The 56,929-nt window shown below is 65.9% G+C and carries 51 protein-coding genes (2 of these 51 running past the window's edge); 18 read left to right on the top strand and 33 right to left on the bottom strand.

The window, feature by feature from the left end:
• Positions 1–923, bottom strand: partial view of an FAD-binding oxidoreductase gene (locus QCE88_RS38110; RefSeq protein ID WP_309910889.1) — the 5' portion only. It extends 481 nt beyond the left edge of the window; 923 of the gene's 1,404 nt are visible here — the first part of the coding sequence; its start codon is at positions 921–923; its stop codon lies beyond the left edge, outside the window.
• Between the two features lie 212 nt (positions 924–1,135).
• Between QCE88_RS38110 and QCE88_RS38105 the strand changes: the two genes are divergently transcribed.
• Genes QCE88_RS38105 through QCE88_RS38070 form a run of 8 tightly spaced genes read left to right on the top strand, consistent with a single transcriptional unit; the run spans position 1,136 to position 8,520 of the window.
• A complete protein-coding gene (locus QCE88_RS38105; protein WP_309910886.1) occupies positions 1,136–1,777 on the top strand; it encodes a glucose-6-phosphate isomerase in 642 nt (213 codons plus the stop codon).
• A complete protein-coding gene (locus QCE88_RS38100) occupies positions 1,774–2,760 on the top strand; it encodes a shikimate dehydrogenase (protein ID WP_309910885.1) in 987 nt (328 codons plus the stop codon). Before QCE88_RS38105 ends, QCE88_RS38100 begins: the two co-directional genes overlap by 4 nt.
• A 10-nt stretch (positions 2,761–2,770) precedes the next feature.
• Positions 2,771–3,568 (top strand): SDR family NAD(P)-dependent oxidoreductase, encoded by a 798-nt coding sequence (locus tag QCE88_RS38095; protein WP_309910884.1) that lies wholly within the window; start codon positions 2,771–2,773, stop codon positions 3,566–3,568.
• Positions 3,568–4,467 (top strand): MBL fold metallo-hydrolase, encoded by a 900-nt coding sequence (locus tag QCE88_RS38090; protein ID WP_309910883.1) that lies wholly within the window; start codon positions 3,568–3,570, stop codon positions 4,465–4,467. Before QCE88_RS38095 ends, QCE88_RS38090 begins: the two co-directional genes overlap by 1 nt.
• 1 nt (position 4,468) lies before the next feature.
• Positions 4,469–5,986, top strand: a complete 1,518-nt coding sequence (locus tag QCE88_RS38085) for an FGGY family carbohydrate kinase (RefSeq protein ID WP_309910882.1) — start codon at positions 4,469–4,471, stop codon at positions 5,984–5,986.
• The gene (locus QCE88_RS38080) at positions 5,983–6,660 is read left to right on the top strand and encodes an HAD family phosphatase (protein ID WP_309910881.1); all 678 of its coding nucleotides are present in this window, start codon (positions 5,983–5,985) and stop codon (positions 6,658–6,660) included. The genes QCE88_RS38085 and QCE88_RS38080 overlap by 4 nt, the downstream gene beginning before the upstream one ends.
• Entirely contained in the window at positions 6,653–7,759 is a 1,107-nt protein-coding gene (locus QCE88_RS38075; protein ID WP_309910879.1) for a glycerol dehydrogenase, read from the top strand. The genes QCE88_RS38080 and QCE88_RS38075 overlap by 8 nt, the downstream gene beginning before the upstream one ends.
• A 14-nt stretch (positions 7,760–7,773) precedes the next feature.
• Entirely contained in the window at positions 7,774–8,520 is a 747-nt protein-coding gene (locus tag QCE88_RS38070) for an SDR family oxidoreductase (RefSeq protein WP_309910877.1), read from the top strand.
• A 7-nt stretch (positions 8,521–8,527) separates the two neighbouring features.
• Here the strand turns inward: QCE88_RS38070 and QCE88_RS38065 are convergent, their stop codons facing one another.
• Genes QCE88_RS38065 through QCE88_RS38055 form a run of 3 tightly spaced genes read right to left on the bottom strand, consistent with a single transcriptional unit; the run spans position 8,528 to position 12,837 of the window.
• The gene (locus QCE88_RS38065) at positions 8,528–9,994 is read right to left on the bottom strand and encodes an aldehyde dehydrogenase family protein (RefSeq protein ID WP_309910876.1); all 1,467 of its coding nucleotides are present in this window, start codon (positions 9,992–9,994) and stop codon (positions 8,528–8,530) included.
• A gap of 30 nt (positions 9,995–10,024) precedes the next feature.
• Positions 10,025–11,110 (bottom strand): mandelate racemase/muconate lactonizing enzyme family protein, encoded by a 1,086-nt coding sequence (locus QCE88_RS38060; protein ID WP_309910875.1) that lies wholly within the window; start codon positions 11,108–11,110, stop codon positions 10,025–10,027.
• A gap of 44 nt (positions 11,111–11,154) precedes the next feature.
• Complete coding sequence (locus QCE88_RS38055) at positions 11,155–12,837, bottom strand: GMC family oxidoreductase N-terminal domain-containing protein (RefSeq protein ID WP_309910873.1); 1,683 nt, start codon at positions 12,835–12,837, stop codon at positions 11,155–11,157.
• Between the two features lie 141 nt (positions 12,838–12,978).
• Between QCE88_RS38055 and QCE88_RS38050 the strand changes: the two genes are divergently transcribed.
• Positions 12,979–14,028: a LacI family DNA-binding transcriptional regulator gene (locus QCE88_RS38050; RefSeq protein WP_309910871.1), complete on the top strand. Its 1,050-nt coding sequence runs from the start codon at positions 12,979–12,981 to the stop codon at positions 14,026–14,028.
• Here QCE88_RS38050 and QCE88_RS38045 read toward each other — a convergent pair.
• The 7 genes from QCE88_RS38045 to QCE88_RS38015 form a co-directional block, all read right to left on the bottom strand.
• Positions 14,023–14,952, bottom strand: a complete 930-nt coding sequence (locus QCE88_RS38045) for an FAD-binding protein (RefSeq protein ID WP_309910869.1) — start codon at positions 14,950–14,952, stop codon at positions 14,023–14,025. The genes QCE88_RS38050 and QCE88_RS38045 overlap by 6 nt on opposite strands.
• Complete coding sequence (locus QCE88_RS38040; protein WP_309910867.1) at positions 14,953–15,702, bottom strand: electron transfer flavoprotein subunit beta/FixA family protein; 750 nt, start codon at positions 15,700–15,702, stop codon at positions 14,953–14,955. It lies immediately after the preceding gene.
• 14 nt (positions 15,703–15,716) lie between these two features.
• Entirely contained in the window at positions 15,717–16,904 is a 1,188-nt protein-coding gene (locus QCE88_RS38035; protein ID WP_309910865.1) for an FAD-binding oxidoreductase, read from the bottom strand.
• Between the two features lie 113 nt (positions 16,905–17,017).
• Positions 17,018–17,803, bottom strand: coding sequence for an ABC transporter ATP-binding protein (locus tag QCE88_RS38030; RefSeq protein ID WP_309910863.1), 786 nt, complete (start codon positions 17,801–17,803; stop codon positions 17,018–17,020).
• The gene (locus QCE88_RS38025) at positions 17,791–18,564 is read right to left on the bottom strand and encodes an ABC transporter permease (protein ID WP_309838492.1); all 774 of its coding nucleotides are present in this window, start codon (positions 18,562–18,564) and stop codon (positions 17,791–17,793) included. Before QCE88_RS38025 ends, QCE88_RS38030 begins: the two co-directional genes overlap by 13 nt.
• A 10-nt stretch (positions 18,565–18,574) precedes the next feature.
• Positions 18,575–19,600 carry an ABC transporter substrate-binding protein gene (locus QCE88_RS38020; RefSeq protein WP_309910861.1) on the bottom strand — a complete coding sequence of 342 codons (1,026 nt, stop codon included), beginning with the start codon at positions 19,598–19,600 and terminating at the stop codon, positions 18,575–18,577.
• Positions 19,601–19,742: 142 nt separating this feature from the next.
• Positions 19,743–20,753 (bottom strand): LysR family transcriptional regulator, encoded by a 1,011-nt coding sequence (locus tag QCE88_RS38015; RefSeq protein ID WP_309910859.1) that lies wholly within the window; start codon positions 20,751–20,753, stop codon positions 19,743–19,745.
• A 110-nt stretch (positions 20,754–20,863) separates the two neighbouring features.
• Between QCE88_RS38015 and QCE88_RS38010 the strand changes: the two genes are divergently transcribed.
• Complete coding sequence (locus tag QCE88_RS38010) at positions 20,864–21,847, top strand: GlxA family transcriptional regulator (protein ID WP_309910858.1); 984 nt, start codon at positions 20,864–20,866, stop codon at positions 21,845–21,847.
• Between the two features lie 4 nt (positions 21,848–21,851).
• Here the strand turns inward: QCE88_RS38010 and QCE88_RS38005 are convergent, their stop codons facing one another.
• The 10 genes from QCE88_RS38005 to QCE88_RS37960 form a co-directional block, all read right to left on the bottom strand.
• Complete coding sequence (locus QCE88_RS38005) at positions 21,852–23,063, bottom strand: FAD-binding oxidoreductase (RefSeq protein WP_309910857.1); 1,212 nt, start codon at positions 23,061–23,063, stop codon at positions 21,852–21,854.
• A gap of 57 nt (positions 23,064–23,120) precedes the next feature.
• Positions 23,121–24,746, bottom strand: coding sequence for an FAD-dependent oxidoreductase (locus QCE88_RS38000; RefSeq protein WP_309910855.1), 1,626 nt, complete (start codon positions 24,744–24,746; stop codon positions 23,121–23,123).
• 32 nt (positions 24,747–24,778) lie between these two features.
• Complete coding sequence (locus QCE88_RS37995) at positions 24,779–26,182, bottom strand: MmgE/PrpD family protein (RefSeq protein WP_309910853.1); 1,404 nt, start codon at positions 26,180–26,182, stop codon at positions 24,779–24,781.
• Positions 26,179–27,246 (bottom strand): iron-sulfur cluster-binding domain-containing protein, encoded by a 1,068-nt coding sequence (locus QCE88_RS37990; RefSeq protein WP_309910851.1) that lies wholly within the window; start codon positions 27,244–27,246, stop codon positions 26,179–26,181. Before QCE88_RS37990 ends, QCE88_RS37995 begins: the two co-directional genes overlap by 4 nt.
• Positions 27,239–28,492 carry an aromatic ring-hydroxylating dioxygenase subunit alpha gene (locus QCE88_RS37985; RefSeq protein ID WP_309910850.1) on the bottom strand — a complete coding sequence of 418 codons (1,254 nt, stop codon included), beginning with the start codon at positions 28,490–28,492 and terminating at the stop codon, positions 27,239–27,241. The genes QCE88_RS37990 and QCE88_RS37985 overlap by 8 nt, the downstream gene beginning before the upstream one ends.
• An 85-nt stretch (positions 28,493–28,577) precedes the next feature.
• Complete coding sequence (locus QCE88_RS37980) at positions 28,578–29,441, bottom strand: nitrilase-related carbon-nitrogen hydrolase (protein ID WP_309910848.1); 864 nt, start codon at positions 29,439–29,441, stop codon at positions 28,578–28,580.
• A gap of 21 nt (positions 29,442–29,462) precedes the next feature.
• Positions 29,463–30,386 carry a glycine betaine ABC transporter substrate-binding protein gene (locus tag QCE88_RS37975; RefSeq protein ID WP_309910846.1) on the bottom strand — a complete coding sequence of 308 codons (924 nt, stop codon included), beginning with the start codon at positions 30,384–30,386 and terminating at the stop codon, positions 29,463–29,465.
• 23 nt (positions 30,387–30,409) lie between these two features.
• Positions 30,410–31,126, bottom strand: a complete 717-nt coding sequence (locus tag QCE88_RS37970; RefSeq protein ID WP_309910844.1) for an ABC transporter permease — start codon at positions 31,124–31,126, stop codon at positions 30,410–30,412.
• Positions 31,123–32,310, bottom strand: coding sequence for an ABC transporter ATP-binding protein (locus tag QCE88_RS37965; RefSeq protein WP_309910842.1), 1,188 nt, complete (start codon positions 32,308–32,310; stop codon positions 31,123–31,125). The genes QCE88_RS37970 and QCE88_RS37965 overlap by 4 nt, the downstream gene beginning before the upstream one ends.
• Positions 32,307–33,047, bottom strand: coding sequence for an ABC transporter permease (locus QCE88_RS37960; RefSeq protein WP_409018288.1), 741 nt, complete (start codon positions 33,045–33,047; stop codon positions 32,307–32,309). The genes QCE88_RS37965 and QCE88_RS37960 overlap by 4 nt, the downstream gene beginning before the upstream one ends.
• Positions 33,048–33,314: 267 nt before the next feature.
• On the opposite strand from QCE88_RS37960, the gene QCE88_RS37955 reads away from it, so the two are divergent.
• Positions 33,315–34,301: a LysR family transcriptional regulator gene (locus QCE88_RS37955; protein ID WP_309910841.1), complete on the top strand. Its 987-nt coding sequence runs from the start codon at positions 33,315–33,317 to the stop codon at positions 34,299–34,301.
• A 39-nt stretch (positions 34,302–34,340) separates the two neighbouring features.
• Positions 34,341–35,138 carry an N-formylglutamate deformylase gene (gene hutG / locus QCE88_RS37950; protein ID WP_309910840.1) on the top strand — a complete coding sequence of 266 codons (798 nt, stop codon included), beginning with the start codon at positions 34,341–34,343 and terminating at the stop codon, positions 35,136–35,138.
• 27 nt (positions 35,139–35,165) lie between these two features.
• Here the strand turns inward: hutG and QCE88_RS37945 are convergent, their stop codons facing one another.
• Together QCE88_RS37945 and QCE88_RS37940 are read right to left on the bottom strand one after the other, a co-directional pair.
• Positions 35,166–35,384, bottom strand: a complete 219-nt coding sequence (locus tag QCE88_RS37945) for a hypothetical protein (protein ID WP_309910838.1) — start codon at positions 35,382–35,384, stop codon at positions 35,166–35,168.
• Positions 35,385–35,598: 214 nt separating this feature from the next.
• Entirely contained in the window at positions 35,599–35,802 is a 204-nt protein-coding gene (locus QCE88_RS37940; protein WP_309821213.1) for a cold-shock protein, read from the bottom strand.
• 410 nt (positions 35,803–36,212) lie between these two features.
• Between QCE88_RS37940 and QCE88_RS37935 the strand changes: the two genes are divergently transcribed.
• Positions 36,213–37,499, top strand: coding sequence for a diguanylate cyclase (locus QCE88_RS37935; protein ID WP_309910836.1), 1,287 nt, complete (start codon positions 36,213–36,215; stop codon positions 37,497–37,499).
• 13 nt (positions 37,500–37,512) lie between these two features.
• Here the strand turns inward: QCE88_RS37935 and QCE88_RS37930 are convergent, their stop codons facing one another.
• From QCE88_RS37930 to QCE88_RS37920, 3 genes are read right to left on the bottom strand one after another with little or no spacing between them, the layout of a single operon-like run.
• Positions 37,513–38,103, bottom strand: a complete 591-nt coding sequence (locus QCE88_RS37930) for a dimethylsulfoniopropionate lyase (RefSeq protein WP_309910835.1) — start codon at positions 38,101–38,103, stop codon at positions 37,513–37,515.
• A gap of 4 nt (positions 38,104–38,107) precedes the next feature.
• Positions 38,108–39,292, bottom strand: coding sequence for a Xaa-Pro peptidase family protein (locus QCE88_RS37925; protein ID WP_309910833.1), 1,185 nt, complete (start codon positions 39,290–39,292; stop codon positions 38,108–38,110).
• A gap of 45 nt (positions 39,293–39,337) precedes the next feature.
• The gene (locus QCE88_RS37920; protein ID WP_409018287.1) at positions 39,338–40,462 is read right to left on the bottom strand and encodes a 2Fe-2S iron-sulfur cluster-binding protein; all 1,125 of its coding nucleotides are present in this window, start codon (positions 40,460–40,462) and stop codon (positions 39,338–39,340) included.
• A gap of 315 nt (positions 40,463–40,777) precedes the next feature.
• On the opposite strand from QCE88_RS37920, the gene ilvD reads away from it, so the two are divergent.
• Together ilvD and QCE88_RS37910 are read left to right on the top strand one after the other, a co-directional pair.
• The gene (gene ilvD, locus QCE88_RS37915; protein ID WP_309910829.1) at positions 40,778–42,637 is read left to right on the top strand and encodes a dihydroxy-acid dehydratase; all 1,860 of its coding nucleotides are present in this window, start codon (positions 40,778–40,780) and stop codon (positions 42,635–42,637) included.
• 166 nt (positions 42,638–42,803) lie between these two features.
• Positions 42,804–44,609, top strand: a complete 1,806-nt coding sequence (locus QCE88_RS37910) for an ATP-dependent DNA helicase RecQ (protein ID WP_309910827.1) — start codon at positions 42,804–42,806, stop codon at positions 44,607–44,609.
• Positions 44,610–44,618: 9 nt separating this feature from the next.
• Here QCE88_RS37910 and QCE88_RS37905 read toward each other — a convergent pair whose 3' ends face one another.
• Positions 44,619–45,398 (bottom strand): GntR family transcriptional regulator, encoded by a 780-nt coding sequence (locus QCE88_RS37905; protein WP_309910826.1) that lies wholly within the window; start codon positions 45,396–45,398, stop codon positions 44,619–44,621.
• Between the two features lie 178 nt (positions 45,399–45,576).
• On the opposite strand from QCE88_RS37905, the gene QCE88_RS37900 reads away from it, so the two are divergent.
• Both QCE88_RS37900 and QCE88_RS37895 read left to right on the top strand, forming a co-directional pair.
• Entirely contained in the window at positions 45,577–46,209 is a 633-nt protein-coding gene (locus QCE88_RS37900; protein WP_309910824.1) for an alpha/beta hydrolase, read from the top strand.
• Between the two features lie 156 nt (positions 46,210–46,365).
• Positions 46,366–47,322 carry a sulfate ABC transporter substrate-binding protein gene (locus tag QCE88_RS37895; RefSeq protein ID WP_309911055.1) on the top strand — a complete coding sequence of 319 codons (957 nt, stop codon included), beginning with the start codon at positions 46,366–46,368 and terminating at the stop codon, positions 47,320–47,322.
• A gap of 8 nt (positions 47,323–47,330) precedes the next feature.
• Here QCE88_RS37895 and QCE88_RS37890 read toward each other — a convergent pair whose 3' ends face one another.
• Positions 47,331–47,747 (bottom strand): VOC family protein, encoded by a 417-nt coding sequence (locus QCE88_RS37890; protein WP_309910823.1) that lies wholly within the window; start codon positions 47,745–47,747, stop codon positions 47,331–47,333.
• Positions 47,744–48,250: an AraC family transcriptional regulator gene (locus tag QCE88_RS37885; protein WP_309910821.1), complete on the bottom strand. Its 507-nt coding sequence runs from the start codon at positions 48,248–48,250 to the stop codon at positions 47,744–47,746. Before QCE88_RS37885 ends, QCE88_RS37890 begins: the two co-directional genes overlap by 4 nt.
• 166 nt (positions 48,251–48,416) lie before the next feature.
• On the opposite strand from QCE88_RS37885, the gene QCE88_RS37880 reads away from it, so the two are divergent.
• The gene (locus tag QCE88_RS37880) at positions 48,417–49,736 is read left to right on the top strand and encodes a chloride channel protein (RefSeq protein WP_309910819.1); all 1,320 of its coding nucleotides are present in this window, start codon (positions 48,417–48,419) and stop codon (positions 49,734–49,736) included.
• Here the strand turns inward: QCE88_RS37880 and QCE88_RS37875 are convergent.
• The 4 genes from QCE88_RS37875 to QCE88_RS37860 form a co-directional block, all read right to left on the bottom strand.
• Positions 49,733–51,307, bottom strand: coding sequence for a methyl-accepting chemotaxis protein (locus tag QCE88_RS37875; protein ID WP_309910817.1), 1,575 nt, complete (start codon positions 51,305–51,307; stop codon positions 49,733–49,735). The two genes, QCE88_RS37880 and QCE88_RS37875, sit on opposite strands and share 4 nt — an antisense overlap.
• Before the next feature lie 88 nt (positions 51,308–51,395).
• Complete coding sequence (locus tag QCE88_RS37870; RefSeq protein WP_309910815.1) at positions 51,396–52,865, bottom strand: efflux transporter outer membrane subunit; 1,470 nt, start codon at positions 52,863–52,865, stop codon at positions 51,396–51,398.
• Complete coding sequence (locus tag QCE88_RS37865; protein WP_309910813.1) at positions 52,862–55,993, bottom strand: efflux RND transporter permease subunit; 3,132 nt, start codon at positions 55,991–55,993, stop codon at positions 52,862–52,864. The genes QCE88_RS37870 and QCE88_RS37865 overlap by 4 nt, the downstream gene beginning before the upstream one ends.
• Positions 55,990–56,929, bottom strand: the 3' portion of a protein-coding gene (locus tag QCE88_RS37860) for an efflux RND transporter periplasmic adaptor subunit (RefSeq protein WP_309910811.1). The gene runs 182 nt beyond the window's last position; only the last 940 of its 1,122 coding nucleotides appear in the window; the start codon falls outside the window, past its right edge; its stop codon occupies positions 55,990–55,992. The genes QCE88_RS37865 and QCE88_RS37860 overlap by 4 nt, the downstream gene beginning before the upstream one ends.

Here is a 56,929-nt window from a genome sequence, read left to right as displayed (position 1 = left end):
AGCATGTCGCCGAGGAAGTCCTCGAAGGCTTCCGCCTGGCGTGCCGGGTCCGCGCCGCTGCTCTCCAGCAACACGTAATACGCATGCCGTTCTTCGAGCGGCGCGCGCAGTTCCGGGAGACGGTCGAGCACGAAGTCGTAATAGCCCGGCCACATCACTTCGAATGCCGAGACGCCTGCGGGCAGACGCGCCTGCGCGGCGTGCAGCAGCGCGGTCACGGCGTCGTAACTGCTCACGCCGCAGAATGCGGTCGAGACGGCGCGCGGCTTCGGACGCAGCCGCAACACCGCGCGCGTGATGACCGCGAGCGTGCCTTCGCTGCCGATCAACAGATTGCGCAGGTCGTAGCCAGTGTTGTTCTTGATCATCTTGCGCAGGCCGCCGACCACGGTGCCGTCCGCCAGCACCGCTTCGAGGTCGAGCACCTGTTCGCGCATCATTCCGTACTTGATGACGCGGTTGCCGCCCGCATTGGTCGCGAGATTGCCGCCGATGGTGGCGCTGCCGCGCGCACCGAGATCGAGCGGGAACATGAAGCCGGCCGCATCGGCGGCTTCCTGCACGGTTTGCAGCGGCGTGCCGGCCAGCACCGTCATCGCAGCACCCACGGCATCGATCTCTTCGATGCCGGTCATGCGCTCCAGACTCAGCGCGACTTCGCCGCCCAGCATGCATGCGCCGCCCGCGAGGCCCGTCAAGCCGCCTTGCGTGACTACCGCTTGCTGGTGCGCATGACAGATGCGCAGCGCGGTAGCCACTTGCTCGGTCGTGCGCGGCCGGATCAACGCGATCGGATCGGCGCTCGGCGTGCGACTCCAGTCGGCGTGCTTGCGGCCGGCGAAATCGGCGGGCAGCGTCACGATGCCGGTGCCGAGCGCCTCATGCAGCGCCACCACTGCCGCGGGCAAATCTGAGTCGTGCATGAATGTCTCCGGACGGGGGGCGTCGTTGCTGCCCTTGCGTCAGCCAGAATCGTTAGTTATGTGAACGTTGACAGATCGTATCACTAGCGTTTGCGTGCTGTGAAGCAGCAATTTATCGGGGAAAACCCGGTCATAAAACTCAAAAACTTATCTTTTAACTTTACTAAAAGTAACGTTAGAATCGGCGGGACATTGATCCTGGAGAGCGCCTCATGAGCTGGCCTGAACCCCGAGCATTCGACGTCGATCTGGAGACCGGCCTCATGGACGGCACGGATACGCGTTACCGGAAGCATCTGCGCGATCTCGACGGCCTCTATGCCGACGCCGCCGCCTTCGCTGCGCTCGCGGCCCAGCGCGGAGACGATGTGGTGTACGACGTGACCGACCATCGCCCGAGCGCGGCGCCCGGCGATCTCATTACCGGCGTGACACGCATGAGCCCGGGCAAGGTGGGCAACGAGTACTTCATGACGCGCGGACATATCCACGCGAACATCGACCGGCCGGAGCTGTACTTCGGCCTGAAGGGCACGGGGCTGATGCTGATGGAATCGCCCGATGGCGACACGCGCATCATCGAGATACGCGCGAACACGGTGTGCTATGTGCCGCCGCGCTGGATCCACCGTTCGGTGAATCTCGGCGGCGAGGACTTCGTGATGCTGTTCTGCTATCCCGCCGATTCGGGCCAGGACTACGCGATCATCGAGAAGTCGAATGGCATGAAACTGCGCGTCGTCGATGACGGCGCGGGCGGCTATCGCACCGAGCCCAACCCGGCGTATGTGGCGCGCAGTGGCGCGGACATCGACCAATTGATCGAGCGCGCGAGCGAAGGAGCCCCGCGATGAGCCAGGTTGCAACGACGACATACGAGCCGGCGCGCCGGCCGACCTTCTATTTCATTGGCGTGACCACGGCGCAGAGTTCGATCATGCGGGTGTTTCCCGCATGGGCGAAGCATCTGGGTTTGGGGGATGTCGAGATCAAAGGCATCGACTTCAAGCCGCATTCGAGCCCGGAAGCGTATCGGGAAGCGGTGCGCTTCCTGCGCGACGATCCGCTCTCGCTCGGCGCGCTGGTCACGACGCACAAGATCGACCTGTATGCGGCCTGCCGCGACCTGTTCGACGAGATCGACGACTACGCGCGCATCATGGGCGAGACGAGCTGTCTCTCGAAGCGCGACGGCAAGTTCATCTGCCACGCCAAGGATCCGATCACGTCAGGCTTCGCGCTCGATGGCTTCTTGCCACCGGGGCGTTTCGCGTCGACCGGCGCGGAAGTCTTCTCGATGGGCGCGGGCGGTTCGACCATCGCGCTGACCTGGCATCTGATGCAGCGTAGCCGTGGCGCGGACCGGCCGTCGAAGGTGATCGTGTCGAACCGATCGGCGGGGCGGCTGGAGGAAATCGAACGCATCCATCGCGAACTGGATCTCGGCGTGCCGTGCGAATACGTGACCGCGCCGCGTCCCGAGGACAATGACGCGGTGCTCGCGCGCTTGTCTCCCGGCGCCCTCGTCATCAATGCGACCGGGCTGGGCAAGGACGCGCCCGGTTCGCCGTTGACGGATGCGGCCGTGTTTCCCGAACGCGCCATCGCGTGGGACCTGAACTATCGCGGCGACCTGGTGTTTCTCGATCAGGCGCGCGCGCAGGAGCGCGAGCGGCGCTTGCAGGTGGAAGACGGCTGGACCTACTTCATTTATGGCTGGACACGCGTGATTGCGGAAGTGTTTCATCGGGAGATTGCGTCGAGCGGTCCGGCCTTCGATGAAATCTGCCGCATCGCCGCCGAGGCGGGCAAGCCTGCGCCGCGCACAACCTCGTAAAGCACTCGTCATGAAGGGGACGCTGAACATGTACATGGACAAATTCCGGCTCGACGGCAAGATCGCGGTCGTGACCGGCGCGGCGCGCGGCATCGGCTTCGCGATTGCGGAAGCGCTTGCCGAAGCGGGCGCGCGCGTCGTGCTGACGGACTTCGACGCGAAGGCGCTGGACGAAGCGCTCGCGAAACTGACGTCGTCGGGCGCGCAGGTGGAAGGCGAGTTGTTCGATGTCACCGATCCCACCGCCGCGCAACGCGTCAACGATGCGGTGGTCGCGCGTCACGGACGCGTGGACGTGCTCGTCAACAACGCGGGCATCGCGATCTCGAATCATCCCGCCGAAACCATGAGCGATGAAGTGTGGGATCGCGTGATCGACGTGAACCTGAACGGCGTGTTCCGCGCCTGCCGCGCGTTCGGCAAGAGCATGCTGGAGCACGGCGGCGGCAGCATCGTGAATGTCGGCTCGATGTCGGGCTTCATCGTCAACCGGCCGCAGGAACAGGCGAACTACAACGCGTCGAAGGCGGGCGTGCATCATCTGACGCGCTCGCTGGCTGCCGAATGGGGCGCGCGCGGCGTGCGCGTGAACGCGGTTGCGCCGACCTATATCGACACGGAAATGAACCAGTACGTGTACAAGAAAGAGAACGAGGAGATGTATCGCCACTGGGTGGGCGGCACGCCGATGAACCGCCTCGGACGTGTTGACGAGGTGGCCTCCGTGGCGCTGTTCCTCGCCAGCGATGCGGCGAGCCTGATGACGGGCGCCATCGTGCTCGCGGACGGCGGCTACGTGTGCTGGTGATGCACGCCGAATCCTTCGATACACCGCTCGCCAGGCGTCTCGCCGATGCGCGTCACGCGCCGCGCGCGGGTGAGGTCGTGCTGTACTGGCTGGGCCAGGCGGGCTTCGTCATCGAGACGCACGGAGCACGGTTGCTGATCGATCCGTATCTGTCGGACTCGCTCACGCAGAAGTATCGCGGCACACGTTTTCCGCATGAGCGCATGATGCCCGCGCCCATCGCGCCGCATGACTTCGACCGCCTCGATGCCGTGTTGTGTACGCATCGGCATACGGACCACATGGACCCCGGCACGCTGAAACCGCTGGCGGAACGCTTTCCGTCGCTGCGCTTCGTGGTGCCGGAAGCATCGCTCGATGAAGCGCTCAGGCGCACCGGCGCGGGTCGCGAGCGGCTGATTGCGGTCGATGCGGGACAGCGCGTGCGGCTCTTCGACGGTTGCATGGTTTCGCCGATTGCGTCCGCGCATGAAACGTTCGATACGGATGAAGCGGGGCGTCATCCGTGGCTCGGCTATGTGATCGACCTGCATGGCGTGCGTCTCTATCATTCGGGCGATTGCGTGCCGTATGCGCAGTTGCACGAGCACGTGCGGCAAGCCGCACCCGATGTCGCGCTGCTGCCGGTGAACGGCCGCGACGCCACGCGCAGCGGCAATGGCGTGCCGGGCAATTTCACGCTCGACGAAGCCGTGGAGCTCGCACGCGCTGCGCACATTCCCGAGTTGATCGCGCATCATCACGGTTTGTTCGATTTCAATACGCTCGCGCCTGAGGCAATCGACGCACGCATCGACATTGAACGTGAATACGGCGCACTGTCGGTACACCGCGCGCAGACCGGCTGCGCGTGGCGAATCGGACCTGCGGACCTTCGGCGCGCACGACTGGATGAATGACATGGAGAAGTTTTATCTCGCAATCGACGTGGGCACGGGCAGCGTGCGCGCCGCGCTCGTCGATTCGCACGGCGTGGTGCGGCACATCGCGGCGCATGAGCACGAGCAGATCGTGCCGCGCTATGGCTGGTCGGAGCAGCGTCCGGCGGACTGGTGGGCGGGCGCGGCGCGTTCCATCCGCCAGGCGCTCGACAGCGTGCCCGGCGCGGCCTCAAACGTCGTGGCGGTATGCGCGTGCGGGCAGATGCACGGCACGGTGCTGATCGACGCCGACGGACAGCTCACGCGCGACACCGCGCCGCTCTGGAACGACAAGCGCACTTTCGGTCATGTCGCGCAGTTTCGTGCGCGGCATGCTGCACAAAGCTATTTGCACAAGACCGCGAATCCCGCGACGCCTGCGTGGCCCGCTTTCAAGCTCCAATGGATCAAGGAGCATGATCCGGAGGCCTACGAACGCGCGGCCACGGTGTTCATGCCGAAGGACTATGTGAACTTCCGCCTGACCGGCGAGCGCGCCTGCGACTGGAGCGATGCATCGACGAGCTTCCTGATGGACCCGGTCACGCGCACGTGGTCCCGCGACATGCTCGACCTGCTCGGACTCGATGCGGCGAAGCTCGCGCCGATCCGCGCGCCGCTCGACCTGCTCGGCGCCGTGACTAGGGAAGCCGCGGCCGCGACCGGCCTGCGCGAAGGCACGCCGGTGCTGGTCGGCGGCGCGGACTATCCGGTGTCGGTGCTGGGCTCGGGTGTTTATGGCGGAGGCCAGGCGTCGGACATCACGGGCACGTCGTCGATCATCACCGTCATCGCCGATACGCCGATGCTGCATCCCGAAGTATCGAACCTCGTGACCTGCGACGGCTCATGGGGCCGCTTCATGCTGCTCGATTCCGGCGGCGATGCCATGCGCTGGGCGCGCCGTGCCTTCCACGAAAACGCGTTGTCTTACGAAAGCGTCGCGCAGAAGGCGGCGAGCGCGCCCGTGGGCGCCGAAGGGCTGTTCTTCCTGCCGTACCTGACCGGCGAGCGTCTCGGCGAGCACACCAACTCGCGCGCGCAGTTCTTCGGCATCACGGCGAAGCATGGACTGGCGCATCTGCATCGCGCGGTGCTGGAAGGCGTCGCGTTCGGCGTGCGGCGGCATATCGCGCTGCTTCAGCCGGACGGCGCGAAGATGGAACGGCTCGTGGCGGCGAGCGGCGGCGCGAAGGCGTCGCTTTGGCTGAACATCAAGGCGAGCATGTATCGCACGCCGATCCTGGTGCCCACGCAAGTGGAATGCGGCGTGACGGGCTGCGCGATTCTCGCCGCCACCGCGCACGGACAGTTCGCGCGTCTCGCGGATGCCGTCGACGCGTTCGTGAGCTTCGAGCAGGAAGTGCTCCCCGACGAGCGCGCCAGCGACACCTACGACCGCATGATGCCGATCTTCGAGCGCCTGTACGTGAACGCGCAGCAGTTCTACGACGACCTCGACCGGCTCGCCCTCGACTCTCAAGAACCCACACGATGATCAAAGCCATTCTCTGGGACATGGACGGCACTCTCGCCGAAAGCGAGGCGCTGCATCTGCACACCTTGATCGCGGTGCTGGCGGAACATGGCATCGAAGCGGGCGACGAAATGCATCCGCTGATCTTCGGCAAGACCGGGCGCGAAGTGCATGCGCTGTGCTGCGAGCGTTTCGGTTTGTCCACGCCGTTTGCCGCGTGGTCGGCGTTTCGCGCCCGCGCCTATCTCGACGGCGCGCCGCATCTCGTGCCGCGTCCGGGTGCGCTGGAGGTGTATCGCGCCGCGCAACGGGCGGGCATTGCGCAGGGCATCGTGTCGAATGCGTCGCGCATGCTGCTCGAAGCGAATCTGCGCGCGCTCGGTCTCGAAGCGCCGCAGCTCGTGACCGTGAGCGCCAACGACGTGCGCATGGGCAAGCCCAGCCCCGAGCCCTACGAGCGCGCCGCGTGGCTGATGCACGCATCGCCCGCTGAAGTGACCGTCGTCGAAGACAGTCCGACCGGCGCGCGTGCGGCCATCGCCGCGAACATGCGCGTGCTCGGCTGGCCGCCTGACGAAGCAGGCGCCGCGCTGTTTCCGCCGCAGGCTCAGATCGTGTTCACGCCGCACGAACTGGCGCGGGCGCTCGGCCTGACTGATTTCTCCCTCTCCGGACAGACGGACGATCATGCCTAGAACCAGTATCTTTCCGTCGCGCTACGTGCAGGGCGCGGGCGCGCTCGAGCAACTCGGCGCGGAACTCGCGCGGCTCGGCAAGCACGCGGCGTGTCTTGTGGACAGCAGCGTTGCCGCGTTGCTCGAGCCCGCGCTGGCGAAGACGGACGGCGTGCGCGTGCAGATGCGCAAGCAGGACGCCGCCTGCACCGAACGCGCCATCGCCGATGCCGCCGCGTGGGTCAGGCAATGCGGCGCGGATATCGTCGTGTCGTTCGGTGGCGGCAAGGTCGTGGATATCGGCCGCGCGGCGGCGGACGATCTGCGGCTGCCGTTTGTCTGTGTGCCGACCATCGCGGCGTCGGATGCGCCGTGTTCCGCGCTCGCCGTCATCTACGACGAGGAAGGGCGCGTGGTGCGCGACCGCTTCGTGCGGCGCAATCCCGATCTCGTGTTGCTCGACACCGCGTTGATCGTTGCGGCGCCGGTGCGCTTTTTCATCGCGGGGATCGGCGACGCCCTTGCGACCTTCTACGAAGCCGATGCCTGCCGGCGCTCCGGCGCGCGCAATCTGTGCGGCGGCGTGGGCACTGCGCTCGCCTTCGAGGCCGCGCGGCTGTGCCGCGATACGCTGTTCGCGCATGCCGTCGATGCCGTCGCCGATTGCAAACGCAAGACGGTGACGCCCGCGTTCGATGCGACGCTGGAGGCCACCGTGCTGCTGTCGGGAATTGGCTTCGAGTCGGGCGGCGTTGCGGCGGCGCATGCGATCCATCACGGACTGGCGCAGCTCGACAGCACGCATGGCGTCCTGCATGGCGAGAAAGTGGCGATCGGCACGCTGGCTTCGCTTTTCTTGTGGCCGTGCGCCGACAGCGAACGTCGCCGCGTGTTCGCGTTCTGCAAGGCGGTGGGTCTGCCGACGCGTCTCGCCGACATCCACGTGGACGCGACTGACCGCGCGGCGCTGCTGCGCGTCGCGGAGCGTGCGTGCCGCGCGGGCGAGATCATTCATAACGAGCCGTATCCGGTGCATCCCGGCATGGTTGTCGCCGCACTCGAAGCGATGGACCGTTATGCCGCGCTGATGGATCACGCCGAACCCGCTACCACCCTTTGAACGAGGACGACGACATGGAACAGGCATTTCGCGCAGGACTTTTCGAAGGCAGGACGGTGCTCGTTTCGGGCGCGACGAGCGGTATCGGCCTGGCGATTGCAAGCGGCTTCGCGGCGCTCTCGGCGCGGGTAATCGCCACGGGCAGTTCCGATGCAAAGCTCGCGGCTCTGCGCGCGGACCGGACGCTTGAGGGCATCCGTTTCGAGAAGCTCGACGTGCGCAGTCCCGGCGACATCGTGGACTTCGTCGCGCAACTGGATGAACTCGACGTGCTGGTGAATGCCGCAGGCGTCGCGCGTCCCGCCGACGAATACACGGACTCGGTGTTCCAGGAAGTGCTCGACGTGAACTTGAGCGCGGCGATGCGTCTTTCAATGGCGGCGCGCGACCGGCTCGAGGCCCGGCGCGGCGCGATCATCAACATCGCCTCGATGCTGAGCTTCATGGCCGACGCCGACGTGCCCGCGTATTGCGCGAGCAAGTCGGGCATCGTCGGGCTGACGCGCGCGCTGGCGCATGCGTTCGGACCGGCGGGCGTGCGCGTCAATGCGGTGGCGCCGGGCTACCATCGCACGGACATGACGAAGCCGCTGTGGCAAGACCCGGCGAAGGCGGACAAGATCGCGGCGCGCAGCGCGCTCAAACGCTGGGGTGAGGCCGAGGATCTGGTGGGCGCGACGACGTTTCTCGCGTCGCCGGCCGCTGCATTCATCACGGGCACCACCTTGCCCGTGGACGGCGGTTATCTGACGGGCGCGTGAGGCGCGTTCAGCCGAAGCGGTTGTACATGGTCTTCTTGCGCATGAAGCCTTCGATGCCATGCCGGCCGTCCTCGCCACCGAGCCCGCTGTTCTTGTAGCCCGTGTGAAAGCCGTGCACGCTTTCGCCGCCGGGCCGGTTGATGTAAATCTCGCCGAAGTTGAGTTCGCCGATGCAGCGCATGATGCGCGCGTTGCTCTGCGTGAAGACATAGGCGGAGAGGCCGTAGTCGGACTCGTTCGCGTACTTCAGTGCTTCGTCGAAGTCGGAGATTTTCAGGGCGGCGACCATCGGGCCGAAGGTCTCGTCCTTCATGATGCGCAGGTCGTTGCTGGGCACCGAGAAGATGGTCGGCAGGAACCAGTTGCCGCGCGCATCGAGACCGGCTGGGCCTTCGTGCTTCAACAGCGGCGTGGCACCCTGTTCGGCAGCCGTGGCGGCGATGCGTTCGAGCTTCTCCACTTCGCCCTTGCTGATGCGCGGGCCGATCTGCACGTCGGTCATCGGATCGCCGACGCGCAGCGCGCCCACCGCGCTCAGGAACTTCTCCATGAACGTGTCGTAGACGCGCTCGTGAATGTACATGCGGTCATTCGACGTACACACCGAGCCGCCCGCGAAGAACTTCGACGCCATCGCGGCGGTCACGGCCGCGTCGATGTCGGCATCGTCCATCACGATGAACGGCGCCTTGCCGCCCAGTTCGAGCCGCAAGGGTTTCAGTTGCGGCGCGGCGGCCGCATAGATCTCGCCGCCCGCGCGTACGCTGCCGGTGAGCGACACCAGATCCGTGTGCGCATGCGTGACCAGATGCGCGCCGACTTCGCGCCCTGCGCCCAGCACGACATTCAGCACGCCCTTCGGAAGTCCCGCGCGCGCGCCGAGCTCGGCGAGATAGAGCGAACTCAACGGCGTGAACTCGTGCGGCTTGAGCACGATGGTGTTGCCTGCCACCAGCGCCGGGCCGACCTTGCGCGCGAACAGCGCGGCCGGGAAGTTCCATGCGGTCATCGCGGCGACCACACCGAACGGCACGCGCTGAATCCAGACCTGTTCGCGCGGGGCATCGCCGGGAAGGATTTCGCCTTCTATCCAGCGCGCGCTTTCGGCGGCATGGCGCAGCAGCAGGCTCGTGAAGCCCACTTCGATCTTCGCTTCCGCAAGCGGCTTGCCCTGCTCGGACACGAGCAGTTCGGCGAGCGTGTCGCCGTGTTCGTCGATGAGCGCGGCGAAGCGCTGCAACAGACCTGCACGCGCAATGGCCGATTGCGCGGCCCACGCCGGGAAGGCGGCACGCGCGGCGGCGACGGCACGCTCAGCATCGCCCGGCGAACCCTTGCAGACCGTCGCGACGACGGACTCGTTCTTCGGGTTATGGACCTCGATCGTTTCCGTGGAATCCGAGGCGGTCCAGGCGCCATTGATAAACACGCTGTTGAGCGGAATGCCCAGTCGTTCCAGTGCGGCGAAGCTCATTGTCCTGTCTCCTGATGGGCCGAGCCTGCTTCAAGCAGGCAACGCGGCCAGTTTCTGCCAGTCGAATTCGATGCCATGCCCATGCCGTTCCGGCGCGATGGCAAAGCCTTCGTTGATCTTCAACGGCTCGGCGATGTAATGCTCGATGCCGAAGCCATGCGCTTCCAGATAGGAGCGATTCGGCGCGGCGGCGAGCAGGTGAACGGTCACGTCGTGCGCGCCGTGCGAAGTGACCGGAAGGTTGTGCGCCTCGGCGAGATGCGCGATTTTCATGAACGGCGTGACGCCGCCGCAATTGGTCACGTCGGGTTCGGGGAAGCTGATCTTGCCTTGCTCGATCATCTGCCTGAATTCCCAGATCGTTCGCATGTTCTCGCCGGTGGCGATGGGCAGGCCGCCTTCGGTCGCGATGCGCGCATGACCGGCGACATCGTCGGGGATGATCGGCTCTTCCAGCCACACCAGATTGAACGGCGTGAGTGCGCGCGCCGCGCGGATGGCTTCGTCGACGGACCATTTCATGTTGGCGTCGGCCATCAGCGGGAAGCCTTCGCCCAGCAACTCGCGCATGGCGGCCACGCGCGCGACGTCTTCGGCGAGAATCTTGCGTCCCACCTTCATCTTGATCGCGCGATAGCCCTTGTCGAGAAAGGTCTCCGCCTGCTTCAGCAACTGCTCCAGCGGGAAGTCGAGATCCACGCCGCCCGCATAGACCGGCACCTTCGGATCGAAGCCGCCGAGCATGCGCCAGAGCGGCAGCTTCGCGCGCTTGGCCTTCAGGTCCCAGATCGCCATGTCGAACGCCGATTGCGCCAGCACGCTCGGACCGCCACGGCCGCCGTAATGCAGCGCCCACCAGACCGATTGCCAAAGCGCTTCGGCAAGATCGGCGTCGTGTCCGCGCGCCAGTTCCGCGATCTCCAGCCCTACCGCCTGCACCGCGCGCCCGTTGCGGCCCACCGTGTAGGTATAGCCGACGCCTTCCGCGCCGTCCGCATCGCGCACGCGGATCGTGACCAGTTCGAAGTTCGGTATCAGACCGTGCGTGCTGTCGGAGAGCGGCACGGGCAGGGGAACGCGGAAGTAATCGCTCTGGACTTCACGGATGATCGCCATGGGCTAGCCTCGGGTTGAATGAAAGTCTGCGTGTCCGCGCTGCTTCAATACGCGGCATCAACGGCCTGTCCAGCGTTCGAGCGCGACCGGTCGCCCTCCAGGATGAACGCGGCGCAGCGCGTGCCCAGCATCATCGCGGGCGCATTGGTGTTGCCTGCATTGATGTCGGGCACCGCGGACATGTCGCAAACGCGCAGGCCGATCACGCCGCGCACGCGCAGGCGCGCGTCGAGCACGGCCAGCGGATCGCGGTCCGCGCCCATCCGGCATGTGCCCGCCGGGTGATAGTTGGTCTTGACGAAGCGCTTGCAGTGCTGCCGCAGGCTGTCGTCGTCCTCGCGCTCGGGCATCGCGATGCGCGTCAGCCGTTGTGCGAGCGGTTCGGTCCTGAAGGCATCGAGAAAGAAGCGCTGTCCAGCGATCATGCGGCGCATGTCGTCGTCGTCTTTCAGCAGATGAGGCGACACGAGCGGCATCGCGGAAGGATCGGCCGAACGCAGCTTCACGTAGCCGCGTGACTTCGGCTTGACGAGCACCGTTGTGATCGTGAAACCATACGTGTCCTGCAACGCGCCATGCGCCTGGCGGTCGAGATAGACGATGGGAATGGCGAAGGCCTGGATGGTCGGTTCGGCATCGCGGTCCAGTGGATTGACGAACGCGCCTGCCTCGAAGCCGGCTGTCAGGATCGGGCCGGTGCCGAACAGGCGGAATTGCAGGCCGTTCTTGAGCATGCGCCAGCCTTCGCCCTGCTTGTAATAGCCGTGCCTGCCGCGAGCGATGGCCGTCATCGGCACTTCGGGATGGTCGATCAGGTTCGCGCCCACGCCCGGCAGGTCCGCACGGCACGCAATGCCGTGCTCCGCGAGATGCCTGGCCGCGCCGAGACCCGAGAGCATCAACAGCTTCGGCGTTACCAGCGCGCCCGCGCCGACGATCACCTCGCCACGCGCATGAACGATGTGCTCGACGCCGCTCTGTCGGTAGGCCACGCCCGTCGCCACGCCGTTCTCGATGATCACGCGGGACACGTCCGCATTGAGCCTGACTGTCAGACGGCTGTCCTGCGCCAGCGGTTCGATGAACGCATAGGCGGCGCTGCTTCTGCGCCCGTTGCGATTGGTGAACTGGTAGTAGCCGACGCCGCGCTGCGACGGGCCGTTGAAATCCGGATTGAACGGCTCGCCCAAGGCCTGCACGGTCTGCACGAACCAGCGCGAGAAGACGTCCACGTGACCGGGATCGGACACCAGCACGGGGCCGTCCACGCCATGGCGGTCGTTGTTGAAGCGCTCGTTGCCTTCGATGGCGCGAAAGTGCGGCAACACCGCGTTCCAGCTCCAGTCAGCGGCATCGGCATTGTCGCGCAGCACGGCGTCCCACGCGTCGTAGTCCGCCGGCCGGCCGCGCATGTACACCTGCGCATTCACCGACGATCCGCCGCCCAGCACGTTGCCCTGCGGAATTTCGTGCGCGCGGCCGTCGAGATGCGGCTGGGGCACGGTCGTGTGATACCGCATGTACTTGCTGCCGTGAATGAGCTTGAAGATGCCGGGCGGCATGTCGAGCAGCGGGTGATGATGCGAATGCCCGGCTTCGAGCAACAGCACGCGATAGCCGCCTTTCGTCACGAGATGCGCCGCCGTGACGCAACCCGAAGCGCCGCCGCCCACTACGATGTAGTCGAATTCCTCGCGCGCCACGCCGGTCTCCGTTTTTCGTTCCACGTGCGCATCCCGTCATTCGGGATCGCACGCGAACGGTCATAAAACGTTTTATGATGTGCCGAGCATAAAACGTTTTATGATCGGCCTGCAACCGCGGCGAACGATCTGCGGGGTAAACCACAAGGATGGGAAGCAGACTACGTGAGCACATCGAAAGCGCGCTCGGGCGCGCGTTATCGTCCCACCATACTCGACGTGGCCGCAGCGTGCGGCATGTCGCCCGCCACGGTTTCGAACGTGCTGGCGGGCAAGCGGCACATCGCGCAGGAGACGCGGGCGCTCGTGCTCGCGAAGGTGAGCGAACTCGGTTACGTGGCGTCGGCGACCGCGCGCGCGCTACGGATGAACCGCACGTGGTCGGTGGGCGTGGTGGTCGGCGACATCGCGAATCCGTTCACGCCGGAAGTGCTGCATGGCATAGAAGACGCGCTGTGGGAACGGCATCACAACCTGATCCTGTGCAGCACCGGCTCGCAATCCGACCGCAAGGTGGCGTATCTGCGCAACCTCATCGACAAACACGTGGACGGCCTGATCCTCGTTGCGCAGAAACTGACGGCGCGCGAAGCGGAGGAACTGGATCTCGCGCGGCTTCCGCCCATCGTGATGATCAACCGGAAGAGCGATGCAGTCAGCGGCGACCTGGTTGCCATCGACAGCCGGGGGGGGATGCGCGCGCTGATGGCACATCTTCTGTCGCTGGGGCATCGGCGCATTGCCTTCGTGAAAGGCCTGCGGGATTCGAGTTCGGCCGCCGAACGCTATCGTGCCTATCGCGCGGCGATGACCGGGGCGAAGCTCGTGATCGATCCCGCGCTGGTCGTACCGGGCGATTACACGATCGAGGCCGGCACGCATGCGGGCGCGTTGCTGGCCGCCATGCGGCAACCGCCGACGGCCATTGTCGCCGCCAACGACCTGATGGCGATCGGCGTACTCGGTGCGTTGCGCGACAAGGGCGTGTCCGTGCCCGGCGATATCTCGGTGGCCGGCTTCGACGACATCTTCCTGGCGAGTCATCCGCTGATCGGCCTGACCACGGTCGCGCAGCCGAAGTACAACACGGGCGCCATTGCGGCGCGCGCGTTGCTCGAACGGATCGAACAGGGGCGTGATCTGGCGCCGCGTTTCATCGGTCTCGATGCGGAACTCAAGGTGCGCGGCAGCACGGCTACCGCGCGTGGGTCATAACGCTTGCGTGAGTTGCGGAACGGCCTCGAACAGATCGCCGACGAGTCCATAGTCCGCGATGCTGAAAATGGGCGCCTCGCCATCCTTGTTGACCGCGACGATGACCTTCGAGTCCTTCATGCCGGCCAGATGCTGGATGGCGCCCGAGATGCCGACCGCCACATACAACTGCGGCGCGACGATCTTGCCCGTCTGCCCGACTTGCCAGTCATTGGGCGCGAAGCCCGAATCCACGGCCGCGCGCGACGCGCCCACGGCCGCGCCGAGTTTTTGCGCGAGCGGGTCGAGAATGGCGAAGTTGTCCGCGCTGCCGAGTCCGCGTCCGCCCGACACGACGATGCGCGCCGAGGTCAGTTCGGGCCGCTCGCTCACGGCGATCTCGCGGCGCACGAAGCGGGCGCGTCCATTCGCGGCCATCGCTTCGCGCGTGTCGATTTGCGCCGTGCCGCCTGATGCGTCGGCGGCATCGAACGCGGTGGTGCGGATCGTCGCGACCTTGATCGCATCGCCGCACTGCACGGTGGCGATGGCGTTGCCCGCGTAGATCGGGCGATCGAAGGTATCGGCGTCATGGATGGCGATGACATCCGAGATCTGCGACGCATCGAGCTTCGCCGCCACACGCGGTGCGACGTTCTTGCCCGCTGCCGTCGCCGGGAAGAACAGATGCGTGTACGACGGCGCCAGCATCAGCACCTGCGCGGCAAGCGGTTCGGCGAGGCCGTCCGCGAGTTGCGGCGCGTCGATCAGGATCACGCGCTCGACGCCTTCAATGGCGCTGGCCGCTTCCGCGGCGCCGCGTGCATCGTGACCCGCGACCAGCACATGCACGCCGTTCTGCAACTGCTGCGCGGCGCTCACCGCGTTGAGCGTCGCCGCCTTGATGCGCGCGCCTTCGTGTTCGGCAATGACGAGAGTGGTCATTCAGATTACCTTCGCTTCGTTGCGGAGTTTGTCGATGAGCGCGGCCACGTCGGTCACGCGCACGCCTGCCTGGCGCGCGGGCGGTTCCTTCACGGTGAGCGTCTTCAGGCGCGGCGAAGGATCGACGCCGAGTTCCGCCGGGCTCAGCGTATCGACCGGCTTCTTCTTCGCCTTCATGATGTTGGGCAGCGTCACGTAGCGCGGCTCGTTCAGACGCAGGTCCGTGGTGACGATGGCCGGCAACGTGAGCTCGATCACTTCGAGACCGCCGTCCACTTCACGCGTGACCGTGGCCGTGTCCGTACCGATCTCGATGTGGCTGGCAAACGTGGCTTGCGGCCAGTCGAGCAGCGCGGCGAGCAACTGGCCGGTCTGGCCCGCATCGTCGTCGATGGCCTGCTTGCCGAGAATCACCAGCTGCGCCTGTTCACGCTCGACCGCGGACTTCAGCAGCTTCGCGACGGCCAGCGGCTGCAATTCCGCATCGGTGTGGATATGCACGCCGCGATCCGCCCCGATGGCCAGCGCCGTGCGCAGCGTTTCCGCACTCTGCGCCGGGCCGCAGGTCACCGCGATCACTTCGCTGGCATGACCGGCTTCCTTCAGCCGCACGGCGGCTTCCACGGCGATTTCGTCGAACGGGTTCATCGACATCTTCACGTTGCTCGTCTCGACACCGCTGTGATCCGCCTTCACGCGGACGTTCACGTTGTAATCGACGACACGCTTCACTGCTGCCATGACTTTCATGTCGGGGCCTTTCTTCAGGAAACCGCGCCGACGCCGTACTTGCCGGTCAGCAAGGCGCCAGTCGCAAAACGTTCGATGGAATACGGCGCGAGCGAAACCTCGGTCGGCATGCCGAGCGCGGCTTGCGCGAGCACCAGGCCGACAGTCGGCGAGAGCTTGAAGCCGTGACCGGAGAAGCCATAGCCGATCACCAGCCCTTCGATGCCGGGCAAGCCGCCGAGGACGGGGTTCCAGTCGGGCGTGACGTCGTACACGCCGGTCCACGACGAGGCGATGCCCGCCGCCTCATAGGCCGGAAAGCGCTCGGCAACCTGCGCGCCGACTTCGACGACATAGTCCATCGGAATGTCGCCTTGTTCGGTGTCGGCGTGGTCGAGCTTTTCGCCGGCGGTGCCTTCGCTCACCAGCATCTGATTGCCGCCGTAGCTGCGGTAATAGAGCATGCCCGGCGACGCGAGGTCCTTGAACACCGGCATCTGGTACGTGTAGGCCGCGCCTGCGCACTCCAGCGCGAGCACCGCGTGACGTTCGGGCGAGACCGGCAACGCCTGGCCGGTCCAGCCAGCGAGTTCCGGCGTCCAGATGTTCTGCGTGCTGACGACCATCGAGGCGGCGAAATCGCCCGCGCTGGTCGAGACGCCGCGCACCTTGCCGTTTTCTATCAGCAAGCGGTTCACCGTAACGTTCTCGCGGATCGTCACGCCGCCGCGCCGCGCGGCGCGCGCAAAACTCGTCGCGGTCAGATAGGCATCGGCGAAACCGGCTTCGGGTTCGAAGCCGATCAGCGCGGCATCGTCGAAGCGGGCGATCGGCATGAGTTCGTGCGCCTGCTGCGCGCTCAGCAATTCGAGCGGAATGCCCTGTTGCTGCTGCTGTTCGAGCGAGGCGCGCAAGGGCTCGACCTTGTCGCCCTCGGCCGCGACGATCATGTAGCCGCTCTTCACGAGGCCGCACGACGCTTCGTCGTCGCCGAGATACGTCGCGAAGTCGTTGAACACGGCCCACGACTTGCGCGCGAGCTGGACGTTTTCCTTCACCGAATAATGCGTGCGCAGGATGCCAGACGATTGCGAGGTCGTGCCAGCGCCAATGGTCGCGCGGTCCAGCACGAGCACATTCTTCGCGCCGAGCTTTTGCAGGTGGAACGCGACCGACGTGCCGATCACGCCGGCCCCGATCACCACCACGTCATAAGTATTCACGGTTGCGCTTCCTTTGCGATGCGGATGATGGATGCAGTGTGCCGCGCCGCCTCTGCCGCGCGGCGTTCATAAGGAACAACGATGCTAAGCAGAAGCGCGGGCACGCCACGGTGTCAGATGGTGCCTTCCAGCCCCTTCATGACTTCGGCCTGAACGGTTTCCCAGATCGACTTCTTCATCTCGAGATACGCGGGCGAGAGCTGCACTTCGGCGGAGCGCGGCATCGGCAGGTCGTTGCGGATGTCCTGCACGATGCGCCCCGGCTTCGCGCCCATCACGATCATGCGGGTGGAGAGCATCAGCGCTTCGTCGATCGAATGCGTAATGAAAACGATGGTCTTGCCGCTTTTTTCATACAGCGTAAGCAGCTGTTCCTGAAGCACCTGGCGGGTCATCGCGTCGAGTGCGGCGAAGGGTTCGTCGAGCAGCATCACATCGGGGTCGTTGGCGAGCACGCGCGCAATCGACACGCGCTGCTTCATGCCGCCCGAGAGCCTGCCGGGATAACTGTCCTCGAAGCCCTTGAGGCCCACCGCCTCGATATGACGGCGCGCGGCCTCGCGCCGCTCCGCCTTGCTGACGCCGCGCATCTTGAGACCGAACGCCACGTTCTCGCTGACCGTCTTCCACGGAAACAGCGCGTATTGCTGGAACACCATGCCGCAGGCCGGCTCGATGTCCTTCACCACCTTGTCGTTGACGAGCACGCGGCCGTGCGTGGGCTGCTCGAAGCCGGAGATCATGTTGAGCATCGTCGACTTGCCGCAACCCGACGCACCCAGCAGCACGACGAATTCACCGCGGGCGATATCGAGGTCGACTTCCTTCAGCACTTGCAACGTGCCATAGCTTTTCGCGACGCCTTCGAGGCGGATCATCGGCGCATTCATCGTTGCCATGACAGCACCCCGCGTTCGATAAGGCGAAACACGGCATCGGTAATCAGCACCGTGATGCTGATGAGCACCATGCCGAGCACGACCGTGTCGGTCTGGAAGAACTCGCGTCCGTTCATGATCATGAAGCCAAGGCCTTGTTGCGCGGCGACGAGTTCAGCGGAGATCACGCAGGTCCACGAGAGGCCGAGAATCACCTTCATGCCGGACAGGATCTGCGGAATGCAGCCGGGCAGGATCACTTCGACCATGACCTGCCAGCGGTTCGCGCCGAGATTGCGCGCCGCGCGAATGAAGATCGGGTCGATACTGCGCGTCGCGTCGATCACATACAGCAGCGCGGGCGCGAACGAGCCCATGAAGACGATGCTGTACTTCTGCGTCTCGGTGATGCCGAACCACAGCAGCGACAGCGGGATCCAGCTCATCGAGGGAAGCGGGCGCAGGAACGACAGCAGCGGATCGAACACGGCGCGCGCCACGCGCGACGTGCCGAGCATGATGCCGAGCGGAATCGACACCAGCGCGGCCGCAAGGAAGCCGACCATCACACGGCGCGTCGACGCGAGCACGTGGTCGAGCAGCGCATGCTGGTTCCACATGCGGATGCCGCGCGCCAGCACTTGCGACGGCGCAGGCAGGAACACGGCGTCGACCAATCCCGCGCGGCAGATGAGTTCCCACAGCAGCAGGAAGCCGATCAACGAGCATGCGCTGACGACGAAGAGACCGCCGCCGTCACGCCATCTACGATTGGAGGCCATCCGCGCGCGCTCAGAGATAAGTGGCGTTGATCCAGTCCGCCACATTCGGCGACTGATCGATCTGTTTCAAATCGACGAGCATGTCCGAGAGCTTCTGTACGCCGTCCACGAACGGGCCCGGCTTGCCGCCATTGCCCACGAAGAGCGCCTTTTGCTGCGCGTGCGAATACCACTGGGTCTGCTTGAGGACCGCCATCTGCTCGTCCTGGGACAGGCTGGTGAGCGTCATCAGGATCGGCGCGACTTTCTCGGGCTGTTGCGTCATCAGGTCGTTGGCTTGCGCGATGCCTTGCAGGAAAGCCTTGGGCACTTCCGGATGCGCGCTCGCGAAGGCCGTGCGGACCAGCAGCACGTCCGGTCCCGGCGTCAGCTGGAACTGCTTGTAGAGCGAGAAGGACGAGTCGTCGAGCAGCAGCTTCGTGTCGGGCAGGGCGCGGATGCGGTCGAAGGTCGGCGTCCATGCGGCGGCGGCGTCGATCTGGTTGCCGCGATAGGCGGTCAGCAGTTCGGTGGCCGGCAGATTGATGATGCTGACGTCCTTGCTCGGGTCCATGTTGGCCTGGCGCAGCACGTCGAGCAGCAGCACATGCGAACTCGACGCATACGTGACGCCGATCTTCTTGCCCTTGAGGTCCGCGAGCGACTTCACGTTTGCATGCACCAGCAGGCCTTCGGACTTGCCGAAGTTGTTGGGCGTGGTGATGAGCTGGAACTGCTTCGCGCCGTTGGCCATCAGCGCGAGCGCCGAGACGACGCCCGTGCCCGCGATATCGAGGTTGCCCGACATCACCGCGCCCATGCGCGCGGACGACGTGGAGAAAGACTGCCAGCGACAGTCGATGCCGAGCTTCGTGAAGATGTCGGTCTTCATCGCGACATAGGCCGCGTAATGCCCGAGCCACGCCGAGCCGCCGTAGTTGACGGGAACGGCCGCCGCGCGCGCCAGCGGCGCGAAGCCCGCCGAGATGCCCGCCGTGGCCGCGGCGGCGCCGATCCAGGAAGCCTGCTTCAGAAATGTACGGCGATTGCTTGTCATCGTTATGTTCCGTCTGAATGAGAGGTTTGAACCGGCGGCGTGCCCGGAGTGGTCTGGTTCGCCATCGATGGTAGTGGCGAACGCGTTGTCGCCATAAAGCGGCTTGCCGAATCAGCAACTCTTATGTTTTGAAGCAGTTAGGCTAATTCGATGCTGCATTGCGCTGTGCTTCGTCTTCCCCCGCGTGGGTGTCGAAGAGTGCGGCGGGCAGGCCGGGCAGGGCCGCATGCAGCCCGGGCGCGATTACGTCGCGTGTCACGGCGATGGACTCGCGCGACACGGCTTCGGCCATCGCGGACCATTCGGAACGGCGCGTGAGGATGTAGAAGTCACGGTGCCCGATGCGCGTGATCGGCAGCGGCACGACCGTCACGTCCGGCAGATGCGCACGCGACTGCCACAGGCACAGCGGCGAAGTAATCGCGCAACCAAAGCCGGACGCGACGAGACTGAGCAGCGGGTCGGTGTCATCGAACTCGTAGCGGTTCGGCGCATGGAAGTTCATGTGCTTGACGAGCCGTTCCACCTGTTGCCCGATCAGCGAGCGCCCGGTGTAGCGCAACAAGGGCAGTTCACGCACGACGTCATGAAAGTCGCGCGGCGTGCGTTCCGCGCAGAACGCTTTCGGCGCGACGGCGACAAAGGTCTCCGAAAACAGCGGACGCAATTCGACGCGCCGTGGATCGAGCGTCGCTTCCGTGCAGATGGCGAGATCGAGTTCGCGGTTGGCGAGTTGTTCGCTCAGGATCGGCGTGAGACCGGACCACATCGACAGCGTCTTCATGCGCTCCGACAGACGCTGCACGATGAACGGCCCGACACTGGCCGCGAACGAATCCACGCAGCCGATGCGCAGGCTCGACACGCCTTCGCTCGTCGCCGTCCGCACGTTGTGCGAGACCGCCTGCGCATGTTCGAGCAGCCCGCCCGCCTGCTCGAACAGGATGCGTCCCGCCGCGTTGGGCCGCACGGGCCGGAACTCACGGTCGAACAGCGCGACGCCCTGTTCACGCTCCAGCGCGGCGATCAGCTGGCTGACCGCGCTCTGCGTGACGCCGAGCACGCGGGCGGCTTCGGTCATCGAGCGGGTCTCGCATACGGCGACGAATGCCTGCAAGGCACGCAGGTCCACCCCGACGAATGTATTTCGCATGGCTTCCTCCTGCGCGCCATAATAGCGGGCACAAGCATCGAACACGGCGTCTTCGCGGGTGCGCTTGCTGCTCAGCGAAGGCATGCATCGTCAACCCCACGTCGCGCGCCTTGGTTACTCACTCTTCTTCATCCGCCACCGTGCCGCCGCGCCGGTTCGTGTTCCTGCTGGCCGAAGGCTTGTCGATGATGAGCCTCTCGTCCGCCATCGAGCCGCTGCGCTCGGCCAATCGCCTCGCGGGAGACACGTTGTACGGCTGGACGCTCGCGAGCCTCGATGGCGAGCCGGTCGAGTCATCGAATGGCATTGCGCTGGCAACGCGCAGGTTCGACGACGTGATCAAGGAGGCCGACTACGTGTTCATCTGCGGCGGCCTGCGTCTCGCGCCCGCGCAGGAACCGGCCTTCGTTGCGGCGCTGAAGCGCGCGGCACGCACGGGCGCGGTGATCGGCTCGCTGTCCACGGCAACCTGGCTGCTCGCGCTCGCGGGCCTGCTCGACGGCTATCACTGCACGATTCACTGGGAGAACCTGCCTGCCTTCACAGAGGCGTTTCCCGATCTGTTGTGCAGCAGCCGGCTGTTCGATATCGACCGCGACCGCATGACGTGCTCGGGCGGCATCGCGGCGATGGACATGATGCTGCAGCTCATCAAGACGCAGCATGGCAGCGATCTGGCAGTGCGCGTTGCCAACCAGTTCCACCACGAACGCATGCGCGACACCGCCGACAATCAGCGCGGCTGGCGCGATCAGAATCACGCGAGCCTGCCGCGCGGCATTCGCCGGGCTATCGAGATGATGCGTGCGAACGTGGAGACGCCGGTGCAGATCAACGACATCGGCTCGGCGATCGGCATGACGTCGCGGCAGATGGAGCGGCTCTTCCTGCGGCATCTGAACGCGACGCCTGCGCGCTACTACGTGCAACTGCGGCTGGAGCGCGCGCACGACATGCTGACCTATTCGAGCGTGCCTGTCGCCGATGTGGCGGTGGCGACGGGCTTTGCGTCGCCGTCGCATCTGGCGCGCTGGGTGCGCCGGGCGTATGGCATCAGCCCGACGGAGTTGCGCGCGGCGCAGCCGCGGTCTTGAGCTTCTACGCGGCTTCCAGTACCGGCGCCGCGGCGCGCAACGGCAACGGCAGCCAGCCCTGCAATTCGCGCCAATTGGGCTCCAGTTCGGCAAAGCGCGCAAGCGAGAACGACGACAGATCGGCGAACCCGCAATGCCCGTCCACGACGAGATCGCGGATCGCATGGCCACTCGCCGGCGACAAGCCAAACCCCACGCTCGACAAGGTCGCCACCGTCACGTTGCCCTGCGCGGCCGGTCGATCGATCACGGGCCGTCCATCCGGCGTGTTCTCGATATAGCCCGCCCAGCTGCGGATGACCTTCGCATGCGCGGCCTTCGGCAGCAATGCCGCGAGCCGGGCCGCGATGCTGCATTGAAGCGGCGTCGAATGAGGACGGACCTTGGGGACGTCGTCGAGCGCGAGCCATTCGTGCGGACCGCCGCCATACGCGAGATTGCCGCGCAGCGTCTGGCGCCCATACAGTCCGTTGCCGTCGATGCCGCCCAGCGGCATCAGCGGCAGCGGCTCGGTGACGATCATCTCCGCGCGCGCCGCCGCCAGCGGCACGTCGATGCCGAGCTGCGCCGCCAGCACGCCGGTATGCGGTCCGGCCGCGATCACCAGATGGTCGCAGGCAAATTCGCCAGCGGGCGTCTTGACCGCGCAAACGCGTCCGCCTTGCGAAACGAAACCCGTCACCGGCGTGTGTTGCAGGATGCGTCCGCCGTGATCCTCCATGGCCCACGCATAAGCCTGCAACGTGCGATGCGGATTCGCATGCCCGCCGAAGTGATAGAAGTAACCGGCATGCACGTTGTCGCCCGCGAGCGGCACGAGTTCGCGCACCTGCTTCGCGTCGAGCACATCGGAGCGCAGTCCGTGATGCTCGCCGTTCTCCAGCGCGCGCCGGTAGAGGATGAACTGCTGTTCGTCGAGCGCGATGCGGATGCGCTCGCGACAGAACTCGGTCGGATAGCCGAGCAGGTCGTCCATCATCGGCCAGAGGCGCTGCTCTTCCATGAAAAGCGGGCTGTGATGATGCGAACAGCCGCCGCCATTGCGCCCCGATGCGCCCCAGCCCAGCATGCCTGCTTCGAGCACCAGCACATCGATGCCCTCGCGCGCGAGCCACCATCCCGCCGACAATCCCGTCACGCCGCCGCCAACGATGACGACCGATGCGCCCTTGACCGTGCCGCCGTCCGTGCCTGTGTCTGCTGCCGATGTGTTCATGCCTGCGTGCCTCGATTGCGATTGAGAGTTGCTGTGGGAAGCCATGGCATCGAACTGTTATTCGCTTGCGACGGCTTCGCCGACCTGGCGCGTGCCCGCACGGTAGAGCGGCTCGACGCGCCAGAACGGCACCCATTGCGAGGCCATGCCGAACCAGCTGTCCCAATGCGCAGCGGTCGATGATGCTTCGGCGACTTCGGCCAGCTGACGCAGCGCAAGCGGACGCACGGGCGCGCGAAAGGTAGCGAGCGGAATCTGCGGCAGCGCGCATTCCGAACCGATGGCGAGCAGCGCCGCCACTTGTTCGCGGCAGCGGCGGCCCTGGCACGGACCCATGCAGGCGCGTGTCAGGCGCTTGACTGCATCGGGGTTCGGCGGGCCGCTTCGCGCGAGCCCGGCGACGCCGCGTGTGTCGTGCGCGGCATCGGCGGGATGCCAGTCGAGATAGCGCGGCGGACGCACATCGAGGATTTCGCGCGCAGTCACTTCCTCGCACTGGCACACGAACGGCTCGCCCGCCGCACCGACGACGCTCGCCCGAACCCATTCCACACGGGCCTGCGCGATGTCGTATGCGGGCGTGTCGGGTTCGATCGGCGTCGTTGCGGCGGTACTGTCCGATGCCGCGCCCAATGCATCGAGCGCCGCCCGCGCCGCGCGCCGGCCTTCTTCCCGCGCGATCGCTTCATCGCGGCTCTTGCTGGCCCACACGCCGGCGCAATCGCCGGCCGCATGAATGAACGGCAGCGACGTGCGCTGCATCGCGTCGACGCCCACGACATGACCGCTGCGCGCGGCGTCGAACGTCGTCGCGCAGCCGGCCGCTTCGGGCAGTTCGATCGCAGGCAAAGCGGCGATGCCGAGCAGGACCGTGTCGCAATCGAAGGAGGTCAGCGCGCCGGATTCCACCGATGCCGCTTCAACTGAGGTCACGCCATAAGCATCGCCGTGCGCGTGTCGCACCGCGTGACGCACGAGCAGCCGCGCGCCGCCCGCTTCGAGTTGCGACGCGAGCGCCGGATCGCCGAGGATTGCATCCGACTGCTCGATCACCGCGACAATGCGCACCCCGCGCGCCATCAGTTCAACGGCCACGTTCAGCGCATCCGTGTCGCGGCCGACGAGCACCGCGCGGCGCGCATCGAGTGCGCCGTAGAGCACGGCGAGCCGCCATGCGGCGCTCGCGCCCATGACGCCAGGCCGCTGCCAGCCGTCGAAGGCGAGGCCCATGTCGCGCCGTCCGGACGCGACGATCACTTGCCTGAAGCTCATGAGCCACGCATGCGACGCATCGGCGAGACCGGCGGCATGCGTGTCCATCCACGCGCGCGCCGGACCATGCGGAAAAAGTCCCCAGACGGCTGTGCCGAGCCTGACATCGACGCCCGCATCGAGCGCGTCGCCGAGTTCGGGACGCGCCTCCAGCATCGCTTCGAGCATCGCGTTGGCATTGCCGGCCGACGCGTTCATGCGGCCGCCGAAGTGCAGCGGCACGTCCTCGCCCATGGTTTCGAGCGGCACCGGATTTTCATCGACGAGCGTGACGCTGATGCCCCGTCCCGCCGCTTCGAGCGCCGCCGCTATGCCTGCGGGACCGGCGCCGACGATGAGCAGATCAGTCGCTTCGCCGACCGGCGGCGCCTTGCCCGCGACGCTGGCGGGATCATGGAACGGCGTGTGCATGGCTTCGTTTTCCACTGTGTCGGTTCGCTGGATCAAGAGGTGACGGCCTGGTTGTCGCAGGCGTGTGCATCGGTTTCTTCGATGGCGGGCGGTGCATTCAACACCAGCTCGCACAAGCGGGCGGCGCTCGCGTCGGGTTCGGCGAGTGCATCGACGGCGGCTTCGAGTTCGCTCGCGAAACGTGCGCCGAATCGCGCGCTCGCCAGGCTGCGGAACTTGTCGCGTTCGACGCCGGGTGGCAACGGGCGCGCGGGGTCGCCGCCTGCTTGCATCGGACCGGAGTCGAGGCGGCGTCCGTCGCGCAGTTCGACGCTCACGCGCGCCCAGCGCTCGGCGGGAAAGGCCGCGTTGAATGCCGTGTGTTCGCGCGTCACGAGACGCGGCAGCAGCGCGTGCACGGCGGGATCGACGAGACCCGCGTCACCGATGGTGTCCGCATCCACCCGTCCATGCAGCAGCGCGGCGGCCACCGGGAACAGCACGCCGTATTGCGCTTCCTCGGTATTGCGGGGCGCGTCGGACCACAGGCGCGCGGCTTGATGGAAGGTTTCGATCTCCACGCGCACGATGTCCGCTGCATCGAAACCGGCCTGCGCGCGCACTGCAAGCGCCGCCGCAATCGAAGCGTGCGCCCAGCGGCACACCGGATACGGCTTCACATATTGTTCGAGGATCAGCCAGCGTTCACCGAGGTCGGCCCAGACGGCGGGCGCATCGCGTTCGACGGTCGTGGCCGGCGCGCCAGTAAAGCCGCGCGACGCGAGCAAGGCCGCGCTGATGCCCGCGAGCGCGCCCCAGGAAGAACCGTCCTTCAGCATGGTCGGATGATCGATACAGCGCATCATGTCCGAGCGTGGCCCGTGATATTCGGCGATGCCGAGCGCATCACGCGTCGTCGGCAGGTCGAAGCCGAGCGCGCGGCTCGCGATGGCCGCCGCCGCGAGCGCATTCCACGCGCCCGACGTGTGATATTCGCGGCTCGTTGCATGCAGCGCGATGCCCGCGCGCGTTCCGAGTTCATAGCCGAGCACCGTCTGCACGATGAACTCGCGGCCACTCATGCCGGGCGCGCGTTCGGTCATCGCGAGCAGCGCGGGCAGCACCGTGACGCCCGCGTGGCCTTTGGTGAGCGCGTGGCCGTCGTGGCCGTCAAAACTGTCGATAGTGGCGGCGCCCGCGAAGGCCGCGCCCGCCGCGCTGACGATCCGCCCGTCGAACAGCATGCGCGCCGGAGTGCGGCCGGCGGCGAAGCAGTCGAGCGCATGTTCGCGCGCAATCGACGACATCCGCGTACTCGTGCCCGCCGCCGCGATGCCGAAGAGATCGAGCAGGCGGCGCTGCGCGTCGCGCACCACCGTATCGGGCAGCATGTCGAAACTCAACCCATGCGTGAAGCGGCTGGCGTCGTCCTGCAAAGGTGCGGCGAGGCGTGTCATCTGAGGGCGATCTCGATATCGGTGGAAGGGCGGCTGGAGCACGCGAGAATCCAGCCTTGCGATTCCTCGGCGGCGGACAAACCGCCCGCATGCTGCATCGAGACTTCGCCGGACACGCGGCGGACCTTGCAGGTGCCGCACATGCCGCTCGCGCAGCCGCAGGGAATCACGACTTGCTGACGCGTCGCCGCGACGAGCAGCGTTTCGCCCGCGCGCACTTCAAAACGCTTGTCGCCGAAGGTAGCGTGATGGATGACGCCGGGCGTGTCGTCGGGCGTCGGTGCTTGCGGATCGACCGGTGCCGGCCCGAAATGCTCGATATGAAACGCCGCGCGCCGCGCGCCTTCGGCCGCGTGAATCTGCCGAATGCCCTGCATGAAGCCCGCCGGGCCGCAGCAGTACACCGTGCGCCGGCCGAAGTCCGGCGTCATCGCCCAGAGCGTGCCGCGCGTGATGCGTCCGCGCAGGCCGAACCAGCCCGGCGCGGGCGCGCTGAGCCAGACGCTGATCCGCAGGTTCGGCATGCGCGCTTGCAACGCGGCGAGTTCGGCGGCAAAGAGGATATCGTCGGCGTGACGCGCGCTGTGCAGCCAGGCAACGTCGGCATCCGGCCGGCTGTGTGCGAGCGTGCGCAGCATCGACATCAGCGGTGAGGCGCCCGATCCCGCCGATACCAGCGCAAGCGGCGCCGGATTCGCCGCGTCGAGCGTGAAGCGGCCGAGCGGATAGCGCGCCTCGATTTGCACGCCCGGCACGCAGTGTTCGTGCAGCCAGCGCGTCACGACGCCGTCGCGCTGCGCCTTGATCGTCAGTTCGATCACGCCGCGCCCGAGTGGCGACGAAGCGATCGAGAAAGTCCGGTCATGCCGCACGCCGTCGATATCGAGCGACAGCAGCATGGCCTGTCCCGGCGCATGGCGGCGCGCGCCGTCTGCATGCGGATCACGCAACAGGAAGGTCCGCACGCCCGGCGCTTCATCACGCACGCCGATGCACTCGAGCGTGCGCACGGCGGCTTCGTCGAACGCATTTACGGTGTCGGAGTCGATCAGCACGTCAGCCATTCGACACCTTCAGTTCAATCGAACGATGCGGACGCGAACCATCCAGATAGCTTGCGAGCTTGTTCGCGTACCAGTGGGTGAAGTTGCGCAGCATGAATTCGGATGGCGCATACGGTCCCGGCGTGTAGCCAATCGAGCCGACGCCCAGTTGATTGTTGGCCGCAAGCCGCGCGTCCTGCGCATTGGTCGCGTTCCACACGGAGGTCAGCGTATCGATGTCGTAATCGACGCCTTCCACCGCGTCTTCATGCACGAGCCAGGTCGTGCGCAGCATCGTGCGCGACGCCGACAGCGGCAGAATCCGGAAGTGAATGATGTGATCGGCGAGGAAGTGATTCCAGTTGTTCGGCACGCGGAACATGCGCACCGAGCCGAGGTCCGGGTCGGTGAGATCGCCGAGCAGCTTGCCGCAGGCCGGCGAGCCATCCGGCGTGAACGACACCGCGCCGCGATGAAACGGCAAACGGATGCAGCGGAACTCGTCGCCGCCGTCGGCCGGGAGATGCGGCAGGCCATGACGCTCCCACTTGGCCGCCTGCGTGTCCATCAGCAAACGGAAATCGCGCGAGCCGGCCGGATCGTCGGGCAGCGCGAATTCGACCAGCGTCGCAAGCAGTTCCGGATGATTGCCCGCGCAGTGATAGCACTCGCGATTGTTCTCGATGACGAGCTTCCAGTTCGCGTCCTCGATCATCGTCGAGACGGCGGCGACCTTCGTGCGCCACGGCTGATGCGGCGCGATGTAGGGCGTCACGGCGTCGCGAAAGCGCGTGAGGTCCGGCGGCGTATCGGCGAGACAGATATAGACCATGCCGCACACGATTCCGACATGCACCGGCCGCAGTCCATACGCTTCGCGCTCGAAGTCCGCGGGCATCTGCCGCGCATGCAGCAGCGAACCGTCGAGTTCGTAGACCCACTGGTGATACGCGCAGGTGAGGCGGTGCGCATGGCCCTTTTCGTCGAGACAGATGCGCGAGCCACGATGACGGCAGGTATTGAAGAAGGCGCGGATCTCGCCGTCGCGGTCGCGCAGCACGATGACCGAGGTCGCGCCAATTTCGAGTGTCAGGTAATCGCCCGGTTCACGCAGTTCGCAGCTGTTGCAGGCGAAGAGCCATTCGTTGTTGAAGACGGCGTCGATATCGAGTTGATGAAACGCGTCGTCGGTGTAGAACGGCTGCGGCAGCGAGAAATTGTCACGGCGTTGCGCGAGGGCAGCGCGCACGCGTGTCGGGTCGATCATCGTCGTGTTCTCCGTGCGAACGATCAGTTAGACCGATTGTCTGCCGCCGATTTGGCGCATGCCGACAGCCACCCGACCTACCCGATCACGAAACCGACACGATGTCGTTTTCATCGTTTCCGGACGCGCGTCGGGATAGAACCGTGTCGATGGCGCGGGCGTCGCGGACCGTCGGCAGGTCGAAGCGCGCGTTGCGTACCGCGCCGTAGTCCAGGTCGGCTATCACGAGGTCCTCGCGTGCCGTCTCGCTCTGCGCGAGGATCTCGCCGCGCGGGCCGACGATGCGCGAGCCGCCCCAGAAGTGCAGCGTGCCTTCCTGTCCGACGCGATTGGCGAACACGATCGGCAGGCCGTAGACGAGTGCATGGGCACGCAATACGGTGTCCCAGCCGCGCGGGTTGTCGAACTCGGTGCCGACCGCTTCCACCGCCGAACTCACCGGCGCGGCGCACAGCGTGGCGCCATCGCGTGCCAGCCGATGCATTAAAGCCGGACTCCACAGGTCCGCGCAGATGGGCGTCGCAACGCGCCAGCGCGGGTCGTCCGGTAACGCGAATTGATCGAGGCGTTCGCCGTGTCCGTAGTACTTGCCGTCGTCGAGTCGGCCGTAGGTTGCGAGCGCAATCTTGCGATGCACCTGCACCACGCGTCCCGCATGCAGTGTCGCGACGCTGTTGTAGAACAGCGCGCCGGGCGCTTCCTCGATGAAGCCGACCACCGCCGACAGATCCATGCAGCCGCGCGCGAGTTCGAGCAAGGCTTCGTCATCGCGGGTGAGGGCGAGTTTGAGCGCATGCTCGCCCGCGCCGTGCCCGGCCAAGGACAGTTCTGGAAACACCAGCAGCCGCACGCCGCTTTCCGAAGCCTGTCCGATCACCCGCCGATGCACCGCGAGGTTCGCCGCGAGATCGCCGGGAACCGTCTCGATCTGCGCGGCCGCGACGCGCAAGACTGGCTGCGCCCGCATGGATCAGAGCAGGCCGGCGGACTTGAGGAACGCGCCGGAGACGTCGCTGAGCGACTTCTTCTGCACGTCGACTTCGGCGTTGAGGCGGGCCATGGTCGCGTCGTCGAGCTTGGCGGACAGCGCATTGAGAATGCCCGCGAGGTTCGGATTGGCGTCGAGCGTGGCCTTGCGCACAACCGGTGTCAATGCATAGGCAGGGAAGAAATTCTTGTCGTCACGCAGCACGACGAAGTTGAACGCGGGCACGCGGCCATCGGTCGTGAAGACCAGCGCGGTATCCACCTGGCGATCCTTCAGCGCCTGATACGTGAGACCCGAATCCATGCGCTTGATCTGCGCCGGGCCGAAGTGAAAGCCATATTCCTTCTCCAGCGGACGCAGGCCGTCGGGCCGCGCGTAGAACTCGGAATTGCACGCGAAGGTGAGCTCCTTGCCGCTGTTCAGCACCTTCGCCAGATCGCTGAGGGTGGCGATGCCGAGCTTCTGCGCGACATCGCGGTTCATCGCGAGGCCGTACGTGTCGTTCGCCTTCGACGGGTCGAGCCAGACGAGGCCCTTTTGCGCATCGAGTTCCTTCACGCGCGCGTAGGTCTGTTGCGGATCGAGCTTCTCAGTCACCTTGTTGTAGGTGATGAGCGACGTGCCGGTGTATTCCCAGTACACGTCCACCTGACCGTTCTCCTGCGCCTGACGCAGCACCGTGCTGCCCATGCCGTCCTTCTTCACGACGTCGAAGCCCTTGGCCTTCAGCAGTTCCGTGGTCATCTCCGCGAGCAACACTTGCTCGGTGAAGTTCTTTCCGCCGACCGTGATAGTCGATGCGGCCTGTACCGCCTGACTCGCACCGAATGCGCCCAAAGCGAGTGTGAACAGGGATGCGCCGAGCAGACGCGACGACAGCATGCGTGACAACAGCGGCTTGAACATGGGCTTCGGTTCCGGGAGAAGGATCAACGTTGTGGACTGACGCCGCGCGGCACGAGAAAGTGCTGCAACTGCGCGACGAACAGGTCGGTGGCGACCGCGAGGAGGGCGGTCGGGATGGCGCCGGCAAGCAACATCGTGAAGTCGTTCAGGTCGATGCCGGTGAAGATGAGTTCGCCCAGTCCGCCGCCGCCGACGAGAAACGCCAGCGGCGCGGTGCCGACCGTGATCGCCAGCGCGGTGCGCACGCCGGCGAGAATCACGAACATCGCGTTGGGCAGTTCGACCTTGCGCAGGATCATCCATTGCGTCATGCCGATGCCGTTGGCCGCCTCGATCAGCGCGGGCGGCACGGCGCGGATGCCTTCGTAGGTGTTCATCGCGATGGGCAGCAGCGTGGCCAGCCACAGCGCGAGAATCGCAGGCTTCGCGCCGATGCCGAGCACGCTCATGGCGAGCGCGAGGATCGCGAGCTTCGGCACGGCCTGGCCGGCGTTCAGCGTGAACATGACGAAATGCGCGGCGCGGCCATTCTCAGGACGGCTCAGCCAGATGCCGACGGGCACGGCCACGAGGATCGCCGCAACGCCTGCGATCAGCACCATCAGCATCTGCTGGCCGGCCTGATAGACGATGTCCGCGCGATACTGGCCTATCGATGTCAGCCAGTTGTCCGCATGAGCCGAGGCACTGACGCATGCAATGAGCAGCGCACAGGCGAGGCGGGCGCCGCGCGGCTTCATCGCACGGCTCCAGCGGCGAGAGCGATATCGTCCGCAGGCGGCGCGGCGACGACCTGCGGCGATGCTTCGCCCGAAGCGCATGCCGCGCGCGCCATCAACGCAATGCGCTCGTGCGTCACGTAGCCGATGAAACCGCCGTCGGCATCCACGGCCGGCAGCCACGTGACACCGTGTGCGAGCAGCATCGACATGACTGAGCGCAGGTCGTCCGTCGCGCGCACCACGGCGGGCAGCGGACGGACGCGGGCGGCGTCGAGCGTCGCGCCTGCGGCGGCGAGTTCCAGCGGTCCGACATGACCCACCGGCTGATTCTGTGCGTCCAGCACGACCAGCGTGTCGGCCAGATGATCGCGCAGGAGGGCACGTGCATCCGCGCTTGCGTAGCCCAGTCGCGCAACCCGCGCCGGTTCCAGTGCGGCATCGGCGGCGCGCATCAGGCGCAGGCGCTTCAGCGCCCGGTCCGTGCCGACAAAATCCGCGACGAACGCACTCGCCGGACGCGCCAGCAATTCGTCGGGACTGGCCATCTGCTCGATCTTGCCGTCCCGAAAGATGGCTACCTTGTCGCCCATCTTCATGGCTTCGTCGATGTCGTGGCTCACGAACATCACGGTCTTGCGCAGGCTCTTCTGGATATGCCGGAACTCGTCCTGGATCGACGTGCGGTTGATCGGATCGATCGCGCCGAAGGGTTCGTCCATCAGCATCACCGGCGGATCGGCGGCCAGCGCCCGGGCCACGCCGACGCGCTGCTGCTGCCCACCCGACAGATCGCGCGGATAGCACGGCATGAAGGTGGCCGGATCGAGCGAGACCATCGCCAGCAGTTGTTCCGTGCGCTCGCGGATGCGCGTCTTGTTCCAGCCGAGCATCTCCGGCACGAGCGCGATGTTGTCCGCCACCGTCATGTTCGGGAACAGGCCGACCTGCTGGATCGCATAGCCAATGCGCCGCCGCAGTTCGACGATATCGAAGCCCGCCGTATCCACGCCGCCGATCAGGATCCGGCCCGAGGTCGGCTGCACCAGCCGGTTGACCATCTTGAGCGTGGTGGTCTTGCCGCAGCCGGACGGTCCGAGCAGCACGCACAGTTCGCCTTCCTCGACGGTCATTGAAATGTCGTCGACGACCGCTTTGTCGCTGCGTGAAGCGAAGCGCTTGGTCAGGTTTCGAAGCTCGATCATCGTCCCTCCGCCGGAGTGGCAGGCGTGTGTGCAAGAGGCGCCGCGAGCGGCGGCCGCGTGGGGCGCCGCCACAGGAAGCGCGCCCGGCGCGGCCGCATGCCTTCCGGCGTGAGACGCCATTGCAGCGCGGCCAGGCCGAGATCGGCGAGGATCGCCAGCAGCGCGACGATCAGCGCGCCCGCCACCAGTTGCCGCGGGTCTGATTGCGAGATACCGCGGCTGATGAGCCGCCCGAGTCCGCCCGCGCCGATGTAAGTCGCAATTGCCGCGATGCCGATGTTCATCACCACGGCCATGCGCACGCCCGCCATGATGATCGGCACGGCGATCGGCATTTCGACGCGGCGCAGCCGCTGCCACGAAGTCATGCCCATGCCTTGCGCGGCTTCGCGCAGCGCGGGATCGAGATTGCGGATGGCCGCGTAGGTGTTGCGCAGGATGGGCAACTGTGAATAGAGGAACAGCGCGATGGCCGCCGGCAGGAAGCCAATGCCCTGGCCGATCAGCGACAGCACCGGGATCAGCAGGCCGAACAGCGCGATGGACGGAATGGTCATCAGCATCGCGGCCGTATAGAGCACGACGCGCGCGAGCCGCTCGTTGAGCGTGATGACGATGCCGAGCGTGACGCCCGTCACGATCGCGCAGCCGACGCCGGCCAGCACGATCAACACGTGATCGACCAGCATATGGCCGATCGATGCCGCATTACTCCAGATGAAAACCAGCGTATCCAATGCGGCCTCCGTGCACCCGATGCGAGTGTGGATCGAATGTAACGGGCCAATAACGCCTGAAGCAACACAAACTCGACATCAACTGTCACTAAACCGACCGGGGCTGTGCGGGTGCATCAAAGCGCACAGAGTGGAGAAGCACGCACGCGGTGATTTTGCATAAGGCAAACTGATGGTCATTGCCACGCTTGAGCAATGACGCAATGCATCACGCGAGGCGCGGGCAAGATGAACGCCGCATGGGCGGCAGGAATTCACGGAGCCTTGATGAGACGCACCCCAGTCCCGATCGATCTGCGCGCGCTGCAGGCGTTCATCGCGGTTTGCGAGACCGGCTCGATGACGGCGGCTGCTCGCCGTCTTGGCCTGAGCCAGAGCGCCGTGAGCCAGTCGATTGCCGCATTGGAGCGCGAGCAGGGCGCCGATCTCTTCGATCGCGACAGCCGTCCGCCGCGTCCGAACCGCGCCGGGCGCGCGTTGCTCGAACTGGCCGGGCCGCTGCTGGAGCACGCGCAGACGGTGAGCGCGCAGATCGGCGCTGAATCGCTTGCGGGCACTTTGCCTTTGCGGCTCGGTTGCGTCGATTCCTTTGCGGCGACGGTCGGCCCCGAACTGATTCGCGCGATGTCCGGGCCGGCGCGCCAGATCGCGTTGTGGTCGGGTTTGACGCCCGGGCTCGCGGCGCAGATGCACGCGCGCGAAGTGGACGTCGTGGTCTGCACGCAGACCCCGTTGACCGATGCGCGCATCGTCGAAGTGCCGTTGTTCTCGGAGGCGTTCGTCGCGGTGGTGTCGCGGCGCTGGCTGGAAGAACGTGGTGCCGAACATGAGCAAGGCAGTCTGCCCGACTGGCGCACGCTCGCGGATGAGTTGCCGCTGATCCGCTACACGGCGCGTTCCGTGATCGGCCAGCAGGTGGATCGGTTTGCGCGACATCTGGGTATCGAAAGTCCGCGCCGCTACGAGTTCGACGCCACCGATCCGCTGTTGAGTCTCGTCAGCGCGAAGCTCGGCTTCGCTATCTCGACGCCGCTGTGTCTCTGGCAGGCGCGGCACTATCTCGACGAGATCGCCGTGTTGCCGCTGCCCGAAGGACGGCTGGCGCGGCGCGAGTTCTTTGTGCTGCATCGGCAGGGCGAGTGGGACGGTTTCGTCGACGAGACCGTCACGCTCACGCGCCGTGTGCTTGATCACCTGATTCGCCCGGCGCTCGTGCGCGCCGTGCCGACGCTGCCGGACAACGCGTTGCGCTGATTTCCCTTCACCTGTTCACCTGCTTCGGAACCGACACGTATGGACGATCTCTTCACCCTGAGCCGCGGCGACGCGCCGCTACTGCTCTCGATCCCGCATCTCGGCACGATCATCCCCGACGACCTGCGCGACCGTTACACGGATGTCGCGCTGACCGTCGCCGATACCGACTGGCATCTCGACCAGCTGCATGCGTTCGCGCGCGAACTCGGCGCGACGATTCTCGGCGCGCGCGTGTCGCGTTATGTGGTCGATCTGAACCGGCCTTCGACGGATGAGAGCCTGTATCCGGGCCAGACGACGACCGGTTTGTGTCCGGACCTGACGTTTCGTGGCGAGCCGGTGTATCGGGAAGGCTGCGTGCCGGATGCCGCCGAAAAGCAGCGGCGTGTCGCGCGGTTCTGGCAGCCGTATCACGACGCCTTGCGCGACGAGCTGACGCGCCTGCGCGAGCGGCACGCGAACGTGCTGTTATGGGAAGCGCATTCCATTGCGAGCGTGTTGCCGAGACTGTTCGAAGACAAGCTGCCCGATCTGAATATCGGCACGCAGGATGGCCGCACGGCGGCGGCATCGGTGATGAAGGCGGCGACGGACGCCGCCGCGCAGAGCGGCTATACGTGGGTGGCGAACGGGCGCTTCAAGGGCGGCTTCATCACGCGGCACTACGCGGCGCCGCAGGACGGCATTCATGCCGTGCAACTGGAGATGTGCCAGTCCACCTACATGGATGAAAACCCGCCGTTCGACTATTTGCCGGCGAAGGCGGAAGCCGTTCAGCCCACCTTGCGCCGGATGATCGGCGGTGCGCTTGAAGCGGTCGCGGCGTTGCCGTGAGATGCAAGGCCGGGGCTGAAGATGCCGTCAGCCTCGGGTGTCGATCCAGTCGCGCGCCCAGCGGCGCGAATACTCGATCGCTTCGGCTTCTTTCGAGAAGTAGTCCAGCGAGAAGAAGCGATAAGTGGATTCGTCCGAATCCGTTTCGGGACGTTCCAGCATGACATTCGCGGAAAACGATTTGTCGTGCAGGCGATGCGTAAAGGCATGTACCGCATAACCGCGGTATTGATTGAGTTGTGTCATTTTAATTTTAAGAGTGAGTGTTTCCGGCGCAACCAGAGAACACGAGGCGATGCGCGTATTTATCGCGATCGAAAGATGGCGGCAACCAGGGCCAGGCCGAAGGAGTGTCGCGGAGCCGCGAAGGTGAACCGGAGGAAGCCGGAAGCCTTGTCTTGGAGGCTCCCGGCATGCCGCGAATCTACAGCGGCCAATCTACAGCGCTACAGCAGCAGATTTACAGCGGCTTGATGTTCGAAGCCTGCATGCCCTTCGGGCCGCGCTTCGTTTCGAAGCTGACCTTCTGGCCTTCGGCCAGCGTCTTGAAGCCGTCAGCGCGAATTTCCGAGAAATGCGCGAAAAGGTCATCGCCGCCAGCGTCCGGCGTGATGAAACCGAAACCCTTGGTGTCGTTGAACCACTTGACAATACCGGTGTCCATGAAAATCCTGAATTTGAATAAATTGAAAAGAGAGTGCTCGATTGAGCGGGCGAAGCATCAAGGAGGGAATGGACAACGAATACCGCAAGAGAAAACGGACTATTGATGAACAGCAATCGACTTCTTGTACTCCGACGAGCATTATGCCAAATCCCCAGTGAATTGGTCAACAATTTTCGAACGAATGTCCGTAGGCCGCGCCGGGCGAAGCACGGTTCTTGCGCGTCCTTCTGGCTGAGAGGCAAGTCGTTCGTATGCGAAGCGATAGCGGCCTGCCATGTCGATCATCATCGAAGTCGAGTTCAAGGCTCATGACGCCGCGCCGATAACCATGGGCGGTGTGACGCGCGCGACAGCGTCACGTGCTTTTTGCTTTCGTTGCCGTAAGGCGGTGTCGCCCAGGTGAGACTATGTCCGGTTTGCCCAACACAACTCAGGAGCCCGCGGACGGCGTGACGATCTGCGTCGCCGTCATTGCGCGTGATGCGCACGGTGCCTTCGTCATCAACGCTTGCAATGACGCGTTCCTCGCGATGGCAGGCGTAGCGCATGCGGAGCCGCTTTCCTTTCCCTTCGCGTTCGACACGCTGATTCCAGGTGACGGCTGGTCCGCATTGCGCGAGACGCTACGGGCGAGCTTCGCGTCAGGCCACGCGCACGAACTGGAGCATCCCGCGACGCGCGGTGCGCAAGAAGCGCGCTGGCGCCTCACGCTCAAGCCGCTCGGCGGCGCGGGCGCAAAGGAGATTCTGCTGACGGGTTTCGTCAACCCGCCGAAGCGCGACCTGACCCATGCACTCGAAGTCAGCGACTCGCGTTTTCGCGCGGTGGTGGATTCGGCCTACGACGCCATCGTCACGATCGACGAGCAGCACAACATCACGTTGTTCAATCGCGCGGCGGAGAACCTGTTTGGCTACCGCTCGGACGAAGTGCTCGGCCGACGCATCGAGACGCTGCTGCCTGAGCGCTTCCGCGCGAACCATTCGCGCAACGTCAAACAGTTCGCCGACTCCGACAAGATGAACCTGCGTTCGATGACCCCGCCGCGCATGGACGAAAGCAACAGCGTGTACGGACGGCATCGCGACGGACGCATCATTCCGGTGGAGATCGCGATCTCCAAGATCAAGGTGGATGGCGTGATCGAATTCACGGCGGTGATCCGCGACATCACCGAGCGCGCGCAACTGATGGAATTGCTCCGGAAGCAGGCCGCGACCGATGCGTTGACCGGCTTGCCGAACCGTCGCGAGTTCCTGGATTTCGTCGAGAAGGTGCTGGGCACGGATCAGGTGCTGTCCGTGTTCATTCTCGACATCGATTACTTCAAGAAGATCAACGACAGCCACGGCCACGATATCGGCGACGAAGTGCTGTGCGTGCTGGCGCAGGCCGGCATGTCGATTCCGCATGCGTCGAAAGTGTTCGCGCGCTGGGGCGGCGAGGAGTTCGTCGCGGCGCTGCCGGGCGCGGATGCGCGGCTCGCGTGTCAGATCGCGGATACGCTGCGCCGGCGTTTCGAGCAACAGGACTTCGAGCACGCGTGGCGCGTGAAGCCGATTCCGTTCACGGTGAGCATCGGCGTGGTGACACGCGAGCCGGGCGAGTCCGACGTCGATGCGTTGATGCGGCGCGCCGACCGCGCGTTGTATCAGGCGAAGGAGCGGGGGCGCAATCGCGTCGAGGTGGGATAGCGAGGCGTACGGCTTACGGCAACAGGCACCAGATGGCGATGAACGGTTCACGGCCGGAGCGCATCGCATGGCGGCTGCCCGGAAGGTTATGGATGCCGCCGCCGAGGCCCGGATTGAACCAGTCGCCGTCGCGCTGGCGAAACTCGCCGGGACTCAACAGGACATAGGCTTCTTCCGGCGGATGCGAGTGGTCCGGATAGCGGACCTCGGGCGCCATCACGGAGAAGCCGAGCAACGCGTCGTAACGGCTCTCGGCGCCGCCCGGTCCGCAGATCTGGCCGTGCACGTGACCTTCGATGTAATTCTCGCTGCCGTTCTCACCCGAAGTCCGGCGCGACCAGCCCAACGAGGGTTCCAGCGCCTTGAGCGCGCGCGCGGCCGCGCCGATGTCCGTCTCGTCGCCGAGGTGCGGTGCGAGCGCGGCATCGAGCCACGCGCAGGCGGGGTAGCGGTCCGCATGACGCGTGCCGTCGTCGGAGGGCGTGCGCAGTTTCTCGAACACGCGCGCCGCAACCGCGCGTCCCCCTTCAGGAAGCTGCGTGGACTGGAACAGGCGTTCCGCGATGGCAAGGAAGGTCGATACGGTGTCCAGGCGTTTCGTCATGATGTTATAGCCAGTCGGTTTCGAAGGGGCAGGCCGTGAGCGGCTCGCAGCCATGCTCGGTCAGGACCACCTGTTGTTCGAGCTTGACGCCCTGCGTGCCGCCCTCGGCGCCGATATAGCTCTCGACGCACACCGTCATGCCCGGCTCGAAACGGCCATCATAGCCGGCGCTGTCCCAATCGACCTGATGGGCGATCGACGGATATTCATCCACCATGCCGATGCCGTGCGCCAGACAGCAATAGCGGTTCTTGATGAAGCGCTCGGGAATGCGCCACGCCTTCTCCGAAAACTCGCGAAACGTCATGCCGGGCTTCAGCAAGTCCATGTTGGTGTGGACTTGCGCATAGGCCTGTTCGTAGAGCGCGCGCTGTTCGCCGGAAGGGCGTCCATCGCCGACGAGCCATGTACGCGAGATATCCGAGCAGTAGCCGTGCGGGCCGACCATGTCGGTATCGAAGGCGAGCAGATCGCCGTTATGCAGCACGCGCGCCGAGCATTCGTGCATCCATGGATTGGTGCGTTCGCCGGAAGCGAGCAGCCGCGTTTCGATCCACTCGCCGCCGTGACGGATGTTCTCGAAATGCAGATGCGCCCACAGTTCGTTCTCGGTGATGCCCGGCCGCAGCGCTTCCCGCATGCGTTGAATGCCTTGCTCGGCGGTGCGCAGGGATGCGCCGATCAGCACGAGTTCGTCCGGCGACTTGATGAGGCGCGCGCTTTCCATCAGAAGCTGGCCGTCGGATAGCGCGATGCCGTGCTTCTCCAGATAAACCGTTCCGAAGGGATCGAGGCGATCGACGGCAAGCCGCTTCTCGCCCGGTGCATGAGCGTGCAACACATCGACGATCTCCGCGCCCCAGCTCTCGGCGCGGCGTTCGGCTTCATGGCCGGCATTGAAGAAGGTCCAGCTGGTGGCGCCGCGAAATTCCACGTCGAGATCGAGCCCGTCCCACACATGTTCGCTGCTGTGGAATTCCCACGCGACGATGCGCCCGTCCGCGAAGATCATCACGTAGCGCGCGGGATTGCGGCCGCACCACACCTGCATGTTGGAGGTATCCGTCGCGTAACGGATGTTCACCGGGTCATACAGCAACAGCGCGGGCACCGCGTGCGCGCGCATCTGCTCCAGCACGCGTGCGAGCCGGTAGGCCCGCACGTCGCGCATGTTCGCTTCGACCGCCATGCTGTTCCCCCTCGTAAAGGCGTATTCGTGGATGGCGGCGCAGCGTCAGAGTTCGAGCGTCAGGTCGGAGGTCGGCCGGCTGCAGCACAGCAGCCGGAAGCCCTTCTGGATCTCGCGCTCGCGAATGCCGCCGTTGTGCTTCATGTCGACCGTGCCTTCCAGCAGCTTCGTCTTGCAGGTGCCGCATACGCCCTGGCTGCACGACGACGGAATCGCCACGCCTGCCTTGCGCGCCGCCGCCAGCACCGTTTCGGACGGGTTCATCGTGAAGCTCTTCGACGAGCGCGACAGCTTCACCGTGAAGCTTTCCTGCACGACGGGCGGCGCTTCGTCCACCGGCTCCAACGCGACACCCGCGCCGAGGTCGAAGCTTTCCTGGTGATAGCGCGCCGGGTCGTGCCCGCCTTCGCGCAGCAGGTCGCGCACGGCGCTCATATAGCCGGCCGGACCGCAGGTAAAGACTTCGCGCTCTGCGTAGTCAGGCGCACACTCGGACAGCAAGCGCAGACTCAGCCGGCCGATGGGCCCGCTCCAGTCTGCCTCGTCGCCGATGCCCTCGCACACGAAGAACGTCCGCAGGCGCGGCGACAGGGCGGCGAGGCGTCGCAGTTCTTCGCGGAAGACGATGTCGGCCGGGGTTCGCGCGCTGTGGATGAAGATCACATCGCGGTCGAGTCCGAGATCGAGGGCGGCGCGGGTCATCGACATCAGGGGCGTCACGCCGGACCCGGCGGACAGGTAGAGCGAGCTGGGCGACACAGCAGCCGTCGCGGTGAAGCTTCCGGACGGCCCGTAGGCGCGCAACGCATGGCCCGGCTTCAGCGTGTCGTGCAGCCAGTTCGAGACGACGCCGCCCGGCACGCGCTTCACCGTGATCGAAACAAGCCAGGGACGCGTCGGCGGCGAGGAAATCGTGTAGCAGCGCTCCACGGGCATCCCCCCAACGTTTGCCCGGATGGTCAAAAACTGGCCGGGTTCGAAGCGCACGGGCGCGCCGTCGCCGACACGGAATTCGAAGCTCCTGACGTCGTGGGTCTCGTCGATGACGCGGCAGCACGTCAGCGTGCGTTGCTCGCTGCTGGCCCACGGTTCGCCGCCGCGCTCCCAGGTGCCGGGACTCGAAAAAACGCTTTCGGCGTCCGGGGCGGGGGCAAGGCTTCTCTCAGGCATGTTCATGGCGTCGGAACGGTGGGAGCGCCTTGTCTGGCGCGGGTTTGCGGGGCGGCGCGGGGCCGGGAGGGGCTGGCATCGAGTATCGATTTGCGTCCGGACAGCGTCAATGCGCTTTAATTTCGCGCTGTCATTACCTGAGGTTATGCGTCCGCGTGGTCGGCTCGGGGCCGCTGCGCGCCGCTGTGGGATAATTCAGCCTTTGCTCAAAAGCGGCGCCCAAAAGGCGCTCCGCAGGCCGTCCAGGCGAGGGCAAAGGGCCTTTATCCTCGTGGCCCGCTTTCATTTTCGCGACAATTTTCGAAGCCACCCACGATGCCCACTTACCGTTCCAAAACCTCCACCGCCGGCCGCAACATGGCGGGGGCGCGCTCGCTGTGGCGCGCCACCGGCATGAAAGACGAAGACTTCTCGAAGCCGATCATCGCGGTGGTCAATTCGTTCACCCAGTTCGTGCCCGGCCACGTGCACCTGAAGGACCTGGGACAGCTGGTCGCGCGCGAGATCGAGGCCGCGGGCGGCGTGGCCAAGGAATTCAACACCATCGCGGTCGATGACGGCATCGCCATGGGTCACGACGGCATGCTGTACTCGCTGCCGAGCCGCGAGATCATCGCGGATTCGGTGGAATACATGGTCAACGCGCATTGCGCCGACGCCATGGTGTGCATTTCCAATTGCGACAAGATCACGCCGGGCATGCTGATGGCCGCGATGCGCCTCAACATTCCGGTGATCTTCGTGTCCGGCGGCCCGATGGAAGCGGGCAAGACGCGCCTCGCGAATCCCGTCACGAAGGCCATGGAGTTCAAGAAGCTCGACTTGGTCGACGCCATGGTGATCGCCGCGGACCAAAACTACTCGGACGCCGAAGTGGCCGAAGTGGAACGCTCCGCGTGCCCGACGTGCGGCTCGTGCTCGGGCATGTTCACGGCCAATTCGATGAACTGCCTGACCGAAGCGCTCGGCCTCTCGCTGCCCGGCAACGGCACGGTGGTCGCGACGCACGCCGACCGCGAGCAGCTTTTCAAGCGCGCGGGACGTGAGATTGTCGGGCTGGCGCAGCGTTACTACGAACAGGAAGAAACGCGTCTGCTGCCGCGCTCCGTGGGCTTCAAGGCGTTCGAGAACGCGATGACGCTCGACATCGCGATGGGCGGTTCCACCAACACCATCCTGCACTTGCTGGCGATTGCGCGCGAAGCCGAGATCGACTTCACGATGGCCGACATCGACCGTCTGTCGCGCACGGTGCCGCAGCTGTGCAAGGTCGCGCCCAACACGAACAAGTACCACATCGAGGACGTGCATCGCGCAGGCGGGATCATGGCCATCCTGGGCGAACTGGAACGCGCGGGCAAGCTGCACACGGACGTGCCGACCGTGCACGCGCCCACACTGGGCGACGCCCTCGCGCAGTGGGACATCAAGCGCACCGAAGACGAAGCCGTGAAGACCTTCTACATGGCGGGTCCGGCCGGCATTCCGACGCAGGTGGCCTTCAGCCAGAACACTCGCTGGCCGAGCCTCGACAGCGACCGCGCGGAAGGCTGCATCCGCTCGTACGAGCACGCGTTCTCGAAGGAAGGCGGTCTGGCGGTGCTGACGGGCAACATCGCGCTGGATGGCTGCGTGGTGAAGACCGCGGGCGTCGATGAAAGCATCCTGGTGTTTGAAGGCAGCGCGCACGTCACGGAATCGCAGGACGAGGCGGTCGAGAACATCCTGAGCGACAAGGTCAAGGCGGGCGATATCGTGATCGTGCGCTACGAAGGCCCGAAGGGCGGCCCGGGCATGCAGGAAATGCTCTACCCGACGAGCTACATCAAGTCGAAGGGACTGGGCAAGTCCTGCGCGCTGCTGACGGACGGCCGTTTCTCGGGCGGCACGTCGGGGCTGTCGATCGGCCATTGCTCGCCGGAAGCGGCGGCGGGCGGCGCGATCGGCCTCGTGCGCGACGGCGACCGCATTCGCATCGACATCCCGAATCGCCGTATCGACGTGCTGCTTTCCGACGAGGAACTCGCGCAACGCCGCGAAGAGCAGAACGCCAAGGGCTGGAAGCCGGCGAAGCCGCGTCCGCGCAAGGTATCGGGGGCGCTGAAGGCGTATGCGAAGTTCGTGATGTCGGCGGACAAGGGCGCGGTGCGCGATCTTTCATTGCTCGACGACTGATTGAATCGCTCTGCGTTCAAGCGCGCAAGCCGCTCCTTCGGGAGCGGTTTTTTTTTCGCCTGCCGCGGCGGCGACGCGGTGCGGCCTGCCGCAAGGTACGGTGTTTGCTCGAAGCCTTGCGCGCTGACCGCACTCGACGGACGGGCAAACGAGCCGCATCGCAAGCATGAACGACCCGCACGCACGCAGCACGAGAAAGCGCAAACCGCTCGACGACGAACTCGAAAGCGCGTTGCGTCGCGTCTTCGGTTTTCCGAACCTGCGGCCGGGCCAGGACGAGGTGATCCGCAGCGTGCTCGACGGACACGACACGCTCGCCGTGATGCCCACCGGCGCCGGCAAGTCGCTGTGCTATCAGCTTCCCGCACTCCAGTTCGACGGCATGACAGTGATCGTGTCGCCGCTCATCTCGCTGATGCGCGATCAGGCGTCGAAGCTCGCGGAGGCCGGCATCGCGGCCGCCGTGCTCAACAGCACGCTCACGGCGGGCGAAGCGCGCGAGGTCATGGAAGCCGTCGCCGGGCACGCGGTACGCATGCTCTTCGTCACGCCCGAGCGGCTGTCGAACGCCGACTTCATCGCCGAACTCAGCGCGCCCGGCATGCCGGCGATTGCGCTCGTCGTGATCGACGAAGCGCATTGCATCTCGCAGTGGGGCCACGACTTCCGCCCGGCCTATGTCGAACTCGTGCATGCCATCGCGGCGCTCGGCCGCCCGCCCGTGCTCGCGCTCACCGCGACGGCGACGCCCGCCGTCATCGAGGACATCGTGCGCGAGCTGGCCATGCGGCACGCTCGCGTGATTCATACCGGCGTTTATCGCGACAACCTGCATTTCAGTGTGGAACAGCTGACCAATCCGGAAGACAAGCGGCGGCGCGCGATCGAATGCGTGCGCGAGGCGCAGGGCAGCGGCATCGTCTATTGCGCAACCATCGCCGAATGCGAGGCGCTGCATGCCGCGCTCGTCGAGGCCGGTGTCCAGGCGGGGCGCTATCACGGCAAGCTGTCGTCGGCGGAGCGCTCGGCGTCGCAGGACGCGTTCATGGAAGATCGCGTGCGCGTGATGGTCGCGACCAATGCGTTCGGCATGGGCATCGACAAGCCCGACATCCGCTTCGTGATCCATGCGCAAATGCCGGGCAGCCTCGATGCCTACTATCAGGAAGCCGGCCGCGCCGGCCGCGATGAACAGCCCGCGCGCTGCACGCTGCTGTTCGAGATGAAGGACCGGCACGTGCAGCAGTTCTTCATGAGCGGCCGCTATCCGAGTCGCGAGACCATCGCGCGCGTGGCGCTGAAGGTGCGGGAGTTGGCGCAGGAAAGCGGCAGCGGGACGCTGGAGAAGCCGCTCGCGCGTCTGCGTGAAGCGCTGCCGGACATCGGCGCGAACAAGCTGCGGGTCGCGACGGCGCTGCTCGGCGATATCGGCATGACGCGGCGCACGCGTCGCGGCGGACTGAAGCTGAGCGACGAACACTTCGACGCATCCCGGCTCGATGCCGCCGCGGACGAATACACGGCGCGCTCGGCGCGCGATCGCGCCGTGCTCGAACGCATGATCGGCTATGCGCAGGGTGCGCAATGCCGCTGGCGCACGCTGCTCGATTACTTCGCGGAAGACATCGAGACCACGCGGACAGCGGCGCCGCGACACGCGGGCGAGGTGCGCTATCGCAAGCCCGAGGACGAACTCGGCGGCGAACGGTGTGGCACCTGCGACAACTGCCTGCATCCGCCGCAAGTGAGCGAGAGTCCGCGCGAACAGCGGGAACAGGAACGCGCCGAACAGAGCGAGTCGTCGCGGCCACAAGCAGCGCGGTTCAAGGAGGGCGAGCGCGTGCGTGTGCGCCGCTATGGCGAGGGCGTGGTCGAGATGATCAGCGGCGAGCGCGTGGCGGTACGCTTCGGAGATGACGAAGTGCGTACTTTCATCGGTGAGTATGTGAAGCGCGCACGCAAGGCGTCCTGACGCACGGCTTCAGCGGGCTTTGCTCGCCGGGCGTTCGCGGTCGATGCGCAGCCGGTATTGAAACGTGTCGCCACGAAAATAGAGATATTCGAAATCGGCCGGCGTGCCGTCCGCGCTATGCGTAAGCCGCTCGATGCGCAACAGCGGCGCGCCTTTCTTCACGTCGAGCGATTGCGCGATCTCGACCGGCGCGGCGATGGCGTCGATCGCGAGATCCGCGCTGCCGAGCGGCACGGCGCAGTCGTTCTCCAAAATCAGGAAGATGTCGCGCGTCACGAGGTCCGCGCGCGCAAGCGGTCGCGCGAAGTGTTCGGGAAGAAAGCTGATCTCGTAGGACACCGGCGCGCGATTCAACAACCTCACGCGATGAATCTCCGCCACCGGACTGCCCGGCGCAAGACCGAGCCGGGCAGCGACTTCGTCGGGCGCCGGCACGATGTCGAAGCGGAGCACGCGGTTGAGGATGTCGTGGCCGCCTTCCGACATCGCCTCGGCGAAACCCTGCAATGACGTCACGTTCTGGAATGCACGCGGCTGGGAGACGAACGAGCCCTTGCCATGCACCTTGAAGATCAAGCCTTCCTTTTGCAGATCGCCGAGCGCCTGGCGGATGGTGATGCGGCTGACGTCGAACATCGCCTGGAGTTCGCTCTCCGACGGCATGCGGCTGTGCGGCGGATAGCGTCCGTCGAGAATCCCCGCGCGCAGCGTGTCCTTGATCTGCGCATACAGCGGCACCGGCGAATCCGGGAAAACAGCGGGGGAAGCAGCGGATCGGCGGGTCGGCATGAAGGTGGCGGGGCAGATGACGGGCGCTCGCAGGCGTCCGGACGCGGCGTGCAGCGATTATAGCGGCGCGTGCCGCCCGCCCCGCGAGCCATAAAGAAATGACGAAATATTGGTTAGCCCTCGCGGTGCGCTCGCCGAGAATGAAGCCTGATCGATTCGGGTCGCAGCGAGGATGAACATGAGCGAACGCAGCGCGGGTGGGGCACGGAAAGCGAATTCGTCGGGCACGGGCGTCACGCTCGTCACCGTGCCGGGTCTGTACGGCAGCGAGGACGCGCACTGGCAGAGCTGGCTCGAAGGCGAGGTGCCGTCGGCGCGGCGGGTCGAGCAGCGCAACTGGGACCTGCCGCATCTCGATACCTGGAGCGACGCGGTACGCGACGAACTGGCCGACATCGACGGTCCGGTGGTCATTGCGGCGCATAGCTTCGGTTGTCTCGCGACCGCGCATGCGCTTGCTCACTCGAAGCCAACCGGCGCGCAAGTGCAGGGCGTGCTGTTCGTCGCGCCCGCGAGTCCGGCGAAGTTCCGCTTTGCCGGCGCCTTCAGCGCACGGCGTCTGGATACGCTCTCGCTCGTCGTGGGCAGCGAAACCGACCCGTGGATGCCGCTCGACGAAGCGCGCACGCTGGCGCAGCACTGGAACAGCGCGTTCATCAATCTCGGCGACGCGGGGCACGTGAACACGGCGGCGGGTTTCGGGCCGTGGCCGCTGGCGAAGCATTTCGTCGAGACGCTCGCGCGGCGCGCACCGTCCGGCGATGAACGTGAACAAGAAGACGAGACGGAGCAACAGCGCGCGTACGGATAAGCGCTACTGATCCCGTCGTATAAAAATGGCCGCCTTCGAGCGGCCTTCGTGTGTTGTGCAGTATCGAAACCCTGTCACTGGAGAACAAGAATGGCGGTACACAAGAAGCTGCTGATCGCAGCCGCAGTTGGTGTCACCCTCGGAATCACACCCGGCATGACCGGCGTCGCGCATGCGGATACGACGCTCCTCAACGTGTCCTACGACGTCACGCGCGAGCTGTACAAGGACATCGATTCCGCGTTCATCGCAGACTACAAGAAGAAGACCGGCGAAACGGTGTCGGTGCGGCAGTCGCATGGCGCATCGAGCGCGCAGGCGCTCTCGGTGACGCAGGGTCTCCAGGCGGACGTCGTGACGATGAACCAGCCGAACGACATCGACCTGCTCGCCGAACGCGGGCAACTGGTGCCCACCAACTGGCGCAGCCGTCTGCCCGACGCCAGCGCGCCCTACACCACGACGATGGTGTTCCTGGTCCACAAGGGCAATCCGAAGAACATCAAGGACTGGAGCGATCTGGCGCGCAACGGCGTGCAAGTGGTGATCGCCAATCCGAAGACCTCGGGCAACGGCCGGTACACCTATCTCGCGGCGTGGGGCTACAAGAAGCAGCAGGGCGCCACCGACGCGCAGGCGCAGGCCTTCGAAAAGGCCATCTTCAAGAACGTGCCGGTGCTCGACACCGGCGGACGCGGCGCGACGACCACCTTTACGCAGCGCGGCATCGGCGACGTGCTGGTCACGTTCGAGAACGAAGTGGGCCTGATGAGCGCGGGACCGGGCGCGAGGGATTTCGAGGCGGTGTATCCGTCGGTGAGCCTGCTGGCCGAGCCGCCGGTATCGATCGTAGACAAGGTGGTCGACAAGCGCGGCACGCGCAAGCAGGCGCAGGCGTATCTCGACTTCCTGTACACGCCGGCGGCGCAGGAGATCGTCGCGCAGCATCATCTGCGTCCGCGCGATCCCGGCGTGCTGGCGAAACATGCGAGCGAGTTCAAGCCGTTGAAGACCTTCACCGTCGAACAGCTGTTCGGCAGCTGGCAGAACGCGCAGAAGATCCACTTCGCCGATGGCGGCACCTTCGATCAGGTCGTCGCCGACAAGAACTGAACGTCTTGTCATTGCCCGCCGCGCGGCGCCTGGATCATCTTCCAGCCGTTGCCGGCGGGATCGCGAAAACCCGCGTCCACGCTGCCATAGCGCTCCACGGGCTCCTGCGTGAACTCCACGCCGCGCGCCTTGAGCCGCGCGTAGGTTGCCTGGCAATCGGTGACCGCGAGCACGAGCGGCGGCATGGCGCCCTTGGCGACCATCGCGCGCAGGGTGTGCGCAGTGGCGTTGTCGTGGATCGGCGGGCCGGGCGCGAACAGCCCCAGTTGAAACGCAGGCTGGTCTGGATGCTGCACCGTGAGCCAGCGATAGTCGCCGTTGCGCACGTCCGTATGGACGCGGAATCCCAGCTTGTCGACATAGAAATCCAGCGCCGCGTCCTGATCGTCGACATATACGCCCACCACATTGATACCGTCGCTCATGTTTCCTCCTGGGTTGATGAGCGCACTGTAGCCCTGGCCGAGCGGCGGCGCTTCTCCAAAACTGCCATCGTCAGATCGGGACGCAGCGCGGCCTTCAGCACACAGGCGGGCACCTGCCGCAGCGGACTGTCCGCGGCGCGCAGCGCGGTGCGCACGGCGCCGGGGCTGCTGCCCTTGATGTCGCGAAACACGCGGCCGAAGGTGCCGAGGCTTTCCCAGCCGGTGGCGAAGGCGATCTCGGTGATGCTCAGTTCGGTATCGCGCAGCAGGCTGGTAGCCTGCTCGATGCGCCGCGTCAGCAGATAGCGATGCGGCGGAAGCCCGAACGCGCGCTTGAAGGACCGCGCGAAATGCGCTTCGGAGACGCCGCTCACATCGGCCAGCCGGGCGACCGGCCAGGCTTCGTGCGATGCAGCGTCCATGCGATCCTTCGCACGCAACAGGCGGCGCAGCAAAGCGGGGTCTTCGAGCGGAGCGGCAGTTGAAAGCGAACGAGGTGGCATGAATCCGGAACGGCTGGCGAATTTCGTTTAGTGTAGGCGCGAACGCCGCCTCGCATGAGCATGAATCCGTGCGATTCCGCAAGCACGGCACCCGCGCGAAACGGCGCATGCTCGCGTGGCCTCAGGCTGATCCTTTGTCCAATCCTCTGTTCACAAGGCGAACGCGATGCCCACGACATCGAATCCAGCCGTGAAACTCGTCGTCGTCACCGTGCTCGTGGGCGTGGGCGCGGGGCTCGGCGGCATGTTGCTCGCGCTGCTGCTGCACGCGGTTCAGCATATCGCGTTCGGCTATAGCGTCGATTCGTTGCCCGGCAAGGAAAGCTTTCTCCAAGGCATCAGCAGCGCGTCGCCGCAACGCCGCTTCATCGTCCTGACGCTGTGCGGCGTGATCGCGGGCGGCGGCTGGTGGCTCCTGTATCGCTTCGGCAAGCCGCTTGTCAGCGTCGCGGACGCCATCAAGGCGGACGGTCCGCGCATGCCGCCCGTCAGCACCGTCGCCAATTCGCTGTTGCAGATCGTGACCGTCGCGATGGGCTCGCCGCTCGGCCGCGAGGTTGCGCCGCGCGAAATCGGCGCGCTGTGGGCCGGCTGGCTCGCGCACTCCGCGAAGCTCACGCCGGCGCAAGCGCGGATCATGGTCGCGTGCGGCGCGGGCGCGGGGCTCGCAGCGGTCTACAACGTGCCGCTTGGTGGCGCCGTGTTCGTGCTGGAGGTGCTGCTTGCGACGTTCGAAGCGCGGATCGTCGTCGCCGCGTTGCTGACGTCGGCCATCGGCGCGTTCGTTGCGTGGATCGGCCTGGGCGATGCGCAGACTTATCGTCTGCCGGTCTATTCCCTTGATGCGCAGTTGATCGTCTGGGCCGTCGTCACGAGCCCGCTGTTCGGCGCGGCCGCGCGGCTCTTCGTGAAGTTCACCAAGGCGGCGCGCGCGAATGCGGCGCGCGGCACGTCGCTGCCCGTGCTGCTGATCCTGAACTTCATGCTCGTCGGCGTGCTGGTCATCTATTACCCGCAACTCGCGGGGAACGGCAAGAGCGCCGCCGGTCTGTCCTTCGAAGACCATCTCGGGTTCGCGCTCGCTGGCGTGCTGCTCGTGCTGAAAGTGATCATCGAGGTGAGTTCGCTACGCGCGGGCGCGCAAGGCGGCCTGCTGACGCCAAGCCTGACGAACGGCGCGCTGCTCGGTGTCGTGCTCGGCAGCATCTGGAATATCTTCTGGCCGGGCACGCCGCTCGGCGCGTTCGCGGTGATCGGCGCGGCGGCCTTCCTGGCCTCGGCGATGCAGATGCCCCTGACGGCGCTGGTGCTGACGCTCGAGTTCACGAACATCGAGCAGGGCTTCCTGATTCCGCTGGCGTTGGCGATCGCGGGCGCCATGATGACCTTTCGTGCGCTTGGCGAGCGGCGTCCGGCGTCGGCGGTTGCGCCTGCGGTTGCTCCGGCTCCTGCGCCCGCGCAGGGATTGCACGGGGTGTCGGATTAAGCGTATTGAAGCGTGTTGCGCTCGACCTGGAACACCGACACCGCTTCACGCAGCGACTCGGCCTGCTCGGCGAGCGACTGCGCGGCTGCTGAAGCCTGTTCGACGAGCGCCGCGTTCTGCTGCGTCACTTCGTCCATTTGGGCCACTGCCACATTGACCTGATCGATACCCGTGCGCTGCTCGCCGGATGCGGCCGCCACTTCGCTCATGATGGCCGTCACGCGGTTCACGGAAGCCACCAGTCCTTCGATCGCGCTGCCCGCATGCTCGACGAGCGCCGAGCCGCTGGCTACGCGCGTGGTGGAATCGTCGATGAGGGTCTTGATCTCCTTCGCGGCCACGGCGCTGCGCTGGGCCAGCGCGCGCACCTCGCCGGCGACGACCGCGAAGCCGCGTCCCTGATCGCCGGCGCGCGCGGCTTCCACTGCGGCGTTGAGCGCCAGGATGTTGGTCTGGAACGCGATGCCCTCGATCACGCCGATGATGTCCGCCATGTGCGACGAGCCTTGCGCAATGCCGCGCATGGTCGCGACGACCTCGTTGACGTTCGCGCCGCCCTGCGTGGCGTCGCCGCACGCCTGGGTGGCGGCGTGCGTGCCCTGGGCGGCGTTGTCGGCGTTTTTGGCGACGGTGCTCGCGAGTTCTTCCATGCTCGCTGCGGTTTCTTCGAGCGAAGCCGCCTGCGATTCGGTGCGCCGCGACAGATCCACGGTGCCCTGTGCGATCTCGCGCGCCGCGCCGGCAATCGTGACGCTCGACGACTGGATGCCGAGCACGATGGCATTGAGGCGTGCGCGCATGCTTTCGAGCGAAACCATCAGGCTGTCGGGATGACGATGCGCCGTTGCGACCGGCTCGCGCAGATTGCCTTGCGCGATGCGCGCCGCCAGCGCCTTGGCCTCGTCCGGCTCGCCGCCGAGCGCACGCGTCAGCGCGCGTGTGATGAGCAGCGCCGCTGCAGCGCCGCTCAGCGTGGCCAGCACGCCGAGCGCGATCATGATGGCTTTGGCGCGGGCGTAGGCAGCGTCGGCATCGCGATTGGCGATCTCGTTCTGCTGGTCCTGCAATGCGACCAGCTCTTTCGCGGCGTTCATCCAGTTGCGCTGCACGGGGCGCAGTTCGTCGATCAGCACGCGCGTTGCACCCTGCTGGTCGCGGGCCTCGGCGAGCGCCACCGCGCGCTCGATGACCGGCGCGGCAGCGGCTGCCTGGGTGCGCAACGTATCGTAGAGCGCGCGTTCGCGGGCTTCGGTCTTGTCGTTCTGAGCGAAGCGCTTGCCGAGCGCGTCGAAGGCTTCGGCATAGCCTTGCGCCTGCGTGCGGATGCGTTGCTTCTCGGTTTCGATCGCGGCGATGTCGCTCATCAGTGCGACGTTGCGCAGCGCGATCATGCGGTCGCTGATCGAAAGGGTCAGCGCGTGCGCGAGGCTGGCTTCCTCATTGTTGACCTCGACCACTTCGTCGAAGCGCGCCTGGATCTGCGCCATGCTGAAGAGTCCGTAGGCGAGCACGGCAAGCAGCATCGACAGCACGATGCCAAAGCCCAGACTGAGTTTGGTGACGACCTTCATGTTTCGACTTCTCCGTGGACGGGTTGACGCGGATTCGCGCTCGCGAGCAAATCCTATGCTTTCAAACCGTTTACGGAGAAGATTCGTTTTACTTTAGGCCGTTCGCATTCGTGTTCGTCGCGTTTTGAACGGCGGCGAGCGGTGAACCCATCGCCTGGAACAGCGCGGCCGTGTCGCTCATGCGCGCGCTGCCGGCCTGGATCGCGGTCAGGCGCGCATTCAGCGACTGCTGCTCGCTGCCGCGCGCGGCGCGGGGCGGAATCGCGCCAAGCCGCACGCGCGCGAGCGCATCGGCCGAAACGTCGCGCGCCTTGCTGCTCGCGCTGTCCGCGAAGGCGAGCGCTTCGGCGTCGTTTTGCAGCGCCGCCAGCGTATCCGCAACGTTGCGGAAGGCCGCCAGCACCGTCTGCTTGTACTGCTCGACGGCGGCGTCATACGTGGCGATGGCCGCGCGCCGCTGCGCGAACAACGCGCCGCCGTGGAAAATCGGCGCCGACAGCGACGCACCGATACTCCACAACGCCCCCGCGCCGGACAGCGCCGTCGGCCAGCTAAAGCCGCCCCGACCCATCGACGCCGATATCGACAGACTCGGAAATAACTGCGCCGTCGCGACGCCGACTTGCGCGGCGGCGGCCTTCAACACGGCGTCGGCGGCCTGGATGTCGGGGCGCGTTTGCAGCAGCTCCGAAGGCAGCACGACCGGCACGTCGGGCGGCACGGTGAGGCTGGCGAGATCGAGATCGTCGGGGGCGCGGTCGGGCGTGCGGCCGAGCAGCACGGCCAGCGCATGACGGTTCGCGAGCCACTGCGCGCGCAAGCCCGGCAGTTGCGCCGCGAGCGAGGCCGCGTTCTGTTGAGCCGTGAGCATGTCGGCGCGCGAGGCCGAACCGAGTGCGTAGCGGCGCTCGGCGTCATGGGCGTCGTCGCCCGCGAGCGCGATGAGCCGTTCCGTGATGTCGATCTGCGCATGCAGCGAGGCCGCGCCAATCGCGCCCGTCACGATGTTCGCCGCGAGCGCGCGCCGCGCGGCGTCGAGCTGGAAGGCTTGCTGATCGACCTGCGCCGCCAGTGACGCGTTCGCGAAGCGCGCCGCGCCGAACAGGTCGAAGGTGTACTGCGCCTGGATCTGTCCGACGAAGAGGTTGTACAGCGCGGTAGGCGGGCCGAAGTCGGGAATGGTGAGGGCGCGCTGGCGAGTGGTCTGTCCGCCCGCATCGATGGACGGCAACAGCGACGAGCCCACCTGCGCGCGCAATTGCTCGCGCGCGGCCACGAGCGTCTTGTCCGCAGCGGCGAGATTCGGGCTGTTGCGCAGGCCTTCATCGACGAGCGCGTTCAGCGCCTCCGAGCGATACGACTTCCACCATTCGGGCACCGGCCGCGCGCCCGCGACGAAGCGCTGCGACGCGCCCTCGGCGGTCACAGTCGCATCGGGCTGCGGCTGGGCGCCGTAATGCGCGGGCGTGGGCATCGCGGGCGGCTTGCCGTCCGGGCCGAACGCACAGCCGGCGAGCACGGCGCTCGCGGCGCAGATCAGCGTACGAGTGCGGTTCATGACGAGGCTCCCTCGCGTTCGTCGAGCTTCACGCGGAACCACGCGGCATAGAGCGCGGGCAGATAGAACAGGGTGAGCACGGTCGCGCTCGTGATGCCGCCCATCAGCGCGGTGGCCATCGGGCCGAAGAAGTTGCTGCGCAGAAGCGGAATCAGCGCGAGCACGGCGGCTGCGGCGGTCAGCGTGATCGGGCGGAAACGTCGGACGGTCGCGCCGATGATGGCGTCGAAACGCTTGTGGCCCGAGGCAATGTCCTGCTCGATCTGATCGACGAGGATCACCGAGTTGCGCATGATGATGCCGAACATGGCGATCACGCCGAGCATCGCGACGAAGCCGAACGGCTTGCCGAAGGCGAGCAGCGTGACGACCACGCCGATCAGTCCGAGCGGCGCGGTGAGTACGACCATCATCACGCGCGAAAAGCTTTGCAACTGGATCATCAGCAAGGTCAGCACGACGATCACCATCACCGGAATCTGCGCGTTGATCGACGCCTGGCCCTTGCCGCTTTCTTCCACCGGTCCGCCCACCTCGATGCGATAACCCACCGGCAGCGCGCGGCGAATGGCGTCGAGCTTGCCGTCGATGGCGTTCGTCACGTCGATGCCCTGCGCATTGCCCGTGACATCGGACTGCACGGTCAGGGTCGGCTGCCGGTCGCGTTCCCAGATCACGCCGTATTCGAGCGTATCGACGACGCGGCCCAGCGCGCCCAGCGGCACCGGACCATTCGGCGTCGGCATCGCAAGGGTGGCGAGGCGCGCCGGGTCCACGCGTTCCGCGCGCGGCGCACGCAGATCGACGCCGATCAGCTTGTCGCGCTCGCGATACTGCGTGACGGTCGTGCCGCTTTGCGTCATCGCGAGAAAGCTGGCGATGTCCTGCGACGTGACGCCCGCCGCGCGCGCCTTCTGCTGATCTACTTCGAAGCGCACCGAGCGCTCCGACGGCTCGTCCCAGTCGAACTGGACATTGGTGGTGCGCGTGTCGGCACGCATGTCGGCGGCGACCTGCTCGGCGATGTGCCGCACGGTGCCGATATCGTCGCCGCTCACGCGGAACTGCACCGGATAGCCGACCGGCGGCCCGTTCTCCAGTCGCGAGAGGCGCGTGCGCACGGCCGGGAAGCGCTCGCGCAACATCGGTTCGAGCCAGCGCGCCAGTTGTTCGCGTGCCTCCACCGACTTCGCGGTGACGACGAATTGCGCGAAATTCGGCGTCGGCAGTTGCTGGTCGAGCGGCAGGTAGAAGCGCGGCGCGCCGGTGCCGACGAAGCTCACGACATGATCGATTTCCGCGCGGCCCTTCAGCGCGGTTTCGAGGCGCTTCGCTTCGCGCAAGGTCGCATCGAACGACGCGCCTTCCTGCAGGCGCACGTCGATCAGCAGTTCGGGACGGTCCGAGCTCGGGAAGAACTGCTGCGGCACGAGCGTGAAGCCCGCCATCGCGATGACGAACAGCACCACGGTGATGGCCAGCACCACGAAGCGCCGCCGCACGCACCAGCCCACCCAGCGGCGCAGACGGCCATAGAACTTCGTGTCGTAGATGTCGTGCTCGTGATCGTCGGGCAGATGCGCTTCCTTCTTGCGCTCGGGCAGCAGCTTGTAGCCGAGCAGCGGAATCAGCACGACCGCCGCGAGCCACGACGCGATCAGCGCAATGGCCGAGACTTCGAAGATCGAACGCGTGTATTCGCCGGTGCTCGACTTGGCGAGCGCGATCGGCAGGAAGCCAGCGACCGTGACGAGCGTGCCGGTCAGCATCGGGAACGCGGTGCTGGTGTAGGCGTAGGCCGCCGCGCGCGTGCGGTTCCAGCCCTGTTCGAGCTTCACGGCCATCATCTCGACCGCGATGATCGCGTCGTCCACGAGCAGGCCGAGCGCCAGGATCAGCGTGCCCAGCGAGACCTTGTGCAAGCCGATGTCGAACAGATACATGAAGAGCGCGGTGACGGCGAGCACGATTGGAATCGAGATCACGACGACCATGCCCGTGCGCACGCCGAGCGACACCAGGCTCACGATCAGCACGATGATGACCGCTTCCGCGACGGCTTCGAGGAAGTCATCGACGGAATGCGACACCGCATGCGGCATGCTGGAGACTTCGGTGAGCTTCAGGCCCGCGGGTAGTTGCGCACGCAACCTGGTCATCTCGGCATCGAGCAACTTGCCGAGACGCACGACGTCCTCGCCGGGCTGCATCGTGACGCCGATGCCCAGCACTGGCGCACCGGCCGAACGCATCTGCGTGGCGGGCGGATCCACGTAGCCGCGCGTGATCTTCGCGATGTCGCCGAGCCGGAACGAGCGGCCATTCACCGCGATGAGCGTATCGGCGAGTGCGTCGAGGCTCTTGAACTGGCCGCTCGGGCGCACGAACACGCGGTCGTTCGGTGTGTTCATCACACCGGCGGGCGCGACGGCGTTCTGTCCGTCGATGGCCTGCGCGATCTGTTGCGGCGAGAGTGACAGGCGCGTGAGCGTCGTATTCGGAATCTCGATGTAAATCCGCTCTTCCTGATCGCCGAAATAATCCACCTTCGCGACACCCGGCACGCGCAACAGCACGGTGCGCAGCGAATCGGCGTAGTCGTGCAGTTGCGCGGGAGAGAAGCCGTCGCCCTCGAGCGCGAAGATATTGGTGTAGACGTCGCCGAACTCGTCGTTGAAGAACGGACCCTGCACGCCGGGCGGCAGCGTCGCGGCGATATCGCCGACCTTCTTGCGGATCTGATACCACTCCTCCGGCACGTCCTTCGCGGGCGCCGAGTCCTTCATCTGGAAGAACAGCAGCGATTCGCCCGGGCGCGAGTAGCTGCGCATGAAGTCCGTGTACGGCGTCTCCTGCAGCTTGCGCGCGATGCGGTCGGTCACCTCTTCCTGCACCTGACGCGCGGTCGCACCCGGCCAGAAGGTGCGGATGACCATCACGCGGAACGTGAACGGCGGATCTTCCGACTGAGCAAGGCGCGTGTACGAGAGGATGCCGAAGATCGTCGACATCGCGATCAGAAAGACCACCAGCGCGCGATGCCGCAGCGCCCATGCCGACAGATTGAAACGGCCTTCCTCGTGGCGCTGCGCGGCGTCTTCGCCGGACGTGGAGTCGCGCGTGCTCATGAAGCGAAGTCCTCGGGATGCAAGGGCGCGACCACGCGCACCTTTTCGCCCGCCGAGACGGTATGCACGCCTTGCCACACGACGCGCTCGCCCGCCTGGATGCCGCTTGCCACCGTCACGGTGCGCTCGCCGAAGCGCGCGATCTCCACGCGCCGCAATTCGAGTGCGTCGCCGGGTTTCGTTACGACCCATACGGCGGGGTGGCCGTTGTCGTGGAACAGCGCCGTCGACGGCAGCGTGAACGCGCCGCTGGCCGTATGCGCCGGGGTGAAGGCGATGTCGGCCGTCATGCCGAGGCGGACTTCCGGCGTCGGCGCTTCGAGCGTGAGTTTCGCGCGCCAGGTGTGGCTCTGCGTGTCGGCGGCCGGGGAGAGTTCGCGCACGCGCGCCTTGAAGGTGCGTGTGGGCAGGGCGGTGAGCTTCACGTCCGCTTCATGACCGACCGCGAAGGCGCCGAGCGCGGATTCGGGGACGTCGCAGATCACGTCGATGTCGCCGCTCCACGCCAGCGTGTAGACGGCCTGGCCCGCGTTGACGTTCTGGCCGGTGTCGGCCTGCTCGGCGGTGATGACGCCGGCGTGATCGGCGGCGAGCGTCGCATAGCGCAGCTGGTCGCCGGCGAGCGCGGCCTGTTGCTGCGCCTGGTTGCGCTGCGCCAGCGCCGACGCATAGGTGTTTTGCGTCTGTTCGAGCTGCGCAGGCGCGATCAGGTTTTCAGCGGCCTGGGCGCGGTCGCGGTCGAGCTGCTGCTGCGCGTAGACGAGTTGATGCGAGGCGGCGTCGAGTTGCGCGCGGGCGCTGGCGCTGTTCTTTTCGACATCGGCGGGATCGAGTCGGGCAACCGTCTGTCCGGCCTTCACCGTATCGCCGATACGCACGCGCCGCTCGAGAATCTTGCCGTTGATGCGAAAGGACAGCGGCGTCGAATAACGTGCC

Source organism: Caballeronia sp. LZ035 (assembly GCF_031451175.1).
Lineage (GTDB): Bacteria > Pseudomonadota > Gammaproteobacteria > Burkholderiales > Burkholderiaceae > Caballeronia.
Note: the sequence above shows the minus strand (reverse complement) of the source record. Positions and strands in the feature narration are given on the sequence as shown.

Excerpts from the sequence above, each read along its gene's own strand:
- QCE88_RS38105 (WP_309910886.1), top strand. The coding sequence starts at position 1,136 with ATGAGCTGGCCTGAACCCCGAGCATTCGACGTCGATCTGGAGACCGGC.
- QCE88_RS38100 (WP_309910885.1), top strand. The coding sequence starts at position 1,774 with ATGAGCCAGGTTGCAACGACGACATACGAGCCGGCGCGCCGGCCGACC.
- QCE88_RS38095 (WP_309910884.1), top strand. The coding sequence starts at position 2,771 with ATGAAGGGGACGCTGAACATGTACATGGACAAATTCCGGCTCGACGGC.
- QCE88_RS38090 (WP_309910883.1), top strand. The coding sequence starts at position 3,568 with ATGCACGCCGAATCCTTCGATACACCGCTCGCCAGGCGTCTCGCCGAT.
- QCE88_RS38085 (WP_309910882.1), top strand. The coding sequence starts at position 4,469 with ATGGAGAAGTTTTATCTCGCAATCGACGTGGGCACGGGCAGCGTGCGC.
- QCE88_RS38080 (WP_309910881.1), top strand. The coding sequence starts at position 5,983 with ATGATCAAAGCCATTCTCTGGGACATGGACGGCACTCTCGCCGAAAGC.
- QCE88_RS38075 (WP_309910879.1), top strand. The coding sequence starts at position 6,653 with ATGCCTAGAACCAGTATCTTTCCGTCGCGCTACGTGCAGGGCGCGGGC.
- QCE88_RS38070 (WP_309910877.1), top strand. The coding sequence starts at position 7,774 with ATGGAACAGGCATTTCGCGCAGGACTTTTCGAAGGCAGGACGGTGCTC.
- QCE88_RS38065 (WP_309910876.1), bottom strand. The coding sequence starts at position 9,994 with ATGAGCTTCGCCGCACTGGAACGACTGGGCATTCCGCTCAACAGCGTG.
- QCE88_RS38060 (WP_309910875.1), bottom strand. The coding sequence starts at position 11,110 with ATGGCGATCATCCGTGAAGTCCAGAGCGATTACTTCCGCGTTCCCCTG.
- QCE88_RS38045 (WP_309910869.1), bottom strand. The coding sequence starts at position 14,952 with ATGACCACTCTCGTCATTGCCGAACACGAAGGCGCGCGCATCAAGGCG.
- QCE88_RS38040 (WP_309910867.1), bottom strand. The coding sequence starts at position 15,702 with ATGAAAGTCATGGCAGCAGTGAAGCGTGTCGTCGATTACAACGTGAAC.
- QCE88_RS38030 (WP_309910863.1), bottom strand. The coding sequence starts at position 17,803 with ATGGCAACGATGAATGCGCCGATGATCCGCCTCGAAGGCGTCGCGAAA.
- QCE88_RS38025 (WP_309838492.1), bottom strand. The coding sequence starts at position 18,564 with ATGGCCTCCAATCGTAGATGGCGTGACGGCGGCGGTCTCTTCGTCGTC.
- QCE88_RS38020 (WP_309910861.1), bottom strand. The coding sequence starts at position 19,600 with ATGACAAGCAATCGCCGTACATTTCTGAAGCAGGCTTCCTGGATCGGC.
- QCE88_RS38015 (WP_309910859.1), bottom strand. The coding sequence starts at position 20,753 with ATGCGAAATACATTCGTCGGGGTGGACCTGCGTGCCTTGCAGGCATTC.
- QCE88_RS38005 (WP_309910857.1), bottom strand. The coding sequence starts at position 23,063 with ATGAACACATCGGCAGCAGACACAGGCACGGACGGCGGCACGGTCAAG.
- QCE88_RS38000 (WP_309910855.1), bottom strand. The coding sequence starts at position 24,746 with ATGCACACGCCGTTCCATGATCCCGCCAGCGTCGCGGGCAAGGCGCCG.
- QCE88_RS37995 (WP_309910853.1), bottom strand. The coding sequence starts at position 26,182 with ATGACACGCCTCGCCGCACCTTTGCAGGACGACGCCAGCCGCTTCACG.
- QCE88_RS37990 (WP_309910851.1), bottom strand. The coding sequence starts at position 27,246 with ATGGCTGACGTGCTGATCGACTCCGACACCGTAAATGCGTTCGACGAA.
- QCE88_RS37985 (WP_309910850.1), bottom strand. The coding sequence starts at position 28,492 with ATGATCGACCCGACACGCGTGCGCGCTGCCCTCGCGCAACGCCGTGAC.
- QCE88_RS37975 (WP_309910846.1), bottom strand. The coding sequence starts at position 30,386 with ATGTTCAAGCCGCTGTTGTCACGCATGCTGTCGTCGCGTCTGCTCGGC.
- QCE88_RS37970 (WP_309910844.1), bottom strand. The coding sequence starts at position 31,126 with ATGAAGCCGCGCGGCGCCCGCCTCGCCTGTGCGCTGCTCATTGCATGC.
- QCE88_RS37965 (WP_309910842.1), bottom strand. The coding sequence starts at position 32,310 with ATGATCGAGCTTCGAAACCTGACCAAGCGCTTCGCTTCACGCAGCGAC.
- QCE88_RS37955 (WP_309910841.1), top strand. The coding sequence starts at position 33,315 with ATGAGACGCACCCCAGTCCCGATCGATCTGCGCGCGCTGCAGGCGTTC.
- hutG (WP_309910840.1), top strand. The coding sequence starts at position 34,341 with ATGGACGATCTCTTCACCCTGAGCCGCGGCGACGCGCCGCTACTGCTC.
- QCE88_RS37945 (WP_309910838.1), bottom strand. The coding sequence starts at position 35,384 with ATGACACAACTCAATCAATACCGCGGTTATGCGGTACATGCCTTTACG.
- QCE88_RS37940 (WP_309821213.1), bottom strand. The coding sequence starts at position 35,802 with ATGGACACCGGTATTGTCAAGTGGTTCAACGACACCAAGGGTTTCGGT.
- QCE88_RS37935 (WP_309910836.1), top strand. The coding sequence starts at position 36,213 with ATGTCCGGTTTGCCCAACACAACTCAGGAGCCCGCGGACGGCGTGACG.
- QCE88_RS37930 (WP_309910835.1), bottom strand. The coding sequence starts at position 38,103 with ATGACGAAACGCCTGGACACCGTATCGACCTTCCTTGCCATCGCGGAA.
- QCE88_RS37925 (WP_309910833.1), bottom strand. The coding sequence starts at position 39,292 with ATGGCGGTCGAAGCGAACATGCGCGACGTGCGGGCCTACCGGCTCGCA.
- QCE88_RS37920 (WP_409018287.1), bottom strand. The coding sequence starts at position 40,462 with ATGCCTGAGAGAAGCCTTGCCCCCGCCCCGGACGCCGAAAGCGTTTTT.
- ilvD (WP_309910829.1), top strand. The coding sequence starts at position 40,778 with ATGCCCACTTACCGTTCCAAAACCTCCACCGCCGGCCGCAACATGGCG.
- QCE88_RS37910 (WP_309910827.1), top strand. The coding sequence starts at position 42,804 with ATGAACGACCCGCACGCACGCAGCACGAGAAAGCGCAAACCGCTCGAC.
- QCE88_RS37905 (WP_309910826.1), bottom strand. The coding sequence starts at position 45,398 with ATGCCGACCCGCCGATCCGCTGCTTCCCCCGCTGTTTTCCCGGATTCG.
- QCE88_RS37900 (WP_309910824.1), top strand. The coding sequence starts at position 45,577 with ATGAGCGAACGCAGCGCGGGTGGGGCACGGAAAGCGAATTCGTCGGGC.
- QCE88_RS37895 (WP_309911055.1), top strand. The coding sequence starts at position 46,366 with ATGACCGGCGTCGCGCATGCGGATACGACGCTCCTCAACGTGTCCTAC.
- QCE88_RS37890 (WP_309910823.1), bottom strand. The coding sequence starts at position 47,747 with ATGAGCGACGGTATCAATGTGGTGGGCGTATATGTCGACGATCAGGAC.
- QCE88_RS37885 (WP_309910821.1), bottom strand. The coding sequence starts at position 48,250 with ATGCCACCTCGTTCGCTTTCAACTGCCGCTCCGCTCGAAGACCCCGCT.
- QCE88_RS37880 (WP_309910819.1), top strand. The coding sequence starts at position 48,417 with ATGCCCACGACATCGAATCCAGCCGTGAAACTCGTCGTCGTCACCGTG.
- QCE88_RS37875 (WP_309910817.1), bottom strand. The coding sequence starts at position 51,307 with ATGAAGGTCGTCACCAAACTCAGTCTGGGCTTTGGCATCGTGCTGTCG.
- QCE88_RS37870 (WP_309910815.1), bottom strand. The coding sequence starts at position 52,865 with ATGAACCGCACTCGTACGCTGATCTGCGCCGCGAGCGCCGTGCTCGCC.
- QCE88_RS37865 (WP_309910813.1), bottom strand. The coding sequence starts at position 55,993 with ATGAGCACGCGCGACTCCACGTCCGGCGAAGACGCCGCGCAGCGCCAC.